This window comes from Candidatus Phyllobacterium onerii (assembly GCF_028331445.1).
GTDB lineage: Bacteria > Pseudomonadota > Alphaproteobacteria > Rhizobiales > Rhizobiaceae > Phyllobacterium > Phyllobacterium onerii.
Map to the genome: position 1 here is coordinate 57,672 of NZ_JAQMHX010000002.1, position 57,671 is coordinate 115,342.

Genomic DNA, 57,671 nt, shown 5'->3' on the forward strand with positions numbered 1-57,671 from the left:
TGGGAAGCGATGGGAGCAGATGGCCAAAAACGGCTTCTCGACAATATCGCCCTGAAGCGCCTCGGCAGGCCGGATGACATCGCCAACATGGTTCTGTTTTTCGCATCGGACCAGGCGCAATGGATCAGCGGACAGGTCATCAGTGTGGACGGTGGCAAATGAATTCCGTCGAGAAATACCTTGCTGACAATTACGAAAATGCTCTTGAGGATTTGAAAGCGTTCTGCCGCATCGCCAGCGTCAGCACCGATCCCGCTTTTGGTGACGGCATCCGGGAGGCTGCCGAATTCGTGGCGAACCGTCTCAAGAAGGCAGGCTTCGCTTCGGTCGAAGTATGGGACACCGGCGGACACCCTGCCGTTTTTGGCGAAGTCATCATTGATCCCAGGCTCCCAACCATCCTCGTTTACGGCCATTACGATGTGCAACCGCCCGATCCGCTCGACAAGTGGATGACGCCGCCCTTTGAGCCGACAATACGCGACGACCGCCTCTATGCGCGCGGCGTTTCCGATGACAAGGGCCCGCTGCTGATCCCGATCCTTGTCGTCGAAGCCTACCTGAAGAACGAAGGCCGATTGCCGGTCAATCTCAAGATGCTGATTGAAGGCGAGGAGGAATCCGGCAGCGAGCATTTCGAACCCACGCTCGAGCGTAATCGTGGTCGCCTCGCCTGCGATCTGGTCGTCTCGGCTGATGGTGCCATGTGGCGGCCGGACCGCCCGTCGATGACGGTTGCGAGCCGTGGAATGGTCGCACTCGATGTGACAATCACCGGCGCCTCAAAGGATTTGCATTCCGGTCGCCACGGCGGCAGCGCACCCAATCCGATCCGGGCGCTTTCCAAGCTGCTCGCCTTGCTGCACGACGCAGAAGGCCGGGTCACAGTTCCCGGTTTCATGGAGGGCGCGAAACCCTTGGACCCGACGATCCTCACAGCAATCGATGCGGCGCATTTCGACGCTGATGCCTACTACCGTGATATTGGCTCGCCCAAACCCGATCCTATCGAGAATGGCGGCCAGCTGCTGGTGCGGCAATGGCTGGAACCGACGCTCGAATTCAATGGCATTTTCGGCGGCTATCAGGGACCGGGAACGAAGACGGTGATCCCCTCCGTGGCGAGCGTCAAAATTACCTGCCGCCTCGTTGCCGGCCAGAAACCTGCCAAAGTGATCGAGGCTATCACCCGCCATCTTGAGACCAGCCTGCCCGTTGGCTATGGCTTGCAAGTAGAGCCGCATGGCCTTGGCAGCGAGGCCTTTTCCGTTGACCCTAACCTGCCCGGCCTCATTGCCGCTGAGTCGGTGCTTGCTGAACTGCTTGGCAGTAACCCCTTGCGCGTTGCCATGGGCGCAACCATTCCGATCGGTACGGCATTCCGCAAATATCTCGGTGCCGAGGCCATCTTTTTTTCGTTCTCGACATCGGACGAAGACTATCACGCGCCGAATGAATTCTTCCGGTTGTCGAATTTCCGCACGGGTCTTGTCGCGTGGGCAAGATTACTGGGCCGGCTTGCCGATCACCCGAAGCTTGAGCCGACCATGAGGATCTGAAAATCTGTGCCTTTTGTTGTCGACAGCCATTCAATTGTTTCTGCTCAGCTCCGAAGGAGACTTCGGCTATATCGACGGTGCAACTATGATTATGGCTGGCCGCAATAGTGCGCTGTTGCTGTTCCTATGGTCTGGAACTTGCCCTTGCTCGTTAGCGTTGTTGCGCAGATTGTCGTTTTGGGATTCCACCAGTATGCGGTCGAACCTTGCTGCTGGATAAACGCGTAACCTCGCGCCTGCATCTGGCTTTGAGCACGAGTGGCAGGCGCATTTACCAGATCGGCAATGTCAACCGGCGCGCCCCCTGCAGTGGTAGCGGTCGCATCCATGGCGGGCGGCACCGCTGAAGCTGGCACGCCGTCAGTGTCTTCGCCGGTCGACTGACAGCCTGCAAGTGTTGTCGCCAGTATCGATATTGAAATTGCAGCGCGCATTCGAACAAACATTCTCTCCCCCGGCTTTTTGATTGCTAGTCCCATCAAGGTGCTGGATTTAAAGTGACAGTCGTAACTCCTCCGGCGAAGTTGATGCCCTCCTGTCCCTCCACCGAAATGGGCTGCAAGGAAAATGCTTTGCCCGTGCCGCCGACAAGAATGTTGGCCCCGGCGCCGGGGCCAACTGAAGCGTTTGCTCCGACTCCGGCATAGGTACCGGCGAGCGCCCCCGCCTGAAGACCGCTGGTTGCAGCAACGACGCCCCAGATCAGGTGCCCCGATGCAACTTCGCCGAGCGCGATCCCAAATTCGTCGATTGATCCGGTGTAGTTGTCGGTATTGCCGCCGTTGTCGGGCTTGAATGTGCAGGAGAGTTTTTGCTTCTCCACGACGAACATACCTATTCCTTTGGACACGTCGCAGGCGAGCATTCCAATCTGGGCAGATTCCGCGCTTGCATCGAAAGGAATGAGCGCGGCGGCACACCCGAGAAACTTATGGAAAAAAGTCATTCGTAACTCCTATTCTTCGACGGTTGGGAACAATGTAGAGACGGGCTCCTGGAATACACCGAAACCATATAGGTCGTTCCAAACCGAAGAAGTGAAGTACGTAACGGTTACAGGGAGATTGTCGGAAGAACATTCGACACCAGAAATTCGTACGTGACCGTTAACTTGGGACTGATTGGGCCGGACATGCAAGTCATCTAGTGAGGACAAGCCAACTGCAAGTCTTCTTGAACCATGGGGATAAAAAGATGGACGAACTTTCAACCACAAAGCCTGTTCTCGAAATTGCGGTTGGCACGCTGATCTTAATCATTGTTATTTTCGTCCATGGCGCCGGCATCAGAGTCATAAATCGGCATTTCAGCAGATCCTGGATTCATATGACAAGAAGCACGCCACATTGGCGGCTAAACCTGCTGCTGGCGGCAACCATCGCGTCCCTGGCAACGTTGCATTTTGCCGAAACCCTCATATGGGCCATTCCGATTTCTGTGCGAGGTTTAATTCCCTCGATGCGAGACAGCTATTATTTCGTATTGGAAAACTACACCACACTCGGCGAAGGCACCATAAGACTGCCCGACCAGTGGCGGTTGCTCGGACCGGTCATAGCGATATCCGGTTTATTCACCTTCGGGTGGACAGGCAGCGTGCTCGTCAGCATCATGACAGAGTTTGGCAGACTCGACAGGGAGCGGGCCAAGGGATCGGACGATGCCGCGTCGTCAGAAGATCCCGACGCGGGGCGATGAATAGCTCTCGGCGACCGCCCGCATATAGTTGAACAATTAAACTTTGGGTGTCTGCCGACAACTTCCGTGCTTGTAACTGTTACGTACTTCCCCGGCAGCTGATCCAACAATAATTTGCAACAACAGGCATACTTTCGACGAAAATACTTAGTCGGCGTTCAAACGGACGGTACCTCGCTGCTGTGGCGCAGTCCCGTCTTCTCGTCAAAATATAAACATGAATGTCAAACGGAGAAGCTAAAAATGACCGGGAGAACCCTGAAGTTCAGTCTTGGCTCTTTGGTAGCCGGGATGGTGTTATGCGGTGTGCTCGCACCCGCCGAGGCGCAGGACGTGCAAAAAAAGCCCAACATCCTGTTCATCGTCTCTGACGATACCGGCTATGGCGATCTCGGACCCTATGGCGGGGGCGAAGGACGAGGCATGCCGACGCCGAGCATCGACAAGCTGGCGAGCGAAGGCATGACCTTCTTTTCGTTCTACGCGCAGCCGAGTTGCACGCCCGGCCGCGCCGCCATGCAGACCGGGCGCATTCCGAACCGCAGCGGCATGACCACTGTGGCTTTCCAGGGCCAGGGCGGCGGTCTGCCAGCAGCGGAATGGACGCTTGCCTCCGTGCTTAAGCGCGGCGGCTACCACACTTATTTCACCGGCAAATGGCATCTCGGTGAAGCCGACTATGCCCTGCCGAATGCCCAGGGCTATGACGAGATGAAATATGCAGGTCTCTATCATCTCAACGCCTATACCTATGCCGATCCGACCTGGTTCCCCGATATGGATCCTTCGCTCCGTGCAATGTTCCAGAAAGTGACGAAAGGCGCGCTGTCCGGTAAGGCGGGCGGGCCGGTGACAGAGGAATTCAAGATCAACGGTCAGTATGTCGATACCCCGACGATCGATGGCAAGGAAGGCGTCGTCGGCATCCCGTTCTTCGACGGTTACGTCGAGAAGGCAGCACTCGGATTTCTTGACGAGGCAGCTAAAAAGCCGGACGAGCCCTTCTTTATCAACGTCAACTTCATGAAGGTGCATCAGCCGAACATGCCAGCGCCGGAGTTCCAGCTTAAATCACTGTCGAAGAGCAAATATGCGGATTCGATCGTGGAACTCGACACCCGTATCGGCCGCATCATGGACAAGCTGCGTGAGACGGGCATGGATCGGAACACACTCGTGTTCTACACAACCGACAACGGCGCGTGGCAGGACGTCTATCCGGATGCCGGCTACACGCCGTTCCGCGGCACCAAGGGCACAGTGCGCGAGGGCGGCAACCGTGTCCCGGCCATTGCAGTGTGGCCAGGCAAGATCAAACCCGACACCAAGAACCACGAAATCCTCGGCGGCCTTGATCTCATGGCGACATTTGCCGCGGCTGGCGGCGTGCCATTGCCCACCAATGATCGCGAAGACAAGCCTATCTATTTCGACAGCTATGACATGACGCCCGTCTTGACAGGGTCGGGTCCTTCGCCGCGCAAGGAGTGGTTCTATTTCACTGAAAATGAACTTTCACCTGGCGCGGCCCGTGTCGGCAATTACAAGGCCGTCTTCAACCTGCGCGGCGACAACGGTCAGGAAACAGGGGGGCTTGCTGTCGACTCGAACCTTGGTTGGAAGGGCGCGGAGAAGTATGTCGCGACAGTACCGCAGGTGTTTGACCTATGGCAGGATCCGCAGGAGCGCTACGACATCTTCATGAACAACTATACCGAACGTACCTGGACCATGGTGACGATTTCGGATGCGATCAACAAGCTCATGAAGACTTATGTCGAGTACCCGCCGCGGAAACTCCAGAGCGAGTCCTACAGTGGTCCTCTTACTTTGACGAGCTATCAGCGGTTCGAGTGGGCACGTCAGCAGTTGGGAAAAGAAGGCATCACGCTTCCGCTACCAACAGGCAATTGACACTCAAAATGAACCCCCGGTTTGAACCGGGGGTCCCTCGCTCACTCTGCTTGCGCGTATGGACACGCGTAGATGGCATTGGAGGATTTCATCATGTTCAAAGCTCATCTTGCCAAAATTGGCTGCGCTGCAGCGCTGGGCATCGCGGCCATCCTTCTTGTCGCTGTCCCGGCCTGGGCGCAAAACGATCCGCTTCCGTCATGGAACGACACCGCACCAAAGGCGGCCATCGTCGCCTTTGTCGAGAAGGTGACCAAGGAAGGCTCAACCGACTTCGTCGCCGAGCCGGAGCGTATCGCCGTGTTCGACAATGACGGCACATTGTGGACCGAGCATCCGATGTACGTTCAGCTCGCCTTCGTCATCGACCGCGTAAAGGCCGAAGCCGCATCCCACCCCGAATGGAAGGACACACAACCATTCAAGGCGGTGCTCGAGAGTGATATGAAGACGCTGGCTGCCCTCGGAGAAAAGGGCCTGGTGGAACTTCTCATGACCACTCACGCCGGAATGACGGCCGAAGAGTTTCAAACGATCGTGACCGACTGGATGGCAACCGCGCGCGACCCGCGGTTCAAGAAACCTTACACCGAGCTTGTTTACCAGCCGATGCTCGAACTGCTCGCTTATCTGCGCGCCAATGGCTTTAAGACCTTCATCGTATCCGGCGGCGGCATCGAGTTCATGCGGCCATGGACAGAGAAAGTCTATGGTGTTCCCCCCGAACAGGTCGTCGGTTCATCGATCAAGACGCAGTTCGAGATGAAGGACGGCTCACCGACCCTGATGCGGCTGCCGCAAGTCAACTTCATCGATGACAAAGCCGGCAAACCGGTCGGAATCAATCAGCACATCGGTCGCCGTCCCATCGCGGCGTTCGGAAATTCCGATGGCGACCTCGAGATGCTGCAGTGGACGACTTTAGGCGAAAAACCGGGATTCGGGTTGATCGTCCACCACACGGATGCCGAACGCGAATATGCCTACGACCGGAATACGGAGTTCGGGCGCCTCGATACGGCGCTCGATGCGGCCGCCGTCAACCAGTGGACCGTTGTCGACATGAAGGCCGACTGGAAGCAGATCTTTCCTGCAAAATAGGACGGACAGCCGGGTGACGATGGGATGCAGGTGCGGGTAAAGTTGTGCTGACTGTAATGCGAAACATCCGGCTGCGTGCTCGTTCGCCTATCGCGCTTTGGACGGTCCCTTCGCTTTGCTTTCTGCTCGCATTCGCCGGGCAGGCCGTTGCCGCCGAGAATATTCCGGCTTCCGGTACTGATCCCCTGATCTCAGTACATGAGGGATTCGTAGACGAGAACACATGCACATCCTGCCACGTCAACGAGGCCGCAGCATTCGCCAAATCGAACCACGCCAAGGCGATGGCCGTCGCCAGTGACAAGTCGGTGCGGGCAAATTTCAACAATATCAGCTTCGAACACAATGGCCTTGTTTCAACGTTCTTTCGGCAAGACAAACGCTTCTTCGTTCGCACCGAGGGACCGGACGGCAAGCAGGCAGAATTTGAAGTAAAATACACTTTTGCCTATGAACCGCTTCAGCAATATCTTGCCGACATCGGCGGTGGCAGGCTGCAGGCTCTCGACCTTGCATGGGATACCGAAAAACAGCAATGGTTCTGGCTCGGCGAAGCCAAGCCGGCAAAACCGGGATCCACATTTCATTGGACGGGGCCGTTCTACCGCTGGAACCGCACCTGCATCGACTGCCACTCAACCGATCCCCGGGCCAATTTCCAGCCGGAGACAAACGCATATAAATCGTCCTATGTCGCCACGAGCATCGGCTGTCAGTCTTGTCACGGCGCCGGCGCAAAACACGTCGCCTGGGCCGAGGAAAAATCCCGAGATGGCAAGATGTCCACTCCCTCAAATCTTGGACTATCCAAGGTCGATGCGAGTGCCTGCTTTGCCTGCCACGCAAGGCGGACCAAGCTTCTTGACGGCTATCAGCCCGGAAAGCCCTTCCTCGACTATTTCTCCCCCGCGCTGCTGCGTCCGGACCTTTATTTTCCTGACGGGCAAATTCTCGATGAGGTATTCGAATACGGCTCCTTCCAGCAGAGCAAGATGGCAAGAGCAGGCGTCACCTGTCTCGACTGCCACACCCAGCATGAAGCTGTCCTTAAAGCACAGGGCAATGCCCTGTGTACGCAATGCCATACGAAAGTGGCACCGGAGCGCTTTGCAAAATTCAATCCGGGCGGCGACTTCGACACTCCTGCCCATACGCACCATCCCGTGGCGACCACGGGAGCGCAGTGTTCGAATTGCCATATGCCCGAGCGTACCTATATGAAGGTCGACCCACGGCGCGACCACTCCTTCGTCATTCCGCGTCCTGACCTGTCGGCAGCCTATGGTACGCCGAATGCCTGCACGACATGCCATGAGGGCAAAACCAACGCCTGGGCAGGCGACACCATGGACAAATGGTATGGCAAGGCCTGGCGTGAGCGTCCGACGCCGGCGCATGCATTTGCCGGCGCGGCACAGAACGATCCCGCGTCAATCGATGTGTTGCGAAAGATCGTTGCAAACCGTGAACAGGCGGGCATTGTCCGGGGCAGCGCGGTTGCCGCCATGAGCCGCGTCGACGGGATAGACATCGCAGCTGATGTAAAGGCGGCAGCGGAGGACCCGGATCCACTCGTCCGGCTCGGGGCCGCAGAGGGCGGCGCCAATCTGCCACCCGAACACCGGCTGGATGCGATTGGGCGCCTCCTTGCCGACGACACACGCGCCGTGCGCGTGGCGGCTGTTACCGCTCTCGGCAGCACTCCCTCGCTCGGTCTGCTGGGTGACGCGAGAAAGAACTTCGACGCCGCGGTCCAAGACCTGCGTGCCTATGTTGAGGCCAATGCAGACGTCGCCGAGACCCAGAACAATTTTGGGACCTTTCTGTTCGGTCAGCAACGCGCTGGCGAGGCCGAAAAAGCATTCCGCCAGGCGATCGCTCTCGATCCGGGTCTCTCCGGTGCTCGCGTCAACCTTGCCGAACTTTACCGGGCGACAGGACAGAACGAAAAGTCGGAACAGGCCTACGCAAAAGCGATCGCAGTATCACCCGATCAGGCCGATCTTCGCTATGGACACGCTCTGTCACTCGTTCGCCAAAAAGCGCTGCCAGAAGCAATCCGGGAGCTGGACGAGGCTGTCCGGCTTGATCCCGGCAACAGCCGGTACAAGACAACGCTTGCCATTGCGCTCGATTCCGCCGGGCGCACCGAGGATGCTCTCACGGTGCTCGATGTTGCGGTTGCAGGAGGTGAAACCGACGCCAGTCTTCTCGGCGCGGCCATCCAGTATGGACTGAAGCTTCGCCGCTACCCGGAAACGTTGAAATATGCCGAAGCGCTGGCACGACAGCGGCTGGATGATCCACAACTGGCCGAACTCATTCGGCAGTTGCGCGCGGCAACAGGCGGCAAGTAAGCGTCATTTCGGAAAGAGAAACGTGATCGCCAGTCGCGCGCCGAATCCATCCGGTCCATTGTCCGGGCTATCGGCCCAATAGCGGACACCAGCCGAAAGTTGAATCGGCTGCTTGTTGACCTTCACGAGCTTGGACACCACGAAGTTAATCGGGACGGACCAATCTTCGGTCTGCCAATTGTAGGTGCTTTCGGTGTTGAGAGCAAAAGTCCAGGCCTTTGGTGTGGTGTAGGAAATGAACGGCTGCACGAAGGTGGCGTTTATGTCCTCACGATCATCATCACCCGCGAATGACCAGATGTGGTTTGTCAGCGCACCAATGGTCCATGGGCCATCCTGTTTGAGGACAACGGCGGTAGGCCCAGCGCCCCACTTTTCACCGCCAAGCAAATCGTCGGTAGCAGTCGGCAAAAGAAAGACTGGACCAACGCCCCAGATGATGCCGGAAGCGGTTGGCTTCTTCGGCGAGAAGAACAGGCTTTGGGTGATATCCCCCAAACCGAACTGATCGCCAGATGGTCCGGCGATATCATCCTGCCAGGCGATCGGCAAAATGGTTCGCGAGATGACGTTCCAGTTCTCGTTCAATGTGAACGGTATGACGGGCTGAACGTTGACATAATACTTCTCGCCATCATTCGGACCGTACCCATTGTCGTAATTGAACTGAAACGGCACACTGATCAGCGAGGCAATGGGATTTGACAATTTCTTGGCGAGGTCTTCGCTTGAGTCCTGTGCCCAAGCGCCACAATTCATCCCTAGCAGCGTGACTGCAGCGACCGGGATGGAAAGCCAGTTCCTGAAGATGTCCATGTAAATTCCCCCTGCGATATCATAACATTATTCGACCGTGCGCGCCAACAACACTCAATGATGATGGTCAAGTTCGCTCAGGGCAATCCTTACGTCCTGCAGGAATCGGAACAGAGCAACCACCAGAAAGCACAAGGACCCGATAAACAGGATAGCTGCTCCGGGTTCATGGCGATAACCCAAAAAGGCAACCACAAAACCAACCAACAGCAGCACTGTGATCCCGATTCCGCCGATCACCGCCATCTGCAGGGATTGATTCAACAGGATTTCGCGGCGTTTCAGACGGGCGACGTCGTCCTTAAGCCACACCCGCGCAGCGTCGTCATCGGCGATCTGATTGAGGTTCCGGATCCGGTCGGTTATCCCCGTCATCCGATTGATCAGGATGGACACGAAAGCTGCAATTGAGGCCAGCAGAAATGCCGGAGCCACAGCATGAGAAATCATTGTCGAAAGTTGTTCGACGTTGGCGGAAATCTCGAACGGCATTTTCGCGCTTGTCTACTATGTTGCGGAGCGGAACTGATCAACGCCGAGCATGCCACCAATAGATGATTTCAGCAAACGCACTTGCCGCTAAGGGCCTTGTGACGGCGACCCCACAGGACTAGGCTGGGATGTGATCCTGTGGAACGAAGTAGGTTCTCGTTGGATCTCCGGGTGGGGAAACAAGAATGACACTCGATCTTCTCGCTGGTGAGCGCCCGCGAGCATTCGGTTGTAAGCCCGAATGCGATGCGCGATTGAATCAAAGTGCCATCACGGACGTTCGATCATGAACGACCCGGGCCAAACCATCCGCGACGAGCCCCGCTGGGCTCCTGCGCTCGCGATACTGGTCGTGCTCGGTCTTTTTGCGGTGCTGCCCCAACATGTGCGGGCGATGCCGGTGTGGGTTTCCTACGGCGTTGCGCTTGTGGTGATCGTGCCCATGATTGTGGTCACACTCACTGCAAACACGTCGTGGACGCGCATTGAGCGGACCGCGATCATGCTTCTTGGCGCGGCCTACGTCGCCAACACGGCAGCGGAGTTGGCGGACATGATCGGCATCATCACGCTTCATCCACCGGAAACCCGCGCCGTCTCACTGCTCTCCTCATCGCTTGCAATCTGGATCGCCAATGTTTTGACCTTCTCATTGCTTTATTGGCAAATCGATCGCGGCGGGCCATCCTCGCGAGCGAGCGGCACAACAACAAAGCCGGATTGGCTCTTTCCGCAGGCGACAGCACCCGAAGTTGCCTTACCCGACTGGCAACCATTGTTCCTCGACTACCTTTTTCTCGGATACAATACGGCGACGGCATTCAGTCCAACCGATGTACTTCCGCTTACGAGACGTGCAAAGATGCTGATGATGTTGGAGAGCACGATCTCGCTGTTGACGCTTGTCATCGTCGCCGCTCGCGCGGTCAACGCCATCCCGTAGAACGGCCAAACACAGAAAACAAGAACCGCCCCATGGAGAGCGCGAGGTGCAAGCGCTCGAGCAGCATCTTTTCAACCTGACGCAAGCTAAGCGGAAAAATCAACAGCAGAGGCGCCAACAGTTCTGCAGAAAGTTTAACAGATAATCGAATTCAGGCCAGTCGAGTTTTCTCCGGGTACGACGCCACCTGCTACCAGGTTAGATGGGCTTTCAGCAACGCCTTGCGTCCTTCACCATAGGAACAAACGTAAACACCCTGGCAGCCCGATACATAGTCCTTGTCGAACAGGTTGGTGACGTTCAGATCAACACCCCAATTGTTCTTCTTGTAGCCGAGTTTCAGATCCACCAATGCCACATCGGGAACCTTCAACGTATTCAACTGGTCGGCATAGCTAGACCCGACATAACGTACACCGCCACCAAGTGCGAGGCCTTCAAGCGCGCCATCGAGAACAGTGTACTGGGCAAAGAGCGAGGCCTGTACTTCGGGGATCAAATAGGGCTGCTTGCCGATCAGTGCCTCGTCGGCGTCTTCCTTCACTTTCAAGTCGAGAGCAGTAAAGGCGGCCGTCAGCCTCCAGGCTTCAGTGATGTTCGCTTGTGCCTCGATTTCGAAGCCACGGGAGTTGACCTCGCCGACCTGGAATTGCGCGTTAAACGGGCCAGTGAGCACGTTCTGCTTCGTCAAATCGAACAGCGAAGCCGTGATGAGACCGTCAAAGCTTGTCGGCTGGTATTTTACGCCGACTTCGTATTGCTGGCCGGTTTCAGGCTTTAAAAACGCAAGATTGCTGTCGACCCCGATCTCCGGACTGAAGAATGTCGCGACGCTCGCATAGGGCGTGATCCCATTGTCGAATTCATAGGCGATACCTGCCCTGCCGCTGGCCTGGCCATCATGCCCGTCATATTCTGGCGTGCCTTGTGCGTCCGTCGTCACATAATCGTAGCGGCCGTTCAACGTGACGAGCCAGCCATCGCCAAAGCGCAGCTGGTCTTGCGCGTAAACCCCGATCTGATGGCGCTTGACGACCTGGTCGATGTAAGGCGCGAACATGGGACCTTGAGGCACGCCATAAACGGGGTCGACTGCGCTGATGGGCGTTGATGCGCCGGTTGCCTGGATCTGATCGATGTCGAAGAACTTGTATTCCGCACCAAACAGGAGCGTGTGCTCGATGGCACCGGTCGTGACCTGGCCCACAAGCTGATTGTCGACCACGAACGAATTGACCGTCGTATCGTGCATGAAATTGATGCGCGAGAGATCGTAATTGCCGTCGATCGGCTGCGCGGAGAAGGCATCGTATCCAAATGGATATAGATTGTGTTCGCGCACGCCGCTGTAGCCATAGCGAAGGTTCTGCCGCACAGTCCAGTCATTGTCGAAAGTGTGTTCCAGTTCATAGCCGATGGAGGCTTGCTCGCGGTTATAGTCGTCGATCGACGGCTCCGTGAAATTTGCCTTGCGATCGATCTTGCCGAAGGGCGCGTCGACTACAGTTCCATAATAGGGCAGGAAGCTGCCACCGTCATGGGTAAGGTCGAGATGCGTGTAGTTGGCAAGAATGGTGAACTTCGTCACATCATCCGGCTTCCAGGTGATACTGGGCGAAATGACCCCAAGGAAATCCTTTGAAAAATCGGTATAGTTGTCACCGCCGGATATTTTGCCGTTGATGCGATAATCGACCACGTCGGATGCCTTGTCACCGATGTCGAAACCAAGGTAGCCGTTGCCATAGCTGTTGATCCCGGTTTCGACATAACGCAGACGTTCGCCGGTCGGACGCTTGCTGATGTAGTTGACGATGCCTCCGGGATTGCTGCCGCCATAAAGCACTGCAGCAGGTCCCTTCAGAACATCGATGCGCTCAATGCCGAATGTATCGATGAAGAAGCCGCCGAAGCCGAAGCTGAAATTCTGCAATCCATCGAGATATGTCCCCTTCTGCGTCGCATCGAATCCACGGATGTAGATCCAGTTCGTGTCATTATCGACGCCGAAGGGCTGGGCAAATACGCCAGAGGTATAGCGCAGGGCCTCGTCGATTTTCTGCGCACCCTGGTCATCCATCTGTTGTCTGCCGACAACCGATACAGCCTGCGGAATTTCCGCGATGGGGGTATTTGTCTTGGAGCCGGTTGCCGAGCGCTGGGCCACATAGCCATCGATCGGACCGGTTGCAGAGCCATCTGAATTGGCCCCTTCGATGACGATCGGGTCCAGCTGGATGGACGCATTGGCGTCCTGCGCACGCGTGTCGGTTGCCGTCAGCAATACAAACGCCGCCGTCCCGCCAAGCAGCGCACCAAATGCCGACCGATAGACACCACTCATGACAATCCCCTACTCATGTGTCCCAGAGCCAGAACGCAGCGCGTGCAATCGCTCTCCGAGAGCTCGAATATAAGTTGAGTACATATATCAAGTTTAAATTTCGGGATTGATTGTTTCTGTTGTCTTTTGAACTTTTTTGGGCCGTTTTCGTGGTTGTCGACGTGGTCCGGCGCTACAACTGCCGATCCCGCCGCCAGACGGCCGGCGTCACGCCCACCACCCGCTTGAATACGCGCGTGAAATGCGCCTGATCCGAAAAACCCGCAGCGGTAGCTACGCGCGTCAGCGACGATCCGGGCTTCTCCAGCAGCACCTGCACTTTCCTGATACGGGCCCCTATCTGCCATTGATGCGGGGCAATGCCTGTCGAGGCCTTGAAGGCGTGGCTGAAGTAGGACTGCGACAGGCCTGTCAATTCCGCCAGTTCATGGAGGCGGATGCTTCGCATGCAATTGTCTTCGATATAGCGTGTGACCGCCCGCAACTGTCGCGGCGAAAGCTGGCTGCGTTGCCGTTTCTTGCCTTGCTGGATGCGAAAGAGCGCGACGAAAAGCGCCGTGGTTAGTCCATCGCCATAGAGTTCGTGCAGCGGTTCATCGTTAAGACATTCATCGGCAATCAAGTTGGCGAGCTTTGCCACACGCTCGTCGAAAAACATCAGACGGGGTAGCTTCAATCTTTCACCGATATGATCATCGATGAAGCGGCGTTCGAAACTGGTGATGTCAAAGTGCATATCGAGATGACGCAGATACTGGATGTCATGAACCCGCCCCCATACAGGTAGGCCGGCAGGAATATAGCTCATTGGGTAAGGCACGCTGCTTCGGATAAAACCCTTTGCATGGGCGTTGAGCCCGACGCCGAAGCTGCCATCACCTGACTTGTCGAGCGTCACGAACAGGCGCGGATCCTCAGACACATATTCTCCAGCTGCATCCGGCGCGCAATTGACCGACCAGACATCGGCAACAACTCCCTGCCACGAGCGCCAGCGCAGATCGCCGATAACGGAGACCCCTTCAACCCGGCTCTTCATCCGTGGATGAAATGTCATCCCTTGCCTCTTGTGCTGCTATCCAGCCGTTTTCTCTTGCTGTTTTCGGGCATTATCGCCGTCAAACCCGCGGCGCCAATACGCCACCACCAGGTGTTTTTCCCTTTCAAGCTTCCGCTCATGCCGCAAATAGCTGCGAATAGCCTTGAACGCCGCGAATTCGCAGCCAGCCCAGGCAAACACACGTTTTCCGGCGGTCGGAAACGGCACCGCTTTGACGGCATCCTGCAACAGCGTCGTCGTTCCCGCTTTACGACCATTACGATGCAGCCAGACAAGATCAACATTGCCACCAGATGGCAGAAGCTGCTCTTCGAGCGGATTGTCCACTTCGATACGCACCACCGCCGTTGCAAGCGATGGAAGCCTTGCCAGGATGCGGCCGATTGCCGGAAGCGCAGTTTCATCTCCGGCCAGAAGATACCAGTCGGCCTCCGGCACGTCGCCGCCACCCGGCCCCGTCATGCCCACCAGATCACCTTGGCGGGCATTCAGGGCCCAGTCTGAACCCGGCGTTGCGTTCCCCTCATGAAGGACGATGTCGATATCCACCTTGCCTGCGTCCGCGTCGATGTTGCGGATCGTATAGATGCGGGAGACCAGCTTGTGCGCGCCTTCAGGCCAGACCGGGCGCCCGTCTTCCCCGGTCACCGGCCATTGTGGCCGATCTTCGCCTCTCGGCGGAAACAGCAAATGGACATGCAGTCCGCCGCGTGCAAAACGCGCCAGCCTCTCTCCCTGAAGTGTCACACGCCGCATTTGCGGCGATATATTCCTGGCGCTGACAAAGTGCATTTCCCGGAAAAATGGCGGCTGCCCGCCCGCTGCACAGTCGCCCGCCCAGACGATCCTGGGCTTTTCCCCATTCGCCAGTTCCAGCATCTGGTTGGCGATGGCGTACTTCATATAGGCAAGGCCGGTTTCATCCTCACCCTCGGTCCGCAGCGACAGGCTGTCATCATCCGCCTCGATGGTTGCTGTGCCGAACGGAAGAGCGATGCGCCCCTTGCGCGCGGCAAGCGACACATCGCCATGCTCGGAGAAGTAATCTGTCAGCCGCTTGAGAAAATGATCCGGTGTCGACACAATCACACGCGCGGTCGCACTCAAGCGGATTTCCGGCATCTCAAACCCCGTGTAGAAACTGCACCAAGGTGCGATATCGGGTGCTTAATCGTAATAATATGATAAATCAAGTCATGTTTATGACGGCGATGGTTTTACTCGCCTCTTCAAAGTGCCGGGCACAAACATATTCGCCTGGTGCCCGGCATTTTCATTCGATCAGAGTGGCGTGACGTCGAAGCCAAACCACTTCTGCGACAATGTTTTAATCGTGCCATCGGCCTTGGCTTCATCGATTGCCTTGTCGAACATCACTTTCAGTTCCGGCTCGTTCTTGCGCAGACCGACAGAGCTGCCTTTGCCCAGGAACCCGCCCTGAAAGCGCGGACCAGCGACAGTCATCCCCTCATTGCCCGGCTTGGCGGCTGATGTGGTGAGATAGGCCATGGAGGCCATGACGAGATCGACACGGCCTGCAGCGAGATCAAGGTCGTGCTGCTCGGTGGTCTTGTACTCACGAACCTCGACAACGTCCTTCAAGTATTTCTCGACGAAGGTCGCACCTGTCGAGGCGGTCTGGACGCCGATGGTCTTGCCTTGCAGGAGTGGCTTCAGCTTCTCCAACGCGCTGATGGCACCTGCCTCATTGGATGCCAACGAGAAGACTTCGCCCTTGAATTCCATGCCTGCCAAAGGGCTTGATTTCAACGTTGCGAAAGCTTGGCCGGTGGAACCGTAGGACTGGCTGAAGTCGATGATCTGCTCACGCTTGGCGGTCGCCGACATGCCCGACATGATGGCATCGAATTTACCGGCATTGAGCGCGGGGATCATCCCGTCGAAGTCCTGGACGACAATCCGGCACTCGACTTTCATGTGATCGCAAAGATATTTCGAAAGCTCGATCTCGTAACCGTCGAGTGTTCCGTCGGGCTTGGTGAAGTTGTAGGGCTTGAATGCCCCTTCCGTAGCGATGGTAATCTGTGTCCATTTCTTGGCTTCCGCGTGGGCGGCGGACGAAAAGACCAACGCCGACAGCAGCAGTGCTTTCAGGGTGAGCATTGCATATTTCATTTCCAGGTATTCCCCTTTTTGGATTGCGGCTGATCAATTCAGCCTTTGATAAACTGTTTGAACCGTTCGGATTTCGAGTTGACAAAAACATGTTCCGGCCGGCCGTCCTCCTCGACGAGGCCCTTGTGCAGGAAGACGACGCGGCTTGAGACATCGCGGGCAAAGCCCATTTCGTGGGTGACCACCAGCATGGTGCGGCCCTCTTCGGCCAGACCACGCATGACGCGCAGCACTTCGCCGACAAGCTCCGGATCGAGCGCCGAGGTGGGTTCGTCGAAGAGCATAACCTTCGGCCGCATGGCGAGGGCACGCGCTATTGCAGCGCGTTGCTGCTGGCCACCCGACAGATGCGAGGGATAGTGATCGCGCTTTTCAGCGATGCCGACCTTCGCAAGAAGGGCTTCAGCCTCTTCGACGCACTCTTTGCGCGGGCGCTTCTGCACGTGGATCGGCGCTTCGATGACATTTTCCAGGATTGTCTTGTGCGACCACAAGTTGAAGCTCTGGAACACCATGCCGAGCTGTGAGCGAATACGTTCGACCTGCGCCTGGTCCGCCGGCCGGCTTTTGCCATCGCGCGTGCGCTGCATGCGGATCGTCTCGTCGCCAACCGTTACGTCCCCGGAATCGGGCACTTCGAGAAGGTTGATGCAGCGGAGCAGGGTCGACTTGCCGGAACCTGAAGACCCGAGGATCGAGACGACTTCGCCTTCGCGTGCGCGTAAGGAAATCCCTTTCAGGACTTCGACATTGCCGAAACTCTTGTGCAGATCCTTGACGTCGAGCGCCATTGGTGTGGTCGCAGGCACTTGAGCGTTCATTTGCTCTCTCCTTGAACGGGGGTCCGCAGTCGCGGCGCGCGAAGATGCGGGCTCAACATGTATTCGACGACATGCACCAGCCGCGTGAGCAGGAAATTGATGGTCAGGTAAATCACCCCAGCGACGATGAAGACCTCGATGGCGCGGTAGGTCTCCGAGATGATTTTCGCGGCAACCCCGGTGACTTCCATCAGTGTAATGATCGAGGCAAGCGATGTCGCCTTGACCATGGAAATCATCTCGTTGCCATATCCCGGCAATGCCTGCCGGATAGCAAGCGGCAGGACAATCCGCCGGAAAACCATAAAGCGTGGCATGCCGCACGCACGCGCAGCTTCTATCTGGCCATGCGAAACCGACACGAGCCCGCCGCGGATGATCTCACTGGCATAGGCGGCGGTGTTCAGCGTCAATGCGATGACGGCGCACCAGTAGGGCTCGCGCAATATCGGCCACAACATGGTGTGTCGCACCGCCGGAAACTGGCTGAGCCCGTAATAGATGAGGAATATTTGCACCAATAGTGGCGTGCCGCGAAACACGAACACGTAGAACCGGGCAAACCAGTCGAGAACTCGGACCCCGGAAAGCCGAAGCAGTGCCAGACCTAAGGCGAGAAAAGCGCCGAGCAGGATTGACGTGGCAGCGAGTTGCAGCGTCAGTGGAATAGCCGCAACCAGGCTGATGAACGTTTCAAGCGTAAATGTCCAATCCATCAGTTCCTCCTGACGCCGCGTGAGAAGTAGCGCTCGGACCATTGCAGCAGCGCACCGGAGAAGGTCGAGATCGTCAGGTAAATCGCGCCGGCAACGACATAGAAGTTGAAAGGCATTCCAGTTGATCCGGCCCCCACCTGGGCCTGCCGCAGCAATTCAGCCACACCCGTAATCGAAACGAGAGCCGATTCCTTCAAAACGACCTGCCAGACATTTCCCATGCCGGGCAGCGCATGGCGTAGCGTCAATGGTGCGATAATTCGCCTGAACCGCAACGCGCGCGACATGCCGCAAGCGATAGCCGCTTCTATTTCACCTTTGTGCACGGCCTTGAATGCCCCGCGAAACACCTCCGTCTGCTGGGCGCCCGACGTGATGCCAACCGCCAAAGCACCGGCCAGAAAACCGGGAAAACCGATAAACCCCTCCGAGCCGAAAAAACGCCCGATCGCTGTTACCGCCGCACTCCCGCCGAAATAGAACAGGTAGATGACGAGAAGATCGGGAATGCCGCGCAGTACGGTGGTGTATCCGTCAGCGATCGCCCGTATTGTCCTGCCGCCGGATATCTTTGCCCAAGCGCCGAATGTGCCAATGATCGAACCGATCAGAAAACCGGATATAGCGATGAGAACCGTCATCCAGGCTCCGGCGAGAAGAGCTGCACCCCACCCTCCCGGTCCAAAGCTGATGACGTCAAGGAAATCCGGCTGGTTCATGGCCCACACGATCCGGCTTCACAAAGACGATTGAACGGCATATCTGTGCCCTACTCTTGAAACTGCGCGTTCAATTCCCGCTGAAAGTTGGCGTGAGATCGAGCTTGCTCCACTTTTCTGAAAGCGTCTTGATCACGCCTGCCTCAGCAGCAGATTTGATCGCAGCATCGAACTTTTCGCGAAGATCGGCCTCTCCCTTGCGCGTGCCAAGCGCCACTTCCGTTGCAAGCATGGCGCCTTTGATAAGAGGGCCAGACATCTGCAGATCCTCATTGCCTGGCTTGGCCAACATCGAGGTTGCGTATACGCCGCTGTCGAAACCCGCATCAATACGTCCTGCCTTCAGGTCGAGATCGCGTTCGGGTGAACTCTTATAGGTGCGGACCGTAACTGCATTGCCAAAATAGGATTGAATAAGCTGTTCCTGGCTCGTCGAGCCGACAACGCCAACAGACTTGCCCTTGAGCTCCTTGCCAATCTCGGCCATCACAGGATCGGCCTTGGGATGATCGTTAAGATTAAGGCGCGTGCCTATCATGGGGAGCGCGGCAACCGTTCCATCTTTAAGAGTGAGGAAACTGGCAACGCCGCTCGCATAGGGAACCGTGAAGTCGACGACCTGCTTGCGCTTTTCGTTGATGCCGAGCGTCATGACGAGATCGAACTTCCCGGCGTTCAGACTGGGGATAAGGCTTGTCCATTCGCCGGTGATGAGCTCACATTCGACCTTGGCCCGCGTGCACAGGTCCTGGATCAGGTCGACATCGAAGCCCGACAATTTACCCCCGGAGTCAATCATGTTCCAGGGCGGAAAGGCACCTTCGATCCCCACTTTGACATGGGTCCAGTCCTTGGCGTTTGCCGCCGTACCCGTGCATGACAAGGCGGCGGCTATGATGGCCAACAGCAATTTCTTCTTCATCTTTATTCCCCTTATTTTGGACGCCACAAGGCCTCGTTTTTTTCGCGCACTGTTGTCAGGCCGCGTTCAGATCAGCACCGCCTCCAGTTCCGCATTGGCTTCCCGCAAGGCATGGGAAATGCGATTGCGCGTTTGACGCGCGTGCACGACATAAAACGGCAGCTCGGCCGAACCTTGCGGATGCCGCGCAAGTTGCCTTATCCCCTCCAATGATGGCCAGGCCGGATGCGGCAACGCTGAATCGTGATGGAAGCGCTCGCCGGTCGTATAGTTGAGCGGGACAAGCCGCCGCGATGCGCGCATGAGCGCGGCATTGATCCGCAAGGCTTCCGCATCCGTAACGGTCTTCGATGTCGCAAGCAGGCTTGCCGCATTGTCCCGGAGAGCTGACACACCAGTTTGGAGCGCGCTGATATCCAACCTATCGCCGAGCTGTTGCGCGAGGTGCGCGATTTCGTCAGAGAAAGCACCGGCGTAAGCCGTATAATCATAAGGCAGGATACGAGACGTCAGCAGCTGTCGCAGAACCCGAAGAACGATACTCGTATCGCGAACAAGGTTCTTCGGATCGATATGCTCCATCGTGTCATGCGGCGTATGCCACCACCAGCCGAGCGCCGTCAGCATCTTCACAGGTCCCGGCGGCTGATGGCTGAGACTTCCCAACATCGAGGGAATGCCAATACCCCAGAAAGACTGGTCAGCAGCCCGGCCATGGCGACGCCCGACATGTTTCTGGCCGCTGATGGCTTCGACTGCATCGAAAACCACTGCCTTCAACTCATCGACCACACCTGAATTGGTGAGTACGCTTGCTCCGTCACCGCCCGTCGAGTCCACATTGACGTGGGCGATACAGCGCTGCTCCAGCTCGCTCCAGTACTCATCCGCATACCATGCCGAACCTGAATAGCGCCCATGCGAGTGGCCCGACCAGAAGCAGATGCGGAGCCCTCTGCGCCATTCGCCGCGATGAGCGGCCAGCAGGCGCGCAGCCTCCAGCATCGTCGCATTGGCGCCGCCATTATCCATGACGCCGTAGTGCCATGTGTCGTGATGGCCCGAGAAAAGCACAAACGGCTCATCTGCTTGGGCGGCCAAGGAACTCAATTCGGCGACCAGCAGAGGTGTTTTGCGCCAGCCGGTATCGACCTCGGTCTGCATGGAGACATTGACCGCCTCCCCCAGTTCGCAGCGCCTGCGCAGTTCCGCCCCTTCATCATTCGGTATGGAACAGATGACCGTTGACGGGAGATTTGGGCGTGTATGCTGTGAGGGGCTGCCCCACACAGGTGACACACACATTTCGTAGAGATGTTCGTTGGGACTAATATGAAGCTGGCCGATCGCCCCGGCGGCGCTGGCAAGCGCAGCAACCTCTTCAGTCGCTATGCCATCGACAAGGACGACTTTTCCGGAAACTTTCGCAGCGCTGAACTTTGCCGCTGTGCCTTCGCCCACGTAGACCAGTTCAGCCGAAACGCCAGGCGTGGAAACGGACATCGAATGGGTGATGCAGGGCAGCATCCTGCCACCCACAATGACACGTGCCCTGCCCGGCAAGCTGATAAAGGCATCGTGCTGGGCAAGCTGGGTGTTATAGCCATACCCCTCCATCTGCGCTTGCAGATAGCGGAAGCTTTCAAGTTCTTCAGCCGAACCGGACAGTTTTACTCTGCGCGAAAACTCGCGAATATGGTGCATCAGTTTGTCCGTGTCCGGTTCAACGCCTGTCTCAGACATCCGTATTCTCCGGCAATGGCGGCTCGACGTCATCCGGTATGGGATTGATGAACGGCGTCCCATCCAGACGCTGCCGATGGTCGGCCCTGGCGGCTTCGATGAAATTCGGGTTGGCAAGGAGCTCGATGGCTGTCGCGGCCATCACTTTCGCCGCATGTTCCATGCCCTTGTGCGCCGCAGGAAGCTTGCCTTGGGCCACCAGCTGCCATGAATGTCCCGGGGTGCCGATGGCATAGGTCGCCCCGCGCATCTGCACGGTAGGGACGACCCAGCTCACTGTTCCTACATCCGTCGAGCCGACGATTGATCCGTCGCCGCTTTCGGGAGGGAAAATGCTGTCACACAGCGCCTGGCCCTTCTTGGGCATGACGTTAAACCGCTTGTAGGAGGATACGATGTCCTCTTGCGAGAACGTTTCCTGAAATTTCCGCGCAGTCGCATGATCGGCTTCGTTGAAATCCGGCGGGCCGAGGCGCTCCAGCTGCGAATGCATCAAGGCTTCGAGCGGCGTGTTGCCGACAAGATTGGCATCGCCACTGATAATGCGGCTGCGTACGGTGGTTTCGGTCATGAGAGCCGCGCCATCCGCGACCTTCTTGACCCGCGCAACAAGGCTGTTGAGTTCGGGCAGGTCACGCGCCCGCACCAGATAACGTACCGTTGCCCGGGCCTGAACGACATTCGGTGCGGAGCCACCCGTGTCGGTAACGGCATAGTGGATACGTGCGCTCGATGGCATATGCTCACGCATGTAGTTCACACCGACATTCATCAATTCGACAGCATCCAAAGCGCTGCGACCCAGATGCGGCGTTGCCGAGGCGTGCGACGCACGGCCGCTGAAATGGAAATTGATTTCGTTGCAGGCAAGCGAGATTGGATTGTTCACACCGGCAAAGGCCGCTGGATGCCAGGAAATTGCAATGTCGACGTCGTCGAACACCCCGGCACGCACCATGAAGCCCTTGGACGAGCCGCCCTCTTCAGCGGGACAGCCGTAGTAACGTACGCGCCCCTTCAGTCGGTTTTTCGCCAGATAGGCCTTGACCGCAGCCGCCGCCAGCATCGATCCTGACCCAAGAAGGTTGTGGCCACAGCCATGGCCATTCCCGCCTTCGACCAATGGCCGCTCTTCGGCCAGTCCTGCAACCTGGCTGAGACCGGGGAGCGCGTCGAATTCACCGAGAATGGCGATGATTGGTCCGCCTTCTCCTGCTTCACCCATGACTGCCGTCGGCAGATTGGCGATACCGCGGGTGACGCGAAACCCTTCCTTTTCGAGCAGATGGGCGTGCTCTTCCGACGAGCGGTATTCTTCGTAGTTCGTCTCTGGCATCTCCCATATGCGATCGCTCAATTCAAAGAACGCATCGCGCTTGGCTTCGACGATTTCCCAGACTTCTCCCGAATTTCTCATGATGTCCCGATTGGCTGTTTTATGATAGTAACCAAAATTGGAACCAATTTAGACTCAAATATTTTTTACGCAACCTCTGGGTAAAATTATTTGTCTGGCGTACATCTCGTAAGGGACAACGGCCCTAAAGAGATATGCATTTCGATGGAATATGGGGAAAGACGCATGAGTGAAGCGAAAGCGAAAACAAGGTCACAGCTCAAAGTCGTCGATGTTACCGATTTGATCCTGCACGATATTCTTGCTGGCGTGCTCGCTCCGGGCGTGTGGCTGAAACAGATCGATCTCGAACAGCGCTACCAGAGCACCAGACCGGAAGTGCGGCGTGCACTCGACAGGCTGGTACAAAGACGTCTGGTCGAACATGTTCCCAATCGCGGTTACCACGTGTTCGAGCCCGATGGCCGCCAGGCAATGGAAGTGAGCGACATTCGTGTCATCCTTGAAACGGCGGTCGCGGACAAGATCATTGCCAATGCCTCCGAACTGACGACGAAAAAGCTCCGCGACCTTGCACACCGTTTTGACGATCTCATCATGAACGGAACGATGATCGAACTTTACGAAGCCAATCTCGCCTTCCACCGCGAATTGCTTGCGCTTTGCGGCAACAGCGAACTGGTGAACCTTGTTACCGAAATCCGCCAAAGGACGTCGTCGGCGCCGGTGTCACAGTGGAAAACACGCGCACGGATTGAACAATCGTCGCGGGAGCATCACCAGATGATCGATGCTCTGGCAGCGAAGGATATCGAAGAACTGAAACGTGTGACCGTAACGCACATCAGGCAGATGTAAACGGCTGCGCTCTGTCACATTTTGATATTGTCCCTGTTGCAAATCATATAAGTCTGTGCTTATGTATTTTGCATGAGTGAACCGGAATTTTTCAAGGCGCTGGCCGACCCGACAAGACGTGCCGTCTTCGAACGGCTGGCCGATGGCGAGATGAACGCCACGGACTTGCGGCAGGGATTTGACCTGTCGCAGCCGGCCATGTCGCAGCATCTGGCTGTCCTGCGCACGGCTGGACTGATCGCAGAACAGAAACATGGCAGGAATGTTCTCTATCGGATCAATCCCGATGGCGTAGCGCGCATCCATCAATGGCTTAGCCGCTACAATGCGTTCTGGCCAGGCCGTGTGGATGACCTGAAGCAGCTTCTCAAGGAGATGGATCAATGACACGCAAAACCGATGCGAGCATAAATCTCACTTATGAACTGGAGGCTGCTCCATCTAAAGTGTGGCGAGCTTTGACCGTACCGGAATATGTGTCGCAATGGCTGAAGCGACCCCCGGGCAAGGACGATGCTCCGGAGAAAACTACGCTGGAGCCACCCTTCGAACTCCATCTGATTTCCGCCGATCCTGATACGCGCGTGCGCTATAGAATCAGGGACAACGATGCCATTAGTGTCGTTACATTCCAAATCGGGGCGAATGGTACTGGCGGCACCACCTTCAGCATTGTGCATGAACTTGCGATGAGCGCCGCCAACGGCAATTGCCAGAAACCTCTGCGCGCAGCAGCCTAAAAAGTACAACCCGGAACACCACTGAAAGGAGTTCGCCTATGCGCGACATGATGCAACTCGTCCCTATGGTCGTGGAACAATCCAGCCGCGGCGAACGATCATTCGATATTTACTCACGCTTGCTACGTGAACGCATCGTGTTCCTGAATGGTGAGGTCGAGGATCAAATGGCAGCACTCATCTGCGCGCAATTGCTGTTTCTGGAATCGGAAAGCCACACGAAGCCGGTTTCAATGTACATAAACTCGCCCGGCGGGGTCATCACCAGTGGTCTGGCGATCTACGACACGATGCAGTTCATCACATGCCCCGTCGCAACCTTATGCATGGGAACTGCACGGTCCATGGGTTCCTTCCTCCTGATGGCGGGTGAACCCGGTCAGCGCACTGCATTGGCCAATTCAAGTCTTCATGTGCATCAGCCACTCGGCGGATTCCAGGGACAGGCCTCGGACATTTTCATCCATGCGGAAGAAATGCGCCAAACCAAGCACCGAATGATCAGCCTCTACGCGCAGCATTGCGGGCGCTCGTTCGAGGATGTGGAAAAGACATTGGATCGAGATCATTTCATGACGGCGCAGGAAGCCAGAAAATGGGGCCTTGTTGACACGGTTCTGTCAAAGCGGCCTGAGGTTGAGCTCTCCCCTACCGGCAGGCCCTTTGATTGATCCCCAATGCGGATATACAGCGCGGGTGTGAGAAGCGGCTTGGGGCTTGCAATCTTACCCGAGTACTGCATTGCCGCGAGAACTCTTCGGCGGCGATGTCACCAAGATGCTTCAGGACTACCGGGTGCCAAAACGCGAAATCACAGCGCTTATTCCTCACGGAGCCCGATTGCCCTACAATCAAGGTGATACTGGATTATTTGCATTCCCGGCTTCCCGATGGAGCGACCGGTTAATCATTCCTGGAAGACTGCTAGCAGCCGCCTCCCGCCTCGCCGCTATTACTGTCGGGCGACATTTTGGATTTTGCCTACGCCTTCGATTTCAACGAACAGCCGGTCGCCATCGCCCATCGTCAAGACCTCTTATCAGAAACGCCAGATCAGGGGCACGATGAAGACAGAAACCACAAAAAACCAGATCAGCAGTGGCAAGCCGAGCTTCCAGTAATCGCTGAAAGCGTAGCCGCCCGGCCCCATCACCATCAGGTTCGTCGGCGTGGCGATCGGTGTCAGGAACGCCGCTGCCGCCGCCACCGCCGTGCTCATGAGCACGGGACGGGGCGAAATGCCCATTGCCGCTGCAGCCGCCACACCGATCGGGATGACGATCAGAGCCGTTGCCGTGTTGCTGATGAGCTGGCCCATGATCGCGGTCAGGATGAACAAGCCAGCAAGCAGCGCTACCGGTCCGGCATCGCCGACGAGATTGACAAGATGTTCCGCCATCAGCTTTGCCGCCCCAGTTTCCACCATCGCGGTGGAAAGCGGCATCATCGCGCCCACGAGGATCACCGTCGTCCAGCCAATCGCACGATAGGCCTGCTCCACATTCATGATGCCTGACAACACGATCGCACCGGCAGCAAGCAGTCCGGATACCGCCGGCGGCACAATGCCGGTCGCAAGAAGCAAGACCATTGCAGTCAAGATGATGATGGCCTGGCGCGCGCCCGGGCCCATGGGAACGGCCTGACGACGTACCAGTTCGGGTGAATTGACGACCAGAACGTCTGGATCGTCGAGGTGAACGTCAAGAGCTTTCCAGGTTCCCTGCAGCAGCATGGTGTCACCCGCTTGCAGCTCGATACCACCTGCGCCCTTGGCTTTGATGGCGGCGGTTTCCAAACCTGGGCGCTGCACCGCCAGAACGATCAGATCTCCACTTTCGGTGACCATGCCGGGGAAAACTTTTTCCCCGATAAGACCCGAGCGTGGCGGGATGACGACTTCAGCAAGCCCGGAGCTGCGATTGAACAGCGTGTCCTCGCCTTGCCCGGCCGCCTTCTCATCCCGAAACGCAAGATGCATCTGGGCCGCGAATGCCGCGGCCGCGTCACCTTCACCGCGTATCAGAAGATGGTCTCCCTCAGCGACCAGGGGCCTGCGCAGCGGCCCGGCCGTTTCGCCCTCCTGTATGGCGACCAGCTGCAGCCCCGGATGCGCGGATAGAGCGACTTCAGATGATGGCACGCCGACAAAAGGTGAGCTTGCCCGGACCCGCAACTGGTAGATTCCGCTGGCGAGCCCATATTGCTCGACCAGGGTCTTGGCGTGGCGGCTAAAATCGGCTGGCATGGTGGCGCCGTTGCGCTCGGGAAGCAGCTGTTTTCCGAACAGCACGATGATGACCATGGTTCCTGCCAAAAGTGGCACGCCCACAAGCGCGAATTCGAAGAAGCCGAAGCCGCCGAACCCCGCGTCAAGCCCGGCTTCGGAAACCAGCACGTTTACCGGCGTTCCGGTCAGCGCAAGCATGGAGCCAGCATGCGCGGAGAAAACCAGCGGCATGAGCAATTGCGACGAATTACGCTTGAGGCGGACGGCAATAACAACCACTACGGGAAGCAGCGCTGCGACAGCGCCGTTGACGCTGATCAGGGCGGTCAGCAGCGAAACCAGCCCCATCTTCAGCAGCAAAAGCCGCGTCCGGCTTTCTTCGCCAGCACCACGGATGAGCAACTGCCCGGCCCAGGCGGTGACTCCGGTTACCTCCAGCCCGGAGCTGACGACAAAGAGTGACGCAATGAAGACCACCGCCGGATCACCGAAGCCACCAAGCGCCTGGTTAATCGTCAGCACGCCGGTCGCCCACAGGGCCAATGCGGTCAGCATGGCCACAACGACAACTGGCAATTTGTTCCAGACGAACAGGACGACGGCAACGGCTATAATGGCGGCGGTGTATGCTATCGGGCTCAATCGCTCAATTCCTCATTTGGCCCTGACCGGGCTTTTTAGTCGCCCAGCAGTTTGGCCGTCGATGCCTGCTGGCATCCGAGTTTTTCCTTCACGGATGGCTCCGGCCGTCAGACGGCCTCGCAGGACTATCAGTCATCAAGCGTCGCCATGAGCACGCCGATACGGCAGCCCTTTTCAAACTCCGGAAGGCTTACATACTCCTTGATGGTATGAATCTCGGCCTGGCCGGAACCGATGGTAATGGTGGGAACGCCATGCTTGTCGAGCCAGTTGGCGTCCAGGCCGCCATTGGAGAATACCAAGACTGGCTCGATGCCGAGCGTCTTGAGCGCCTTGGTCGCACGCTGTACGATCGGAGTGTCCTTGCCGAGTTCGAACGGTGGATAGGAAGTCACATGGCTGAATTTCAGCTCCGCAGTGTCGCCCGCGTCATCGGTGACCTCACTTTGCGCTTTGATGAACGCTTCTTCGTAACCTTTGGCGATCTTCGTCGCGAAGGTGGATTCGGGACTGCGGGCCTCGCCCTTGATGAAGGCATAGTCGGTCACGACGTTGGTCGCGTCGCCTGCGGGTTTGTTGTCCTTGCCGCCGAAGATACCGACATTGCTCGTGCCGCGACCGTCTGACTTGACAACCTTGCCGAACCAGCCGGCCCGGCGTGCTTCGGCAAGAGCCATCGCACCGACCATCGTTGCCGATATGCCCTTTTCCGGCGCAACGCCGGCATGCGAGGCACGCCCGGTGATTTCCGCTTCCCAATTCTCCTGGCCGACAGCGCCGATGATCAGATCGGATGCCATCTGGCCATCGACATTGATGCACATGACCGCGCCGCCGAGATCGGCCGGATTAAGTTCCCGCGCACCATGCAGCCCGCTTTCCTCGCGCACGGTGAACAGCAGCGTGATCGGCGGATGCGGCAGCTTGTTCTTGATAAGAGTTTCGGCGACGACGACGAGAACCGCGACGCCAGTCCGGGCATCGCCGCCAAGCGCGGTGGTGCCGTCCGAGACGATACGGTCCCCCTCGCGGCGCGGCTTTGCCCCTGCGCAGAGCGGCACGGTGTCGAGGTGCGTGGAAAAGAGAAGCCGCGGTCCTGGCCGAGTTCCGGGCAGATCAACGATCAGATTGCCCGTTTCGGTCGGGAGCGGAATACGTTTGTTGGCCTCGTCAAAACGAATGGCCGACTCCGGCACGCCGACCTTCTTCAGAGCGTCGCTGACCGCAGCGGCAATATTGGCTTCTTGTCCGGTGACGCCCTCGACCGAGAGGAAACGCATCAGGTGATCTTCCGCCGCCGCGACATCAAGGGGAATAGAGTTGCTCATGACATCCATCCGATCATTTTGTTGTAATCGCTAAGATAGCGTTCGTCACAGGCCCCACGGCAGCCCGAGGGCCTTCCAGACGGCAAACAGAGCCGTCCACAGCACGAATATCAAAACGACATAGGGGAGCATCAGCGAGACTATGGTGCCGACGCCTGCGGACTTGTCGTATTTCTGGGCGAAGCCGACGACGAGTGCAAAATAGGCGTTGAGCGGGGTGATCGCGTTCATTGGCGAGTCACCAACGCGATAGGCTGCAAGGACTGCCTCCGGCTCGACCCCGAGCTTCATCAGCAGCGGCACGAAGACGGGAGCGAAGATCGCCCACTTTGCAATTGCGCCGGTCAGCAACAGATCGATGATCGCGACAACGACGATAAAGCCAATCAGCAGTGGCAGGGCCCCGATATTTGCCGCCTGGAGCGCACCGGAAAGGCTGAGCGCCATGACCGTGCCTATGTTGGTGTAGGTAAAATAGGCGACGAACTGGCTGAGGACGAAGAACAGGAAGATTGTACCGCCCATATTCTTGATCGATTTCTCGATGGCAGCGATCACCTCCGACAGTGTCCGCAAGGTGCCGGCGCCGATGCCGTAGGTCCACCCTGTCACCAGAAAGAGGAGCATGATGAGCGCGATCAGGCCGTTCATGAATGGGGAACTGCCAATCAGCTCGCCGGTTTCAGGATTGCGCAACGGCGCGCCACTGGGAAGCGTCAACAGCAGGAACACCACCACCAGACCGATGAGCCCGTAGAGTGCAAACCGCAATCCGCGTGACTCCTGCTCGCTCAGCACGGCCCCCTGATCTGGAACAGCGCCGTCAGCTGCTGCCTCCGGCTTGTATTCCCCAAGCCGGGGCGAGATCATGCGGTCGGTGATGAATGCTATGAGGAAAGTGAGGAAGATCACGGACGCGATGGAGAACCAGACATTTGATGCCAGCCCGATCGATCGATTGGGATCGACCAGCCGTGCCGCATCGTTGGTGAATTCCACGAGGACTGCATCAAGTGGTTTAATCAGCATGTTGACGGTGAAAGCACCGGCAACTGCTGCAAAACCGAGCGCCAGACCAGCCAGCGGATGTCTTCCGACTGCCAGATAGGCGACGCCGGCGAGCGGTATAAGCACCAGATAACCGGCATCTGCTGCGATACTTGCAAGGATGCCCACGAAGGCCAGGATATAGGTCAGGGCCCAACGCGGTGAAACGATGACGAGCTTGCGTATCAGTGCCGTGACCAGACCGGACTCCTCTGCTACACCCGCGCCGATCATGGCGGCGATCATCAGCCCCACCGCCGTGAAACTCATGAAGTTGGGAATGAGCGAGGAGTAGAGGAAGCGAATGCCTTCCACGTTCAGAAGGCTGCGTATTTCCGTTGAAGCGGTTTCGATCTCGTGGGTGTCCGGATTGATGCGCTCAAAGCTGACCGCCGCCCCGAAGGCACCGAGAATGGCAGACAGGACGATAACAATGCCAATCAGGATGAGGAAGATGATGACGGGATGGGGAACCATGTTTCCCACTCTCTCGACACCATCCAGCAGCCTTTGCATCACGGTCTTTGGCGCGGTATTGGCAGTGGTCATTTCATGTCTCCCGTTAAGCCAACGGATTACGCCGAGTTGTTCGAATGACACCAAGGTGAGATGGCGCGGTTTCCTGGGCTTTGCTCAATCTGTGGTCGCCAAGACGACAAGCCATGGCCGACGGCGCCCTCCTGCTACATCCCGCCAAAGCATCGTAGAGATCGTTCGCGGGTGAACCGCCAATCATCGGATCAGGTACCCGATGCCGGCTCCCCTTTCAGGTATCGCGCTTGCAAGCGACAGGCGGAAAGATGAAACTGAAACACCTCCTCTATCCCTATGTGAGGTCACCAATTTCGCGGCGTGCGACAAGCGCCGCAAGCGCAATGATGCGAATATAGTGGTGCTCCAATTATCTGTGATAGGCATGGAATCCCAAAAACAAGCTCTCAGTTCAAATTTCCCGTATTTCCTGCCGTGACCGCACCGAGGGTATCCCGCCTGTGCCAGGATCGCCTATTGATTGGCCATCGCCTCAACAACGAATAATTGACGACTGGATAGTTAGTATCACCGTGACACCAGTTGGAAATTGACATCACTCTTCAACAAGACAGGGTGTCTATGCATTGCGTCACTGCGGTCGACTTCAAACTGCCATCTCTCTTCGATGGGGAATCCGATGAAAGCTTATATTTCAGTCTTGGCAAAGTCGTTCTCCGCCATTGGTCTGCTTGTCGGTATTCTCTTCTTTGCCGCATCCCTTACGCCTAGCCTCATGCCACGCTCTTTCCTGGTTCAGGGTGCGCTCTCCGGGTTTTGTGCAGCGCTCGGCTATGGCGTGGGTGTGGCAGCGGTGTGGCTCTGGCGCTATCTGGAAATTCCAGTTCCAAGCGCGCGGGGTCAGAAAGCGGCCAAATGGATTGCTGTCATCCTGTGTATCGGAACCGCCGGCGTTTTTCTGTGGAAGGCCGCCGAATGGCAAAACACCGTGCGGAGCGTCATGGGACTTGGGCCGGTCGAAAGCGTGGAACCAATTGAACTTGCAGCTATTGCGCTCGGTATTTTTCTGGTGGTCATTCTGCTCGCCCGCCTCTTCAAGCGGACATTCCGGCTTTTCTCGCACTGGCTGAACCGCCTCGTGCCGCGCCGTGTTTCCAAGGTCATCGGCGGTGTTCTGGCGGTAGTACTCTTCTGGTCGGTGGCGCAGGGCGTCTTGTTCAAGGTCGTCTTGCGTATGGTCGACACATCCTTTCGCGAACTCGATGCCAGGATCGATGACGGCTCGGTACGCCCCTCGGATCCCACAAAACCTGGCGGTCCAGGCTCGGTCCTCGACTGGCAGGACCTCGGGCGGCAAGGGCGCGCGTTTATCGCATCTGGACCTACCGGTGCGCAGATCGGCAGTTTCTTCAACGCAAAAGCGCTGGATCCCGTTCGTGTCTATGTCGGGTTGAATTCCGCGGAAACGGTCGATGAACGAGCGCGCCTCGCGCTTGAAGAATTGAAGCGTGATGGCGGGTTCGAACGAGCGGCGTTGATTGTCATCGTTCCCACGGGAACAGGATGGGTCGATCCGGAGGGTATCGACACGGTCGAGTACCTACATCATGGCGATATCGCCAGCGTCGCCGTGCAATATTCCTATCTCAGCAGTTGGCTATCCTTGCTCGTGGAACCGGGCTACGGCGCCGAAGCAGGCCAGGCGCTGTTTCGCGAAGTATACCGCCACTGGACTACGCTCCCGCGTGACAGCCGACCCAAACTGTACTTGTATGGCCTGAGCCTCGGCGCGATGAACTCCGAACTTTCAGCCCATCTCTACGATATTATCGGCGATCCTTTCCAAGGCGCCCTGTGGAGCGGTCCCCCTTTCCAGAGCCGCATTTGGAACTCCGTGACGGCAAGCCGAAATCCTGGTTCGCCGGCATGGCTGCCGCGCTTCCGCGACGGTTCGATCATACGGTTCACCAACCAGAACAACGCGCTCGATATTCCCGGCGCCGTCTGGGGACCGCTTCGCATCGTCTATCTCCAATATGCCAGCGATCCTGTGACGTTCTTCGATTTTCACGCGCTCTATCGAGAGCCGGATTGGATGAAGAGCCCGCGTGGTCCCGATGTCTCGCCAAGCCTCCGCTGGATTCCAGGGGTCACAATGCTGCAGCTCCTGTTCGACATGGCCATCGCCACGACCTCGCCGATGGGATACGGTCATGTCTACGCTCCGGAGCATTACATCGACGGCTGGGTTGCCGTTACCGCCCCGCAGAATATTGGGCCGGAAGATGTTTCTCGCCTGAAGGCATTTTTCTTCGAACGGTCGCGGAGCGCCGACAATCCGCCACCAAGCGATTGACCGCTTGTTCAATGTCCAGTCGACCTTCGCAGGAAAAAGAAACACAATGCATAGCTGTGGGATTCATGGCTAATCTCTTCGACGTGTCGGGCACGATATAGTTTTTTGCAGCGCGTCCCAGCGTTAGTCACCCTAGAGAACCGGAGGCAACATGTCTGATCTTATCGTGATCGTCTATCCCACCGAACCCAAAGCCGAAGAGGTGCGCAATCGTCTCCTCGAACTCCAGAAAGAATATCTGATCACGCTTGGCGACGCTGTCATCGCCACAAAGACAGATGCGGGCAAAATCAAGCTCAACCAGTTGGTGAGCACGACAGCCGCCGGCGCGGTATCCGGCAGTTTCTGGGGTCTGCTGATTGGCGTCCTCTTTCTCAATCCGCTGATCGGCGCCGCAGTCGGGGCGGCATCTGGTGCCCTCGGCGGGGCATTGACGGATGTTGGCATAAACGACAACTTCATGAAGGATCTCGCAGCCAATATTCAGCCTGGAAATGCCGCCCTGTTCGTGCTCGTGCAGTCGATGACGGCTGACAAGGTCCTGAAGGACATTTCGCATTACGGCGGTGTTGTTCTCAAAACTTCGTTGGATGAAACCAAGGAGCAGGTTTTGCGCGACGCCTTGCAAAAGGCCACATCTTGACCTTAGACAGTAGGGCACAGTCCATGTGCTCACCCGCAGGACCCATCTTCCGGATCGTTATCGAGATGGTTTGCGGAGCCGACGGGCGAATGGCCGTGGTCCATTGGCCAGGGTCTTTGCCTTGCGCTTCCGGGTAGGCCGGGATCATTGGGTTTGGGGCGGGTAGGCAAGGCATGGCAGTTCAATATGCAAAACCGATGATCGGCTACCTCGCGACCGGCATCCTGGTTCTCGCGCTGCTTCGTTTCGGCCAGGCAATCTTCATACCGTTCGCCTTCTCCCTTTTCGTCATCGCCCTCGTTGCGCCACTCCAGATCAGGTTGCAGCGCTGGGTGCCCAAACTGCTTGCCCTGTTTGTGACGCTCTCTTCAACAATCTTCATCATCGTCGCCGTCGGATCCTCGGTGACGTGGGGTCTCAGCAGGCTTGGCCAATGGCTTTTCCTCAATGCCCGCAGGTTCCAGGATGTCTATGTCCACTGGACCGACTGGCTGGAGGAACACGGCATTGCCATCGCAGGTCCACTCGCCGACCGTTTCGACGTGACATGGCTGGTGAGCTTTACCCAGGGGTTGGCCGGGCGCCTCAATAGTTTCGCGGGATTTGCCTTGCTGGTCTTTGTTTTCGTCATGCTCGGTCTCCTGGAAATAGAGGATTTCGCCAAGCGTCTTCGCTCTCCCGCGCTACAACCGCAGGGCATGAACATGCTCCATGCCAATCGCGAAATTTCAATGAAATTGCGCCGGTTCATGCTCGTGCGCACGTTTGCCAGCATCTTGACCGGGTTGATCGTCTGGGCATTCGCCTATTTCGCAGGCCTCGAACTGGCGGCTGCCTGGGGCGCAATTGCCTTCACCCTCAACTACATACCGTTCCTTGGACCGTTCGTAGCGACTGTCCTGCCGACGCTTTTTGCCATAGGCCAATTTGATTCCTGGCAGATGGCTCTGGCTGTCTTTGTCGGACTGAACCTGATCCAGTTTCTGATCGGTAGCTATCTTGAACCCCGTTTAACCGGCGCATCCTTGGCAATTTCGCCTTTCGCCGTCATTTTTTCGGTATTCTTCTGGAGCTTCATGTGGGGGGTGCCAGGCGCATTCATTGGCGTCCCCATTCTAATCGCGTTCCTTATCTACTGCGAGAAATCGTCCGTGGCGAAATGGATTGCCGTGTTGCTGTCGGCAAAGGCTTTTGACAATTCCGACAGAACTTCGATGTAATTTCGAACACCTTCAGGTAGAGAGACCACCGTTTGTGCAACTCGTTTCGTAACAGTTACGTACTGAACAGACCGCAATGGTTGTGCCACACTTGTGAAGTCGAGCATTTGTAACTGCGCGATACCTTATTCTTGTGGTTTTTTGGAGCAGCCGTGCCTGTACTTCCCCCAACAAAATGGATCGAAGTACTACTATGCTCGTCTCTAACAATGAGACAGCGCCACCTATTTTGCACGTTGTTCCGGGTACGACAAATGGTGAAATCATGAACGCGCATGATCATATCGCACCATCGGATATATCGCTCGATCGAAACTTTGCACACGCGGCAGCGGCATCTGCCATCAACGGCCCTCCTCCCCAACCGAAGCGGTCGTCTTCCGGCGCATTCTCCATTCCCGCGTTCAAGTTCGATACCAGCGGCGTGCCGATTGACCATCAGTATGAATCCTGGCGCAAAAGCTTCTCATCGATGCTCGAGCTTGGCGAATGCAGGGACAGGTCCCGCGGTTTTGAAGGAAAGCAGACGGTCTGGGATCTCGGCAGCCTGGCATTCTCGCGGATCAGAACCGGCGCACTCGAGTTTGCAAGTGTTCCAGGTCATGCGCGCAGGGAAGCGCTCGATCACTGGACATTGACCCTTCCACTCGACGGTTCGATCAGCACCGAGGGCCCGGCAGGAAGCTTTCAAGGCGGCGCCGGTATCGTCCAGGTTCATTCGCTGGGACGCTGGTTTGAGGGGAGTGTAACAGATAGCGACATGCTGGTGCTGTTTGTTCCCCGAGATTCCGATCCAGAAGTGGCACATGCCCTCAGCGCTTCCGAGTTCTCCACAGTCGACACCGCGATGGGCCGGCTATTGTCCGACTATTTCATCGGACTGGCCAAGCGGCTGCCAGCGGTCGAGGCGGACAATCTCCCTGAACTCGTTGGCGCGACGCAGGCGATGATCCGGGCCTGCCTGCTGCCATCTCCAGGCAACATCGAGGAGGCTCAGGCACCTATCGCCCGCGTGTTGCTCGAAAAGGCACGCCGCGTAGTGCAATCCAGATTGTTCGATCCATTGTTCAATGCCAAGGTCTTGCGGCGTGAACTCGCGATTTCACGCACCGGGCTTTATCGAATGTTCGAGCCATTCGGTGGCGTGATGCATTACCTGCAGCACCAGCGGCTCCTCGATGCACACGCAGCATTGGCCGACCCGAACGACAAACGTCGTATCATCGAGATCGCTGAGCAACGATGTTTCAGTGATGGCGCAGAGTTCAGCCGGGCATTCAAGAGGGAGTTCGGCTATACGCCAAGCGAAGTGAGAGCGGGCCGCAAGAGCAGTTGGCCGAGCAGGCCAGCCGGCGAAATCTCCACCGCAGCTCCTGAAGAACGCCTCGGATTGCTGCTACGCAAGCTTCATGGTTGATCTGCACCAACGATGAGGTTTTCGATGCGTCATGATGATCTGGACGAGCGGCTGAGACAACTGGGCGTGAACGTCGGGCCCTTCACATTCACCGTACTGTTCCTGATCGGTGTTGCAGCTGCGATCGCAATTGGTTGGTTCCTGTATTAGCGGTCGCGCTGCCGGTGGTTGAAATTGTGCATTTTGACCGCCCTGTCCGCAATGCCGAAGGGGATGATTCCAATGTTTGAAAATGACGACTGGAAGCTCGCTATCGAAGATACGCGATTTCGGCAGAATGCGATCGTTGCTCTCATATCTTCGAGCAATAACCAGGCGCTGGGACTTCTCCGGCTATTTTCCGTCATCGCCCTTGCCACGGCGACCGGCGCTGTTACGTCCCTTGCTGCAGGCGAGTTTTCTCCAACGGTTGGCTGGGAACTGGCGTCCTTGACGCTGGTTTTGGTGTGGTCGTCCTGGCAGTGCTTTCAGGCCCTCGAAGTCGGGGACATCGATCTACCTGGTCGCAATGCCGAATTCTGGCTGCTCGCCGCCGACAACGAAAACGACCGGCCCACATTTTCCCGCCAATACCTCGAAATCTTCAAAGAACGGTACCAGACGAACCGCCGGGTAAGCGAACGGCAAGCCCGCGCGCTCCGAAAAGCAAAGCTGGGGGGAATAATAGCACCGCTGATTGGCATAGCCGTGGGCGCGGTCCTGGCTTTCTTCCAGGCATATTCTCTTTGAACCTGGAGAAGGCCGGCGAGCAGTTGGCTTCTTTGACAGCGCTTTGTCCCGGCGGCTGTGAGGAATTGAGCGGCCTTCAAAACTACATCGCAAACAGGGGCATTGACTATGGATGCGCAGGCGGTGAAGCCGCCTGCTTCTCTCCCAATGTATATGCTAATGCTGGGTCGTGATGTCGGCAACCTGGATCATTGCCGCTAACACGGCGCGTTCTTTCGTGCATCCCTACGCTCCGGGCAGCCGCAACTACCGGTTTGCTTCTTATTTGGGCGCCGCGAACAGCCATTACCTCGCAGCGACTGCAGGTCTGATGGGCTATTCGTTGATCTCCGGCTCGACGAGCCTTGCCAAGTTTTTCAGCGACTCCTGCCATCCGAGATAACAAGCCTCCGGTGGAATGACGTCCGGCACGCCCGCCTGTGTTATATGGAGCTCGGTCCCGACCGACACTTTGGCCAGCGTCACAGTTACTTCCATTTCGCCAGGCAGGTTCGGGTCGTCGAATTTGTCCGTGTACCGCAACCGTTCACCAGGAACCAGCTCGAGATATTCGCCACCAAACGCGTGGCTATTGCCAGTCGTAAAGTTCCGGAAGGACATTTTGAACGTGCCGCCGACCTTCGGCTCTGAGTGATGCACAGTACAAGCAAAACCGTTGGGGGGAAGCCACTTGGCGAGCGCGTCTGCCTCGATGAAGGCCCGATAAACCTTGTCCGGACTTGTTGCCAGAACGCGGTGCAAACGTATGGTATTCGGCATGGTTGTGATCCTCCATAATTTGCCGGAACAGGCCCCTAGGACGAGCGAGACTTTGCCAATCCGACACCGTTGTTGAAAAAAGTTTGCGCGACCGCAGACGAGCTGCCGGCGCTCTAGCGAGTTCGCACGCCCCGAACCGATCAGAAGTGCTGCTGTAACCCGCACCTTCTTATTTTTTTGACCACAATTCACGCTGGTTTCACGCTGCAATAACAGTGGAATTGTATTCCCCGTAAGTCAGCCAGCTTAGCCGACGTCAAGCAAATGATGGGAGCGGAATAGTGTACAACATTTCGGGAATAAGCGTTCCTGTTTACCCGCTGGGGCTCCCAATACACGCAAACGTATTGCCAAAGTTGTGTTTTGTGCCAAAGTTAGAGCGAGAGCCCAAGCACAAGCAAGATAAAGCAATCCAAGAGGCTACTCGGGGACCCACGCTGATGGACCGCAGTCAGCACAGCGAAGCGGCTTATCGCATGTACCTTATTGGACCCTTCGCGATCACTGATCCGGAGGGCAAGGTTCTGACGCCCAAATCCCAAAAGTCCCAAGCGATCCTTGCCATGCTGGCGGTCTCCCTAAGGGGATCACGTTCGAGAGTTTGGCTTCGTGACAAGCTTTGGAGCGACAGGCCTGAAGACCAGGCCTCTGCCAGTCTTCGCCAGGCACTGCTCGATATCCGGAAATGCCTGGGTGATGCACGCGATATCCTGGTGGCTGACAAGAACACCGTCTCGCTTCGCATGGACCGCATACGGCTGGATATCGACGAAATCCTGACCGAGGGCCATCCAGCAGGAAATGACGAACTGGCTGCTGAACATTTTCTCGAAGGGGTCGACGTCAGAGACGCTGAATTCGAGGAGTGGCTTACACTGGAGCGACAGGTCTGGCAGCGTCGCTACGATGAAGGACAATTCCAGCAAAAATTTGAACCTAAGCTTGAGCTGGCGCGTCAGAACCAGGAACCGACGCCACTCGTTCCTTTAACGGCAATCAATCCGGGCAAGAATAGTGGTGGGACTGGGAATGGAGCGGCGAACGATAAAGCCAGTGACTCGAGTTCCAGCGTCAGTTCGCGGCAATGGGTTGTCGCGATCTTGCCCTCGCGCATCGCCGGACAAAGTGAAAATGGACAGATTCTTGCGGCGGGAGTGACTAATCTCATCGCAAAATCGCTTGTTGAGGGAACTGATATCCGTGTCACTGATTTTTCCTTCGGCGCAGGGCCTGGGGCGAACTCGTCGAATGATGTTGGACCGGGCAACGAGATCTCGCTGGCAACAGCCCTCGGCATACAGCTGGAACTGACGCTCGCCAGTCAAACCGCCCTTATCGTGGTGAGCATTGTGCGTTTGGCCGATCATAGCCTGATCTGGAAAGACAGTTGCATCGCTGATCGCCCGCCCCTGGAAAGAGGCGAAACCAGTCAGTTGCATGGGCTGATCAATCACTTAATCGATGAAGTCAACGGGAGCTTTCTTTTCCGCGGCGAAGGCGGAAAGCTCGAGCGCGAAACCACTATGATCGAGGCGGTCAACTCGGTCTTTCGATTGTCTCGGGGGGATCTCGATAGAGCCGAACGCATCCTCCACAACATTGCTGCTGAGCGGCCCTCCTCCTCAGTCTATGCCTGGCTCGCCTTTATCAGGACTTTCCGCGTTGGACAGCGTTTCAATGCCTACGATTCCACCATAGTCGAAGAAGCCCAATTCTACGCCCGTAAGGCATTGGAGTTGGATGCTAACAATTCCATCGCACTTGCTCTCGTTGGACACGTCCATTCATTCTTGTTTTGCGAATACGACTATGCCGCCGGACTATTCGAGCGCGCAATCAAGCTCAACCCGGCACAACCGCTCGGTTGGGATCTTTATTCCATGTTGCATTGTTATGCCGGGCAGCCTGAAAAGGCGTTGGCCATGGCTAACTGGGTCCAGAACCTTGGATTTTACAGCGTGCACAAATATTACTTCGACACGACCAAGTGCATCAGTGCAGCTCTGGCCGGCGATCACGCAGCCGCCATTTCTGCGGGTGAAGACGCGCTGAAGATGCGTCCTGATTTCAATTCTCTCTTGCGCTACATGGCAGCAAGTCATGCACATCGGGACGAGATGGAGTTGGCGGGAAAGTATGTAGAGCGGCTCGAGGCTGTCGAACCGAATTTCTCGATCGAGTCGCTCAAGGACAATCGCTACCCGCTGTTAAAAACTGGGGGAGGCAAGATGCTGATCGCCGGGCTTACCAAGGCCGGTGTCAAGCTTCGGTAATTCTTCCTCAATCAAAATTCGGCTCGAATGGATGAAGGATACGCGAAAATGGTCAACGTTGCTGCGCAATCGCCGCTGATACAGTTCCTGAACAATTTTCGATTTGAGGTCGATGCCGATCATGTATCGCCCTGCCCACCTTTGCCGTTCGCTGAGGTTGACGCAGCGGTGGATGGGGCCGGTATCAACATCCCGGGGGCACCTCTAGCCGGAGCCGCCACGGCGAGCGGCGGTGTTGCCAACAAATCGGTGCTGAACAAATCCTCGCTGAACAAGAACAAGAACAAGAACAAAACCTCATTCGGCGGAATCAGCACCGGCAATGCACAGTTGATACCTGCATTCCAGTTGCGCAGGCTCCACCAACAGCCTTCCCGGAACGCTTTTACCACCGCCGCTCGGTTTACGTGGGAGATGCTCGACATTACTCCACCTCCAGGCCCGGATTTCAGTCGCCTTGAAACCAAAGTGATGCTGTCGATGCAGAAGCGCGACCGCGAAAGGGCCAGACGACTCCCGGATATTCAACAGGAAGCTTCGCTATCGGTCGGCGAGTTTACACGACCTCTCTATATCGAGAACATAGCCGGGTTCGAACAGACCGAGGGGCTTTTTCAGAGCATCCTGACCGCTTGCGAATATGTTGGGCTCATTTACAAGAATAAATTCAATCGGTTGCGACCCAGTCAGTTTGAACCGCGACTGCGACCGCTTCTGGCAGTTCCAGCGCACGAATCCTTCCAAAGCAATCATGCATTCCAATGCTTTTCCATTGTGTTTGCATTCAACACGATCCTTCCTGAGCATCCAGCGACCGAAGAGTTGGCGCGAATTGCTCAGAATGTTGCAGAGAATCGAGAATGGGCCGGCCTGCATTATCCGAGCGATACGAAAGCAGGACGTGATCTGGCCCGCCGGTTTGCTCCTTATCTGAGAGATGCGTTCGCCGCCACGTACAACGCGGTACACAAGGAATGGGTGTGAAGAAAGTGCATTCATCTTCAGTGGTTCCTCTAGGGTAAATGAGGTTACAGATGGCCCTCCAATCAGACAACACGAAGGCTGCGCCTGCCGGCTACTATTATCTCTGGCATTTGGCTGCTCTGGGAGTGATTACGGCGGACTTCGGATCTTCGAGTGGTTCGATTCCCCCCAACAATGAAAGTGCGCTGCGCATCACGCCTTCTCCTGTTATTTCCGGTTCTGTCTGGGACACCCTTGCAGAGGTGGCTGCGATCTCGCCTGCGAGGGTGGCGCTCATTGACGTCGGCATATCTCCAGATCACCCGAACCTGGCAACCCGGATCGATCAGAATGCCTCTATTGACCTGGCAACGCACAGATACGGTGCGCGTGCGTTGGCCATCCTCGACGATACAAATAGTTCCTACAAGGAAGAGAAACAGGCGTTCTTTGCCGAACTCGACATATCCGGACTCGGCAACCTCGGACTATCGGTTGATGACAAGGAATACCTGGATGATATTGTGGCGGAGTATGCTGGTTCCTATGGCGTATTGCGCCGGATTCTCGATTCGAACACCATGTTCGCCGCTCACGGCACTGCCTGTGCCGGTTTAATCGTGGCCGAGCCCGCCGCATTGGCCACGGAAGACAGCGAAATCCTGTCTCCACCAGAAGACATCTTTACGAATCCCGATTCAACCGAGACCCATCCCAACAAAAATCCCAACCTGTTACCGTATTTTGGCGCTGATCCTTTTTCGCGCCTCGTCAACATTACGACTTCGTTCGAAGACAATCCTGTGCAGTTCATCGCCGCACTCCTTTATGCGTATTTGCAGAACGTTGACGTCATCGTCATGCCCCGCGGCATACCCGATCCGAAGCGAAGCGCCATTGAGCCCAAGAACGAATTGAAGGCCGACTTGGAGCGCTGGGCCAATCGTGATGCTGCGGATCTATTTGCACGCATCGCCCTGGCAGAACAGGGACCGGCGGAACTCGAGCCCAAGGCAACGCAGCTGGGTTCCAATCCGGACCGCATATGGACGATCCTGGAACATTTGATCATTGCTGTGAGCCGAAAGATTCCGGTGATCTGCGCTGCCGGCAACAGTGGCGAAAGCCAGCTGATCTATCCGGCGAGCCTCGCAGCTCCCGACAACGGGATCATCGCGGTCGGCGCCGTCACGGTTGAAGGTTTCCGGTCCGGCTATAGCAATTATGGCGAAGGTCTAACGCTCGTTGCGCCCTCTGATGATGGGGAGGTCTTCAATCGCCATCAATTGCGGATCAATCGGCTGTCACCCTTGATCGCCAAGCATCAATATAACGCGGATCCCGGCAAGGAATATTGCTATTCGCAGTTCAGCCTTCTCAGCACAGACCTTCCGGGGGTCTTTGGTTATGATGAAGGAAAAGCTCCCTGGTCCTCACTGCTTCCCTCTGCCAATAATCCCGGCATTGGTGGCGGTTACTATACCAGCTTTGGCGGCACGTCCGGGGCCGCAGCCTTGGTCGGCGGCGTCGCGGCTCTCGTACAACGGGCCCATCGTGCCGTTCACGGTGGGTCAGGCAGGCTAGACGGTATAGCCGTCAAGTCTATCCTCGAGGAAGCGTCCAGCCGAAGCAGCAATGTTGGACCGGGTTTTCGTCCCCTCACCCCCGACTGCATGAATGCGGACAATGAAGATGTCATCGATTCCAGGTATTTCTTTGGAGCGGGACTTCTTAACGCCGCCGCCGCTGTCGATGTCGTGTTGAACAGTTGACGCAGAGGCCAACAAAACATCCAAAAAGGACCCGCCCGCGGGTCCTTTTTATGTTTTGTCCTGCATTTTTGACGGTGCATTGACGGTCAGACAGCGCTCGAGAGACGCCTCCTCCGGTAATATTAGATCAATACTTCGGTAAATCCGGAGATCAAGTCGATCAAATAGACTGCAGGAGGGAAAACCGATGTCAACAGTTCTTACCAGAAAATACCGGTGGTCATCATTTGCCAGATTGATCAAGCGGCCGAAATTGCCAACGGGTTTGTGCCTCACTTACAAAAGCGTCAAAGCATCCATGGAGCGGGAGATCCGACTTATTCATATCTCGATCCTAACTCCAGTGCACAGACCCGTTTTTCGACCGTGTCCAATTGTCAACAACGTGACTGGGCAGCACCGGCAACGGACATGCCGCGGCAGTTCTCGCTATTTTCGATAAGCCCGTCTGAAGCGGGTATTTGCCTGGCAATTCATAATCGGAGCTCGACGAACATGGTTTTAAAGCGTGAAATATCGATAGACGACTGGGAAGCATTGAACCGCCTGTCACAGGGCGAAACGATCCGGCGAATAGATGGTCGCGCGGTTCAACGCCTAACTGAGATCGGCGCACTGCGTAGCAGAGGAGGAGAAATCAAACTCTCCTACGCCGCAATGCAGCTTTTGATCGAACGCTCGGCACGTATTTGCCGCGCTCGAAACGGCAACAGCAAAACGTGGTGCAATTGAATTTCAATGTTGCAAGCACGTGTCAATGAGTAGTTTTTGGGGACAAGAAAATGTCAGGAATTATGTATGAACGAATACCGGATGCTGATCACGCCGTTTACAATCGGCATGCGGCGGCCCGCCGTGCAGCGTTCCACATCGCATCGACAGAACCCCGTCCACAACGGACCCTTGCCATTATTGACGGACGTGCCATTGCTCGAGAGCATCTTTCGAGGGGGCTTATATCGAATGGACTTGGACTGCGCTTGGCCACATATGGCTCTGTGAACGATATAGAGGCATATGAAGCAGCGGCATTGTCAGTCATCCTTGTATGCGTCGACGACTCCAGATTCATGGATAATTCCATTGTGCTAGAAATCGGGGCGCTTGTACGAAGATTTCCGAAAGTCCCAGTCATTGTTCAGGCGGGCCTGTGCGGATTTCAGCAAATCCTGAGCGTTCTCCAGCAAGGTGCCCATGGTTACCTTCCAGGCAATGCCGGAATATCTGTTTGCATCGAAGCAATATCGATGGCGTTGGCAGGTGGTGTTTTCGTCGCGGCCAAGAACCGGCATGATATGCAAAGCATCCTCGGAACCAACCCTCATCCGTCCAAGCGTTTGGAAATGTTCACACGACGGGAACGTGAGGTCATCGAAGTCCTGCGGCAGGGAAAGGCAAACAAAACGATTGCCTATGCCCTCAGGCTTGCTCCAAACACTGTGAAAGTTCACGTTCGAAATATCCTCAAGAAGGTTCGGGCGACGAACCGGGCGGAAGCAATTTACAAAATCAACGCCATGTTTGATGAGATCGCATAGAGCGTCGCAGAAAAAAGAACGCCGTTGGGGGCGACGGGGGCCGCTCCCGCATCTGACCCTCCCTCTTGTGGGAGGGTCTTTTTTGCACGCGCCTGTATCTAAGATGCGATTCGAGACGAGACATTATGCGATTTCCGAGCTTCGCTACTATGCTGTCGGCGCCCGGATCTCGCATAGCCGGATTTCGTCGGCCTACGGGCTACTGCCCCGCCACCGTCGGAATCCGAGGCTCATCCTTGCTGCTCTGGCGGCTTGCCAACGCAACGGCCAAAGCCTGTGCAAGACACATCGGGGCCGCGCGAGAGCGTGAAAACGTATATTCATGTTCGGGGACAGGGAAAAGAACATGCGCAGACAAATCATGGTGTATGGCTGGTGCGGATTCAAAGTGTGACGTTGAACCCACTGGTCACTGTCAATCAGTCCGACATGCAGAAAGTTGACCAGAATACCATGCGTCTTGACCATGACCGGTATGACGCCAGAAAGACGAGCGATACGAACCGCAGCATCTATCGCCAACCTCTTGAAATATTTGCTTTGAACGTCATTGAGCGGACTTGGATGCCGTCGTTGATCAAGGCACCGGGGGAGGAAGAGATGCGAAGGATCGATGTGGGGTTGGAGGAGGACTACAAGCGAACGATGTACTAGAAAGCATCTGACCACGGATCCGATCATGCCACAGAAATGGCAGGGAGGCACGGTGGCGGCGCCACAGGTCGAAATAGGTCGGTAGCTGCCGGACGGCAAAGCGCCCGCATTTTCGCCGTTTCAGAGAGCGCCTGACTTTGCCAAAAGCGGTCACTTATTCGAATGGTCGATCAAGCGCGGCCTCCACAGCGTCGCCGAGTTTGGGTATCATCAGCACTGTCAATGAAGGTATGAAGCTAAAGGCACGCGAGTAACAGAGTTGGGGCTCACTGGTTGGCCAAGAAACAGCCACCTTCTGGGAGTTGCAGCCTTAGTGGGCCGCTGTCACCGCTCTCGCATGAAGACCGATAGGTACTTGTCGCGCCGGTTCGCGGGGCAGATGGTCAGAAGGGTTCCCCGTGCTCGTTGTGGCCGATGTGCGATCGTTTGATTATTGACTTCCGAGGGGTCTATCCCTCAGATAAATAGAGACCCCACGGAGGCAGGATGCTCCACGACCGCACAGACGTGACACGCGAAGACAACAACATGGCGGAGCTCATTCGCGACTACGACTGGGCGACCACAAGCCTCGGTCCAATATCCTCGTGGCCGATCCCGCTGAAGTGCGCAGTTGATCTTGCGTTGCCGTCCCAGGCGCAGATTGTCATATTTTGCGGCCCGGATTTCGTTGCGATCTACAACGATGCCTATTCCCCCAGCATTGGCACCAAACACCCAGCCGCCCTCGGAAGACCCGCGAAAGAAAACTGGGCCGAGCTTTGGGAAGACCTCGAGCCGATGCTTCGCCGCGTACTCGAGAACGGCGAAACTGTTACGGCAAAGGACAGGCCATTCTACATCGAGCGTCCGGTGCCGGAAACGGTGTATTTCGACATTTCCTATTCGCCCATCTTTGACGCCGATGGAAAAGTGCTCGCGGTTTTCTGCATCGTCAACGAGACGACCGATCGGGTGGGTTACGAGGTCGCGCTCCGTAGAAGCGAGGAGCGCCTACGCTCAATGATCGAGCACACGATGGTTGGTGTCATCCAAACTGATCTGCAAGGACACCTATCGTTCATAAATCCAGGATTTTGCCAAATTGTCGGCTATACGCGAGAGGAATTGCTGACGCTAACGCTGAAGGACATAACCCACCCTGAAGATCTGCCCGAGGACATGGCGCAAGTTCGGAACCTTGGTGTGGAGGGCAAGAGCTTCGTGATTGAAAAGCGCTATGTACGGAAAGACGGCACTCCGATCTGGGTTTCCAATCATGTCTCAGCCGTGAAGGATCCCGATGGCAGGGTCCGGGAAGCCGTCGCGGTGGTCGTCGATATCACCGCACGTCGTCGTGCATTAGAAGTCGAACGACGCTTGGCAGCGATAATCTCATCGTCGGAAGATGCCATCCTTGGAATTGACCTAAACATGATGATAACGGATTGGAACCGCGGAGCGGAGAAGGTCTACGGATACATGGCTGATGAAGTTCTGGGCAAGTCCGTTACCATCCTCATACCGAACGATCGGATCGATGAGGAAAGACGTATCATCGACCGCATCAAGGCTGGGGAGCGAGTTGATCCGCACGATACCGTCCGACGTCACAAGAGCGGCCGCGAGGTTCACGTTTCGTTATCCGTTTCGCCCATCTACGATGCTTATGGCCGCATCGTTGGGGCTTCGAAAAATGCCCGAGACATCAGCGTGCGCATTGAAGCCGAGCGAACGAAAAACGTTCTCATCGCCGAACTAAACCACCGCGTCAAAAATGTGTTGGCGACCGTCACTGCCATTGCGAGGCAGACCTTTGGTAAAGCGACCGACCTCGAACTTGCCAGCGCCACATTCGAGGCGCGTTTGCAATCGCTGGCTCGAGCGCACGATCTCCTCACCCATGGCGACTGGCAGAGTGCCAGTTTGGAACGCCTCGTCCGCGAAGCAGTCGCGCCTTACCCCTCCGATCGTTTTCAGATCGAAGGTCCCGAAATTTCCGCTCCGCCGAAACTGGTGGTCGCACTGTCACTCATCCTACATGAACTCTCCACCAACGCTGCAAAATATGGACCGTTGTCGACGGACACTGGACAGGTGAGCGTCGCTTGGTCGGTGGTGCGGACCGGGGAACGGAAGCTGCTGTTAGACTGGGTCGAAAGCGGAGGGCCTCCCGTCGCTTCGCCGACACGCAGAGGATTTGGCTCGCGATTGATCCAGGGGCTCTTGTCGGCAGAGCGCGGCGGCCAGGTTGAGATGATCTACGCTCCTTCCGGATTTCGATGTCATGTCCAGGCGTCGCTGAGCGCCGAGTGGGCGGCCGATAACAACTAACCGTCAATCGCATAGAAGGTCGGCCCTCCATTCGGTGGTGGCGGCCAGCCGCTCACAGCGGAAATCATTTCCGCTTAACGACCTCAAATCGTCATTTATGGGGGCTCCGTCCGTCCCTATAAGCGGACACCGCAGCTCATCGTGCGGCCACCTTCTGTTATAAGTTTTAATGCTCATCAACCTGCGTCGTGGTCATCGCGCGGCCTCGATTTGGAGGAAGCTCAGTTCGAATCTTCGCTATTTGGTACATTCCTTCTCGCCCAGACAATGCGTTCAGATGATCCGTTCGATGGTCAAGGGAAACGTCCCGCGCACAAGCAACGCCTCGAAATCGAAGCGTCCGAGCCGGATCAGCCCACCGGAATAGCTGTAGTCGGCGTAGAACATTGCGAGATTGCCCCACGGCGAGAAGCAGCAGAGGTCGCCTGGCGCCTCGTTGCCCAATGGACCACTCGCGTCCTCCGTCAGCTTACGGGGGAGATTTTCAACATAGCCACGATCGTTGCAGCGATACATCTCCGCCATGAATAAATTAGCCTGCCGGAGTGTGGTGCACGAGGATTCCATCTGTTCCTTAAACTGTATGGCCGCGTCTGCGATCTCGATAACAGTAAAACCTCGAGGTTCATCGCGAAGGAAAGTCGAGCAAGCATTACACAGTTCGTGTATCGTTAGGCCATCACCATGCGAGGGGAATGGAGATGACCGAAGCTGCAAAGCGATATCCCAGGTATATCCGCGTTTTGTGCCTGCAACTTCTCTTTGGGGTAGTGTTGGTGGGCATTGCGCCAATTGCCAGCCAGGGCCAGTCCTTCGAGCACGCCACAAAAGACAAGATCTTGGCAGCTTTGCCAAAGTTGGAAGAGGCGGCGCAACACGTCATCGCCAATGGCGGGGTTCCGGGTATTTCTATTGCCGTCGTCTATCAGGATGAGGTGGTCTACTTGAAGGGCTTCGGCGTCAGGGAAGAAGGCAAGAGTGATCTGGTTGACGCCGATACGGTGTTTCAACTTGCCTCGTTCTCCAAGCCGATGGCCTCGACCGTCGTAGCGGCGATTGTGAGCGAAGGGGTGGCAAGCTGGGATTCACCGATTGTCGACATCGATCCGTCCTTCCAGCTTTACGACGCCTATCCGACGGCACAAGTGACCGTGCGCGATCTCTTCTCTCACCGCAGCGGCCTCCCCGGAGGGGCCGGAAACGAACTCGAAGAGATCGGCTATGACCGCGACGCCATTCTTCAACGGCTCCGCCAGGTCAAGCCGGAGAGCAGCTTTCGATCCGGCTACTCCTACAGCAATTTCGGCCTTACAGCGGGCGCGGTCGCTGTGGCCAAGGCGGCAGGCATGAGCTGGGAGGATGCGGCAGAGGCGAAGCTCTATAAACCGCTTGGAATGTCATCAACCAGCTCGCGCTACGCCGATTTCCTGACGCGATTAAACCGCGCCACCCTCCACGTTCCGCTCGACGGCAAATGGCGCGCGCTGGCCAAACGCGATCCCGACGCGCAGTCACCCGCAGGCGGCGTCAGCTCCAATGCGAGTGATCTCGCTCAATGGATCCGGCTTGAGCTCGCCAATGGCAATTATGATGGCAAGCCCCTGATAGACGCAGAAGCGATCAGCCAGACCCATATGCCGCTGGTGGCGCGCGGCAAGAACCCGGTGACCGGCGGATGGTCGTTCTACGGACTTGGCTGGAATGTGGAGTATGGCCGTTACGGCGAAGTTTGGGGCCATGCCGGCGCCTTCAGCACCGGCGCTCGAACGGTGGTCAGTTTGCTTCCGACAGAGGAACTCGGCATCGTTGTCCTTACCAACGCCTTCCCAACCGGCGTGCCCGAGGGTCTTGCCGACACGTTCTTCGAGCTCGTGATGATCGGAAAGACGACAAAGGATTGGGTTATCGAGTGGAACAACATCTACGGGCAGCTCTTTGGACCGGCGATCGAGGCCGCGATCAAGCATTACGGGACACCGCCCGCCTCCCCGCTGCCAGCGCTGCCGCTGTCTGCCTATGCCGGTACCTACTTCAATCCTTATATTGGCAGAGCAGTCGTTGCCGAAAAAGACGGCACGCTCGAAATTCGCCTTGGGCCCGAAGGCAAGTCGGTTTTCCCGCTCAGCCATTTTGACAGAGACCTTTACACCTACCGGCCATCCGCGGAGATGCCGACCATGCCCGTTGCGGTCACGTTCGAAATTGGGTCAGATCAAAAGGCGGCCCAGGTCACGATCGACGACCTGAACGAGCTTGGACTTGGCGTGCTGACTCGCATCGAGACCGATCGCCCCGCATCGCCTTAGCTTCGCTCCCGCAGCCAAGAGCCATCTTGGAAGCGCCTGGAACGTAGCTTGAATGGAGGTTATACCTCGGCCACATTCACGCGCTCGGCAAGCCCGCCGAAACCAGAGACGTGGCGGCGGTATCCCCACGAACATTGTCCCCAGTGAAAATTACCCCATCTTTCACGAGACCATGGCTGAACTTCAATTGAGCATGCCGGACGCAATCATTGAGACAGATTTCTCCGTCATCGAGTCCATCAATTGCGATCCTGTTCGTATAGGACAGCTGGTTTCCAATCCTTGGAAATGCTTTTAGCCATGGCGATCTGAGCCAACCCGCGAGGCTCAACGCGTGGACCGATAATGATGGTTTGGGACTCTGTTTCAAATGCCGGGGCGGCGATCCCGGCTGAAGTACTGGACCGACTCTTTCAACCTTTTCCAGGGGCGAAGTTCGGGACAAAAGGCAAGGTCTGGGCCTTCCACATCGCTTCGGAGATAGGCAAGGCCCATGGCGGAACCCTGACTGTTCAATCAACAGATGCGGAAACCCGGTTTACGTTTCTCATGCCGACCTCGCCGATGTCAAATGATGGGTGAGTGATAGAACTCGCCCGAAGCTGCCAGCCGCGCAACATGTGGCGGAGGTGACTATCGTGTCCCTCGCGGGAACATCGAATTGCCCCTTGCGTTGACTTGCCAGGACGCGGAACCTATCTACGATTCATGCCCAAGGAAGAGAAGAATGACATCGAGCTCATCAGAACCTGGACATTGCCATCGGCGGCGACGCTCGGATCATCCGTGCGTGCGAAAGGCATCCTTTTGGAGATCCGGGCACGGCTCCCGACGCCATCGAAGAAATCACTCATCCTCGACGCCGGGACACTCGTACTAGCGATGTCAGCCAATGCAAAGCCGGAATTTCAGGCCGCTGTGGGCATGGTCTCTTCTGGAATGAAGGATATTGAGAACTTTCCGGTGATCCCTCGAGAAATTCAGGACATCCTGACCATCAAGCCGAGCGAGAGGCATCGGTGGCTCGCCGATGGCCGACTTCCCAGCGCAGGGACTCGGACAGTACGGCTAGCGGGCCGGGCCAGGAAGATCACCTTTCACGTTTTCGACCCTAGGGTTGTCGAAGACCTCCTCGACAGAGGCGTGGTCGATCAATGGCGTGAAGAGGACGCGATGGCGGCGTCCGAGAACCGACGTCGGGCTGCCTACAAAGCGAAGCTGACGCGGTTGTTGAAGAAGCGTTCGGATTCTGCGTCGTCACCACAAGCCGGCTTGGAGGGAGCAACGGCAAATCTGGCCGACTGGGAGGAGTTCAGTCGCGACGGCCTTTTGCGGTAATCCCCTATATTGTGAAGCGTCATAATCGATATGCCGAGCCTCGGCGGTAGCGCCATTCAATTGCAACTCGGCATCAGCAGGGCGAAAGCCGCTCACGCCGGAGATTCGGACGCGGCACTGTGGCCTCCAAAGACATTCGGGAGTCTGATGCGGGCGTACCGGCTGTCAGAAAGATGAATGGGAGCCCGGTTCGTGGCGGGGGTGGTATGGGGCCGAGCGTATCAGCCATGATGTGCGGGAAGGATCAAGGGCAGCTCCGAATGAGTTCGAAACCCAAACAACCGTGAAGCGGCCGCGGGGTTCGACGCGCATCATGGTTATTCAGCAATAACCTTAAGTTGAAATGGCTGTTGATCAGTAACGACTCGATTTTTAATGGTCCTTTGACGTTTGTCGCAAGCGAACGTCCCGACCCAGCGCCGCGGAGTCCACAAGCCATGCGGGCTGGGTCTTTTCATTTTCCCTTCGAAAGGGGACTATTCTGACTTTGCTTTAGGGAAACCCCTGATTGTCGCGTCTTCTGTTCAAGCGTAAATTATCCCGGCAGGCAAAGGCCCACCCCGTCCCGCGCCTCCCGCCGCCGCGGCTAAAGCCCGGCGGCGTCTTTTTACTTAGCAATATTTAATTGGCGCATGGTTCACTCGGCGGGATGGTAACGTTAACTCGTAAATCGGCAGCAGCCAGCATTGATAAAGACCTTGGCGCAAAGCTGAGGGTCGTTCGCTTGGCCGCTGGCCTTTCTCAATCAGAGCTTGGCGAACTTATGGGCTTTTCGCACTCGCAAGTGCAAAAGTACGAGATGGGGAAGAACCGCATGGCCGTCTCTACTCTGGTGCAGTTTTGCAAGGTGCTTAAGCAGGACCCTATGGCGTTCCTTGGTGATCACTTCCACCGGCGGTGGCGCTGATGCCAATATCGAAAAGCTACTCGGCAATTGCCGAAAGGGTCACCGATCATCCTTCTTTTCAGTGATCGCCGAGGCAAGGTCGGCTTTGGGTCAGACTCAGACATCACGGCAGCCGACTTAAACGACTGCTTTCGCAGGATTGTTCTTGAAAGCTGCCTGACCGGAAATCGGCCCTATCTCGGTCATTTGATGGCGTCGATTCAGTGGCCGCTATAGCCTTGATGCAGAGTAGAATGGGCACATCCGCTATCTAGCCACCTAACAATCCAAGATAATAGTTTACCGGACGGTCGCTTATTGGGGATCTGACGTCAAATGCTCACCTTGAGCGAAATCTAACCGCAGACCCGGTTTTCTAAAGTGCAGATACCAGACGAGCCATTGTGTGCCTCATCATCAACGCCTTCAGGTACACCATCAAGCTGAAATCTCGATATCGATAAAGCCCCGATCGCGCAACATATCTTCCAAATCCGTTCGCAGAGGCTGAGGGGAGGCAAACCAGGTTTGCTCGAACTCGTCGAACTTGTTAATCAGCGACGTATTGATATGGGCGCTTTTGAACGCCCTGGCATAGTCCCGCTTGGTCGCAACCCTGCTGCCGAGCTCCACGAGCAAATCCGCCTTCGGTATGGTTTTGTATTGACCCCGCCGGGTAGAAACGCCGGCGGACGCGATTGGGTTACCATTCTTCGGCAGGATGGCGTTCAAAATGTCGAGCGGCTCATTTGGCTTGGCGGGGTCGCGCAGCAGATTGTCATTCCATGGTGTGGCGTTTTCGCTGCCATGATGGCCGATTTTCAGAAAGTCCAGCGGTTTGGCCAACACGGGATGTCGCTTGTTCCACATGACATTCCACGAACCGTTGGCCTCGCCTTCATCATAACGCGCGTCCCATTCAGCATCGCCGACAAATAGCAGCCGCTTACCCTTCCATTCTATGAGCAGAACGACGCTGGTATTGTTCGTTACCTTGCCATCGAGATCGGCGAAGGCGAGTGCTGTCGACAGCATTCGAGACTGCAACCGCCGGAAATCGGCCGTGGCGATATTGGTCGGGAGAGACGTTGATTTTGCAGGCGCCGTGTTCGGCGGCGTGGATCTTGCAACGACGTCCATGAGGGACATAAAACCGTGCATTGACGGGTTTTCGGATTTGCCCAGATAATAAAGGTCAATGTCTTTTTCCGGTCCAAGGATCCGCAATACTGCATTTTTCATGGGCAGCTTGAGCTTGTCATCGGTGTCCATGCCAGCATGAACATAGACCGGCTTGATGTTGTTTTTGACGGGAATGATGTTTTGCAATGTCTCCATCGCCACATCGTTCGTTGCTGCATAGGCCGCGAAGAGACCTTCCAGTTCCGGACTGAAGTTGAGGCGCTGCGCCTGCTTGATCATGCCGCCAGCGAAGGCATGGAGCTGTTGGGCGTTCTTGGCCTCCGGGTGATCGGGATCCATCGCGGCGCTCATCCACAATGAACCGACCGAAAAGTCAGCCCAGAGATCCGGCGTGAAACCCAGGATATGGTCCTTGTGCTGATGCGTGACAATGAGCAGATCAAGCCACTTCTTGGCTCCATCGTCAGGCAGCATGATCTTCAGCTTTTCGAGCGCGGCTGCGAGGTAGTCCATGCCGCTTAGCGATCCGCAATCGATGAGAATGTGAAAATCGCGACCATCCTCATGCCCTTCCGGAATCCGGCAATAGATGCAGTCGCCAAGACCGACGTCAAACATGCGTATCAGGAGCTTACCTGCCATTGCCGGCCTCCAATGTCGTCGTCCTCGATATCGTCGTGAATGGCAAAATGCGGCGAAAGCTGAAAACGCACTTCGCCGTCGACGCGGTAGAACCCGAATGGCGGGATGGCTCGGGCCAGGAGACCAAGCTCGCCGCCGACGGTCTCGCCGATCATGCCTGATTTGATCCGTGCTGCCAGAGCATCGAGAAATGCCTCGCGACGCTTGCGCCCGGCGTTGCGCTCGGCGCGTTGCCCGGGGCTGTTACCAAGCTCCTCGCTGCCGGGTTTGCGTGCCCAATGGATCTGGTTGCCATTCTGGTCCAGGACGAGCGTTGCGCCACACAGCATACTCGTTCGCTCATCGGCAAAGCGACCGAAGCGCTCGCCCTCGAGTGCGACATCTTCCCGCCATATGTATTGCACGACGATCTGGTCGGGGAGTTGCCGCGATTCCGTCGTCAGCTTTTTGGCGCGAACGATCTCGGTGATGATGAGGTCGGCGTTGAGGGGAATGAACAGATCGGCACGATTGTCATCGAGAAAACGATAGGCACCGCCGCGCGATGCACCGATCGAGTCGATGTCATGGTAAATGGTCAGTTCAGGACGATTGAAGACAGCGTCCGGTTCCAGGAGGAACGCGCGATCCGCTTCATCGAGAATACCGCGCTCGACAAATACACTGAACATCATCTCGCGATAGCCATCGGGATCAGTTGGATTTGACACCTCTTCGGCGCGCAACAGCGCCAAAGCATAGTCACGGAACTCAACTTCGCATGGCGGCAGAAAATCCAGCGGCTGTATCGCCATCATCTGCATGCGCTGGATCGTGTACCAGAAGGCATTCGGCAGTGATGGCTTGCTCTTCGGATTATCCTTATTGCGTTGGTCCATGCGATCCTTGTACTTGCCGAAAAGCCTGACCATGATGTCGAAACAGGCTCCCGTCAGCACCTGCGAAATGCGGTGAGGCTGGAGATCGTTCCTTATGTCACTCATTGTCAATTGGTTAGCGGCGGTGCGCAGATATGGCTGACCGATGACCGCATTGCCGAACTCCTGTGCCAAGGATGACAACAGCGTTCCACCAGCAAGGTCAGCGCTCTCCTTGATCATCGCTTTACGGAAATCATTGTTGCGGAAGGCCATGAGGATAGCGGTCAAATCGCCAACGAACTCGTGGAAGCCTGCCGTTTGCGGCAAAACGGATTCATAGTAACAGGGTCTCAACCCGTCCAAAACCGCGTGACCGAATTCGTGATTGACGATGTCGCTGGACTGGCAGGTGAAGATGCGCCCATCCTGCCCGTCGAACCAGTAAAATTGCAGCGATTTACTCTGACGATCATAATAGGCGTTTTCGCCGTAGCCGGCATGCGGCACCACAATCAGCCGGTTGCCTTCGAAAGCCCAGGTAATCCGGCGGCCAAGAGCAAAGCCGCTCTCGAAAAAGTCGAGCGTATGCTGGACGGTTGCCCACACGCTGAGTTGGCGAAACTGCGGTAGCTTTCTGGTGTTCTCGTCGAGGAGACGCCCGTTCGGTGCGACGAAGGCATTGGCCTTGCTGTCCCAGACAGCCGGCGGCATCAGGGTGTTGGAGGTGGCATCGTAATCGACCACCGCAAAACGTGCACTGGTCGGTCCGTCCCGCAACCCCGGCTCCCAGGGCACAAAGAAGTTCTGATCAATGGCCGCAGCAGGATTGTTCTTCGCCACAAGCGGATCTTTGAAATAGACAGCGATTTGCAGGCGAAGGTCAGTGTCCTTCTGCACCTCCAGCGGCAAGAAACGCCGTGCACCATAGAGCCTCCGGCGCGTTTCCGGCGAAAGCCGGTGCCTGTTTTCCGGGGCTTTTCTCGCCATCAGATCTCCTATGCCTGCTCCGCCGAACAATCACCCTTAGCAAAGGCGTCGTTCAAGGTTTTGGCAAGGCGCAAACCCGCCCGACTAAGTAGTGTGTCAAGAACTGGAAGATTTTCACGTCGATAGTCGTCGTCGAGCAAACCATTGGCTGGGACCAAGCGCCCTTCTTCGCCGATGGCGTGCAGAGGTTGGTGCAGGTCACCCACGAAATGCACGAGAAATTCAAGCGCGCGCTGGCGTGGTTCGAGTGGAAGAGAGGGACAGGCAACAATACTGAGCTGTCTGTTTATAGCGGCGATGATGCAATCACTATCCGACGCATCAAGAACGCAGTCGCGCGCGGGATCATAACCGGGAGCTATTCGAGGGATATCGACCAAGTGCCATCTGGTGGTGGTCTTGTCGCGAGCCCGTTCGTCGTCGGCCCAACTGGCAATTGGGGCCAACGACGAGCCGCTGCCAGGCAAGTCTGCGACACGCTGCAATGTCAGAGGGGTTAGCCGACTTTGGGCGATTTCGGCGATGATGGAATGACCCCAGGCGAAGGCCACATTCGTGGCGGCGAACAGAAGCGCGACAGTCAATGCAATGCGGCGCATTCCCGAAGCCCTCCTCTCTTAAATCATGCTCTGGAATACTCCATCAAATGGTTGTCATGATCAAGCAGCTTGCAACTGCGGGTAGTTATGATTGTCGTCCGGGAGAGGAAGAACGCAGTCGGCATTACCCACGAACGATGCCGTGTACCCACGCGACAGGGAAGCCCAAGCCATACGACTGGAAGGTCAACCTTCTAGCTGGCCATGGAGCGGTACAGCCAGTCACCGTAGCGCATCGAACCAATATGCGTGTCGTTGAGTGGAAGCAGTGTGTCGTCATTTAATTCAACGCCGTAGTAGCGCGCGCTGTTGTCGGTAATGACCTGGCGTGTATCTTCGTTTGCTGCGAGGTGGATACGAGCAATTTCATCGAGCCCAAACTGCTCGGGCCCGCTGATCTCCACGGTACCATTCCTTGCCGCCCCCCTCGCCAATTCTGTCAGCATTTCGGCGACGTTGTGGGCAGCTATTGGCCTTACCGATGCCGACGGGAGCCGAAAGGCATCTTCCTCTGCCCCCATGTCGACCACGCCGCTGATAAACTCGAAGAATTGCGTGGAATGGAGGATGGTGAAGGGTCTCCGCGCTGCCCGGATAAGATTTTCCTGCACCATCTTCGCACGGAAATAATCGCTCTCGACAAGGCGAGGTGTCCCCACCACGGAAAGCGCGACGTAGTGCCTGACCCCGGTCTCTGCTGAGGCGGCCAACAAGTTCCGGGTAGACGTCTTGAAGAAATCCAGGGCCGAGTCATCACCGAACGACTCGGCGTTGGTGACGTCGATGACAACATCAGCTCCCGTCATAGCTTCCCTGAGACCTTTCCCCGTCACGCTGTTGATTCCGAGGGAAGTGGATGCCGCTGCCACTTCGGCGCCTACCTGTTCAAGTTTTTCCACGAGGTGCGTCCCGACGCGTCCTGTCGCTCCCATAACCGTAACTCTCATCAACTTGATCCTCTCGCAGCTGTTGCTTGGCGCGCCCGATACGAAGCGACGACCGGCAGACCATTGGATCCGCCATCGTAGCGAATGTCACTTCACCGGCATGACAACCGGAGCGTCCTTGGTCTTGAGCAAAACGACGATGAATTTCGCGGGTTCAGTCGTGCTCGCGTTGCGGCTGACCAGGTGAATGTCGGAAGGGCTTTCGTAGAAGGTGTCTCCCGGTGACAAGGTGACCTCCTTTTCTCCCTTGACCTGCATCACGATCGAGCCCTCGAGGACATAGACGAATGCATTTGCGTCGTGCTTGTGAATGGGTGAAGAGCCTCCGCCCTCATACACCACCGATATCATCAGGCCCTCCTTTCCGGGATAATTCGGCAGGTCCTTTTGCATGAGGGGCGTGACTTTTGCACCATCTTCAGCAGCAACGGCCGGCAAGGTGCCGAGCAGGCAAGCTGAAGCCGACACAAACAGCGTTAACAAAGCTGACTTCATTGTCGTAATCCCTTTGGTTGTTGATTCATGTGCCTTCGACCTGGGCCAAAGACAGATTGTTCGATGGTTGGCTCAATTCGGCTGTTGAGAGTGACGGAGCCAATCCTCGAAGCCCACTTTGCCGAGGCGCGCACCGTTGCCGGGCACGATCGACTGATCGTTGAGTTCGGACCCGAAATAACGCGCATGGACATCTGCCTCGACCGTCCGCGGATCGTTGGCCGCTTTCAGATACCGGGCAATGATTTCATTCATGGGAGCGCGCTCGGGACCCGCAATCTCGATCGTCCCGTTGAGCGGCTTGCCGACGGCTACGTCTGCCATCGCGTCGGCAACGTCGTCCGATGCGATGGGCTGGAAGGCCGCAGGAGACAGGCGAGCAACGGTGCCGACGGTTGCTTCATCGGCGATGCCCTTCAGAAATTCCATAAACTGGGTGGAATGAACGATTGTGTATGGAATGGGCGATTCCTTGATGAGCCTCTCCTGGGCAAGTTTAGCCCTGAAGTAGCCATTTTCCGGCAGCCGCTCCGTTCCCACGATAGAAAGGGCAATGTGGTGCTTTACACCAGCCTTGGCTTCTGCGGCGAGCAAATTGCGGCCCGATGTTTCGAAAAATTCGAGCACAGCCTTGTCTTCCCACGAAGGCGCATTTGCAAGGTCAACAACCACCTCGGCGCCGACCAGCGCATCCGCCAGGCCTTCGCCGGTGATGGTGTTGACGCCGGTGTTCGGCGATACGGCGAGAACCTCGTGGCCTTTATTGCGCAGACGTACGGCGGTCTTGGATCCGATG

52 protein-coding genes and 1 pseudogene (2 of these 53 cut by a window edge) are annotated in these 57,671 nt (G+C 56.6%); 28 read left to right on the forward strand and 25 right to left on the reverse strand.

The genetic code is table 11. The features are described from left to right. Together PHA01_RS05875 and PHA01_RS05880 are read left to right on the forward strand one after the other, a co-directional pair. On the forward strand, positions 1-162 hold the 3' portion of the coding sequence (locus tag PHA01_RS05875; protein ID WP_271893999.1) for an SDR family NAD(P)-dependent oxidoreductase. It extends 600 nt beyond the left edge of the window; the window shows 162 of its 762 coding nt (coding positions 601-762); the start codon falls outside the window, past its left edge; its stop codon occupies positions 160-162. Next, the gene (locus tag PHA01_RS05880) at positions 159-1,559 is read left to right on the forward strand and encodes a dipeptidase (RefSeq protein ID WP_271894000.1); all 1,401 of its coding nucleotides are present in this window, start codon (positions 159-161) and stop codon (positions 1,557-1,559) included. Before PHA01_RS05875 ends, PHA01_RS05880 begins: the two co-directional genes overlap by 4 nt. Positions 1,560-1,648: 89 nt before the next feature. Here the strand turns inward: PHA01_RS05880 and PHA01_RS05885 are convergent, their stop codons facing one another. Then, positions 1,649-2,005, reverse strand: coding sequence for a hypothetical protein (locus PHA01_RS05885; RefSeq protein ID WP_271894001.1), 357 nt, complete (start codon positions 2,003-2,005; stop codon positions 1,649-1,651). Positions 2,006-2,037: 32 nt separating this feature from the next. Then, positions 2,038-2,505: a DUF992 domain-containing protein gene (locus PHA01_RS05890; RefSeq protein ID WP_224510042.1), complete on the reverse strand. Its 468-nt coding sequence runs from the start codon at positions 2,503-2,505 to the stop codon at positions 2,038-2,040. 248 nt (positions 2,506-2,753) lie between these two features. Here PHA01_RS05890 and PHA01_RS05895 point away from each other — a divergent pair, with 248 nt between their 5' ends. The 4 genes from PHA01_RS05895 (at position 2,754) to PHA01_RS05910 (ending at position 8,629) form a co-directional block, all read left to right on the forward strand. After that, positions 2,754-3,257, forward strand: coding sequence for a two pore domain potassium channel family protein (locus PHA01_RS05895; RefSeq protein ID WP_271894002.1), 504 nt, complete (start codon positions 2,754-2,756; stop codon positions 3,255-3,257). A gap of 243 nt (positions 3,258-3,500) precedes the next feature. After that, positions 3,501-5,171 carry an arylsulfatase gene (locus PHA01_RS05900; RefSeq protein WP_417020918.1) on the forward strand — a complete coding sequence of 557 codons (1,671 nt, stop codon included), beginning with the start codon at positions 3,501-3,503 and terminating at the stop codon, positions 5,169-5,171. Between the two features lie 93 nt (positions 5,172-5,264). Further along, positions 5,265-6,272 (forward strand): HAD family hydrolase, encoded by a 1,008-nt coding sequence (locus PHA01_RS05905; protein WP_271894421.1) that lies wholly within the window; start codon positions 5,265-5,267, stop codon positions 6,270-6,272. Positions 6,273-6,328: 56 nt separating this feature from the next. After that, positions 6,329-8,629 carry a tetratricopeptide repeat protein gene (locus tag PHA01_RS05910; protein ID WP_271894003.1) on the forward strand — a complete coding sequence of 767 codons (2,301 nt, stop codon included), beginning with the start codon at positions 6,329-6,331 and terminating at the stop codon, positions 8,627-8,629. Between the two features lie 3 nt (positions 8,630-8,632). On the opposite strand, the gene PHA01_RS05915 is transcribed toward PHA01_RS05910, so the two are convergent. Continuing rightward, entirely contained in the window at positions 8,633-9,388 is a 756-nt protein-coding gene (locus tag PHA01_RS05915) for a transporter (protein ID WP_271894423.1), read from the reverse strand. A gap of 111 nt (positions 9,389-9,499) precedes the next feature. Next, entirely contained in the window at positions 9,500-9,937 is a 438-nt protein-coding gene (locus PHA01_RS05920; RefSeq protein ID WP_271894004.1) for a DUF2721 domain-containing protein, read from the reverse strand. Between the two features lie 286 nt (positions 9,938-10,223). Between PHA01_RS05920 and PHA01_RS05925 the strand changes: the two genes are divergently transcribed. Beyond that, the gene (locus tag PHA01_RS05925; RefSeq protein WP_224510070.1) at positions 10,224-10,880 is read left to right on the forward strand and encodes a hypothetical protein; all 657 of its coding nucleotides are present in this window, start codon (positions 10,224-10,226) and stop codon (positions 10,878-10,880) included. A 190-nt stretch (positions 10,881-11,070) separates the two neighbouring features. Here PHA01_RS05925 and PHA01_RS05930 read toward each other — a convergent pair whose 3' ends face one another. The 10 genes from PHA01_RS05930 to PHA01_RS05975 form a co-directional block, all read right to left on the reverse strand. Further along, the gene (locus PHA01_RS05930; RefSeq protein ID WP_271894005.1) at positions 11,071-13,224 is read right to left on the reverse strand and encodes a TonB-dependent siderophore receptor; all 2,154 of its coding nucleotides are present in this window, start codon (positions 13,222-13,224) and stop codon (positions 11,071-11,073) included. A 172-nt stretch (positions 13,225-13,396) separates the two neighbouring features. Then, positions 13,397-14,281 carry a helix-turn-helix domain-containing protein gene (locus PHA01_RS05935; RefSeq protein ID WP_271894006.1) on the reverse strand — a complete coding sequence of 295 codons (885 nt, stop codon included), beginning with the start codon at positions 14,279-14,281 and terminating at the stop codon, positions 13,397-13,399. Positions 14,282-14,299: 18 nt separating this feature from the next. Beyond that, complete coding sequence (locus PHA01_RS05940) at positions 14,300-15,406, reverse strand: siderophore-interacting protein (RefSeq protein WP_271894007.1); 1,107 nt, start codon at positions 15,404-15,406, stop codon at positions 14,300-14,302. A gap of 159 nt (positions 15,407-15,565) precedes the next feature. After that, positions 15,566-16,420 carry a transporter substrate-binding domain-containing protein gene (locus tag PHA01_RS05945; RefSeq protein WP_271894008.1) on the reverse strand — a complete coding sequence of 285 codons (855 nt, stop codon included), beginning with the start codon at positions 16,418-16,420 and terminating at the stop codon, positions 15,566-15,568. A 38-nt stretch (positions 16,421-16,458) separates the two neighbouring features. After that, a complete protein-coding gene (locus tag PHA01_RS05950; RefSeq protein WP_271894009.1) occupies positions 16,459-17,241 on the reverse strand; it encodes an ABC transporter ATP-binding protein in 783 nt (260 codons plus the stop codon). Continuing rightward, a complete protein-coding gene (locus PHA01_RS05955) occupies positions 17,238-17,957 on the reverse strand; it encodes an ABC transporter permease (RefSeq protein WP_271894010.1) in 720 nt (239 codons plus the stop codon). Before PHA01_RS05955 ends, PHA01_RS05950 begins: the two co-directional genes overlap by 4 nt. After that, the gene (locus PHA01_RS05960) at positions 17,957-18,676 is read right to left on the reverse strand and encodes an ABC transporter permease (RefSeq protein ID WP_271894011.1); all 720 of its coding nucleotides are present in this window, start codon (positions 18,674-18,676) and stop codon (positions 17,957-17,959) included. The genes PHA01_RS05955 and PHA01_RS05960 overlap by 1 nt, the downstream gene beginning before the upstream one ends. 70 nt (positions 18,677-18,746) lie before the next feature. Then, on the reverse strand, positions 18,747-19,598 hold the full coding sequence (locus tag PHA01_RS05965; protein ID WP_271894013.1) for a transporter substrate-binding domain-containing protein: 852 nt from the start codon (positions 19,596-19,598) through the stop codon (positions 18,747-18,749). A gap of 66 nt (positions 19,599-19,664) precedes the next feature. Beyond that, positions 19,665-21,341, reverse strand: a complete 1,677-nt coding sequence (locus PHA01_RS05970; RefSeq protein WP_271894014.1) for a M28 family peptidase — start codon at positions 21,339-21,341, stop codon at positions 19,665-19,667. After that, complete coding sequence (locus tag PHA01_RS05975) at positions 21,334-22,758, reverse strand: M20 family metallopeptidase (RefSeq protein WP_271894016.1); 1,425 nt, start codon at positions 22,756-22,758, stop codon at positions 21,334-21,336. The genes PHA01_RS05970 and PHA01_RS05975 overlap by 8 nt, the downstream gene beginning before the upstream one ends. Positions 22,759-22,923: 165 nt before the next feature. On the opposite strand from PHA01_RS05975, the gene PHA01_RS05980 reads away from it, so the two are divergent. From PHA01_RS05980 to PHA01_RS05995, 4 genes are all read left to right on the forward strand, one after another. Continuing rightward, a complete protein-coding gene (locus tag PHA01_RS05980; protein ID WP_271894017.1) occupies positions 22,924-23,556 on the forward strand; it encodes a GntR family transcriptional regulator in 633 nt (210 codons plus the stop codon). Between the two features lie 72 nt (positions 23,557-23,628). Continuing rightward, on the forward strand, positions 23,629-23,943 hold the full coding sequence (locus PHA01_RS05985; protein WP_271894018.1) for an ArsR/SmtB family transcription factor: 315 nt from the start codon (positions 23,629-23,631) through the stop codon (positions 23,941-23,943). Then, on the forward strand, positions 23,940-24,296 hold the full coding sequence (locus PHA01_RS05990) for an SRPBCC family protein (protein ID WP_271894019.1): 357 nt from the start codon (positions 23,940-23,942) through the stop codon (positions 24,294-24,296). The genes PHA01_RS05985 and PHA01_RS05990 overlap by 4 nt, the downstream gene beginning before the upstream one ends. A 38-nt stretch (positions 24,297-24,334) precedes the next feature. Beyond that, positions 24,335-24,967, forward strand: coding sequence for an ATP-dependent Clp protease proteolytic subunit (locus PHA01_RS05995; protein ID WP_271894020.1), 633 nt, complete (start codon positions 24,335-24,337; stop codon positions 24,965-24,967). 368 nt (positions 24,968-25,335) lie between these two features. Here the strand turns inward: PHA01_RS05995 and PHA01_RS06000 are convergent, their stop codons facing one another. From PHA01_RS06000 to PHA01_RS06010, 3 genes are all read right to left on the reverse strand, one after another. After that, complete coding sequence (locus PHA01_RS06000) at positions 25,336-27,168, reverse strand: SLC13 family permease (RefSeq protein WP_271894021.1); 1,833 nt, start codon at positions 27,166-27,168, stop codon at positions 25,336-25,338. A gap of 128 nt (positions 27,169-27,296) precedes the next feature. Next, complete coding sequence (locus tag PHA01_RS06005; protein WP_271894022.1) at positions 27,297-28,505, reverse strand: M20/M25/M40 family metallo-hydrolase; 1,209 nt, start codon at positions 28,503-28,505, stop codon at positions 27,297-27,299. Positions 28,506-28,541: 36 nt separating this feature from the next. Continuing rightward, a complete protein-coding gene (locus tag PHA01_RS06010; RefSeq protein ID WP_224510116.1) occupies positions 28,542-30,092 on the reverse strand; it encodes an AbgT family transporter in 1,551 nt (516 codons plus the stop codon). Between the two features lie 622 nt (positions 30,093-30,714). On the opposite strand from PHA01_RS06010, the gene PHA01_RS06015 reads away from it, so the two are divergent. From PHA01_RS06015 to PHA01_RS06040, 6 genes are all read left to right on the forward strand, one after another. Beyond that, positions 30,715-32,391 (forward strand): alpha/beta hydrolase, encoded by a 1,677-nt coding sequence (locus PHA01_RS06015; RefSeq protein WP_271894024.1) that lies wholly within the window; start codon positions 30,715-30,717, stop codon positions 32,389-32,391. A 151-nt stretch (positions 32,392-32,542) separates the two neighbouring features. Beyond that, positions 32,543-33,034, forward strand: coding sequence for a DUF1269 domain-containing protein (locus PHA01_RS06020; RefSeq protein ID WP_183662177.1), 492 nt, complete (start codon positions 32,543-32,545; stop codon positions 33,032-33,034). 173 nt (positions 33,035-33,207) lie between these two features. Next, positions 33,208-34,254 (forward strand): AI-2E family transporter, encoded by a 1,047-nt coding sequence (locus PHA01_RS06025; RefSeq protein WP_271894026.1) that lies wholly within the window; start codon positions 33,208-33,210, stop codon positions 34,252-34,254. A gap of 265 nt (positions 34,255-34,519) precedes the next feature. After that, on the forward strand, positions 34,520-35,671 hold the full coding sequence (locus PHA01_RS06030) for a helix-turn-helix domain-containing protein (RefSeq protein ID WP_271894027.1): 1,152 nt from the start codon (positions 34,520-34,522) through the stop codon (positions 35,669-35,671). A 24-nt stretch (positions 35,672-35,695) separates the two neighbouring features. Further along, a complete protein-coding gene (locus tag PHA01_RS06035) occupies positions 35,696-35,821 on the forward strand; it encodes a hypothetical protein (protein WP_271894028.1) in 126 nt (41 codons plus the stop codon). Between the two features lie 72 nt (positions 35,822-35,893). Beyond that, positions 35,894-36,400 (forward strand): hypothetical protein, encoded by a 507-nt coding sequence (locus PHA01_RS06040; RefSeq protein WP_271894029.1) that lies wholly within the window; start codon positions 35,894-35,896, stop codon positions 36,398-36,400. Between the two features lie 315 nt (positions 36,401-36,715). On the opposite strand, the gene PHA01_RS06045 is transcribed toward PHA01_RS06040, so the two are convergent. Further along, a complete protein-coding gene (locus tag PHA01_RS06045; RefSeq protein ID WP_224510131.1) occupies positions 36,716-37,159 on the reverse strand; it encodes an SRPBCC family protein in 444 nt (147 codons plus the stop codon). 440 nt (positions 37,160-37,599) lie between these two features. On the opposite strand from PHA01_RS06045, the gene PHA01_RS06050 reads away from it, so the two are divergent. From PHA01_RS06050 to PHA01_RS06080, 7 genes are all read left to right on the forward strand, one after another. After that, positions 37,600-39,432, forward strand: a complete 1,833-nt coding sequence (locus PHA01_RS06050; RefSeq protein WP_271894031.1) for an SARP family transcriptional regulator — start codon at positions 37,600-37,602, stop codon at positions 39,430-39,432. A gap of 48 nt (positions 39,433-39,480) precedes the next feature. Next, positions 39,481-40,416, forward strand: a complete 936-nt coding sequence (locus tag PHA01_RS06055) for a phosphatase PAP2 family protein (protein ID WP_271894032.1) — start codon at positions 39,481-39,483, stop codon at positions 40,414-40,416. Positions 40,417-40,466: 50 nt separating this feature from the next. Next, positions 40,467-42,167: a S8/S53 family peptidase gene (locus PHA01_RS06060; protein ID WP_271894033.1), complete on the forward strand. Its 1,701-nt coding sequence runs from the start codon at positions 40,467-40,469 to the stop codon at positions 42,165-42,167. 216 nt (positions 42,168-42,383) lie between these two features. Beyond that, a complete protein-coding gene (locus PHA01_RS06065) occupies positions 42,384-42,899 on the forward strand; it encodes a hypothetical protein (RefSeq protein WP_271894034.1) in 516 nt (171 codons plus the stop codon). Positions 42,900-42,949: 50 nt separating this feature from the next. Continuing rightward, positions 42,950-43,705 (forward strand): LuxR C-terminal-related transcriptional regulator, encoded by a 756-nt coding sequence (locus PHA01_RS06070; protein WP_271894035.1) that lies wholly within the window; start codon positions 42,950-42,952, stop codon positions 43,703-43,705. 390 nt (positions 43,706-44,095) lie between these two features. Further along, on the forward strand, positions 44,096-44,359 hold the full coding sequence (locus PHA01_RS06075; protein WP_271894036.1) for a hypothetical protein: 264 nt from the start codon (positions 44,096-44,098) through the stop codon (positions 44,357-44,359). Positions 44,360-44,845: 486 nt separating this feature from the next. Beyond that, complete coding sequence (locus PHA01_RS06080) at positions 44,846-46,672, forward strand: PAS domain S-box protein (protein ID WP_271894037.1); 1,827 nt, start codon at positions 44,846-44,848, stop codon at positions 46,670-46,672. A gap of 273 nt (positions 46,673-46,945) precedes the next feature. Here the strand turns inward: PHA01_RS06080 and PHA01_RS06085 are convergent. Further along, positions 46,946-47,191 (reverse strand): annotated as a pseudogene (locus PHA01_RS06085) (cyclophilin-like fold protein); the annotation flags it as partial. Between the two features lie 182 nt (positions 47,192-47,373). On the opposite strand from PHA01_RS06085, the gene PHA01_RS06090 reads away from it, so the two are divergent. From PHA01_RS06090 to PHA01_RS29340, 4 genes are all read left to right on the forward strand, one after another. After that, the gene (locus PHA01_RS06090; protein ID WP_271894038.1) at positions 47,374-48,978 is read left to right on the forward strand and encodes a serine hydrolase; all 1,605 of its coding nucleotides are present in this window, start codon (positions 47,374-47,376) and stop codon (positions 48,976-48,978) included. 345 nt (positions 48,979-49,323) lie between these two features. Next, on the forward strand, positions 49,324-49,560 hold the full coding sequence (locus tag PHA01_RS06095; RefSeq protein WP_271894039.1) for an ATP-binding protein: 237 nt from the start codon (positions 49,324-49,326) through the stop codon (positions 49,558-49,560). A gap of 126 nt (positions 49,561-49,686) precedes the next feature. Then, positions 49,687-50,316, forward strand: coding sequence for a hypothetical protein (locus PHA01_RS06100; RefSeq protein ID WP_271894040.1), 630 nt, complete (start codon positions 49,687-49,689; stop codon positions 50,314-50,316). Positions 50,317-50,965: 649 nt separating this feature from the next. After that, a complete protein-coding gene (locus tag PHA01_RS29340) occupies positions 50,966-51,223 on the forward strand; it encodes a helix-turn-helix domain-containing protein (RefSeq protein ID WP_417020927.1) in 258 nt (85 codons plus the stop codon). Between the two features lie 417 nt (positions 51,224-51,640). Here PHA01_RS29340 and PHA01_RS06105 read toward each other — a convergent pair whose 3' ends face one another. The 6 genes from PHA01_RS06105 to PHA01_RS06130 all read right to left on the reverse strand — a co-directional run. Then, positions 51,641-52,987: a ComEC/Rec2 family competence protein gene (locus PHA01_RS06105; RefSeq protein WP_271894042.1), complete on the reverse strand. Its 1,347-nt coding sequence runs from the start codon at positions 52,985-52,987 to the stop codon at positions 51,641-51,643. Beyond that, on the reverse strand, positions 52,969-54,834 hold the full coding sequence (locus PHA01_RS06110) for a gluzincin family metallopeptidase (protein WP_271894043.1): 1,866 nt from the start codon (positions 54,832-54,834) through the stop codon (positions 52,969-52,971). Before PHA01_RS06110 ends, PHA01_RS06105 begins: the two co-directional genes overlap by 19 nt. An 8-nt stretch (positions 54,835-54,842) precedes the next feature. Beyond that, positions 54,843-55,433: a S1/P1 nuclease gene (locus PHA01_RS06115; protein WP_271894044.1), complete on the reverse strand. Its 591-nt coding sequence runs from the start codon at positions 55,431-55,433 to the stop codon at positions 54,843-54,845. 194 nt (positions 55,434-55,627) lie between these two features. Then, positions 55,628-56,380 (reverse strand): SDR family oxidoreductase, encoded by a 753-nt coding sequence (locus tag PHA01_RS06120; protein WP_271894045.1) that lies wholly within the window; start codon positions 56,378-56,380, stop codon positions 55,628-55,630. Between the two features lie 87 nt (positions 56,381-56,467). Continuing rightward, positions 56,468-56,875 carry a cupin domain-containing protein gene (locus PHA01_RS06125; protein WP_224510162.1) on the reverse strand — a complete coding sequence of 136 codons (408 nt, stop codon included), beginning with the start codon at positions 56,873-56,875 and terminating at the stop codon, positions 56,468-56,470. Between the two features lie 72 nt (positions 56,876-56,947). Then, positions 56,948-57,671, reverse strand: the 3' portion of a protein-coding gene (locus PHA01_RS06130) for an SDR family oxidoreductase (protein ID WP_224510165.1). It continues 32 nt past the right edge of the window; the window shows 724 of its 756 coding nt (coding positions 33-756); the start codon falls outside the window, past its right edge; its stop codon occupies positions 56,948-56,950.

What these genes read in the sequence shown, in the direction of transcription:
- PHA01_RS05880 (WP_271894000.1), top strand. Translation starts at nt 159, where the DNA reads ATGAATTCCGTCGAGAAATACCTTGCTGACAATTACGAAAATGCTCTT.
- PHA01_RS05885 (WP_271894001.1), bottom strand. Translation starts at nt 2,005, where the DNA reads ATGTTTGTTCGAATGCGCGCTGCAATTTCAATATCGATACTGGCGACA.
- PHA01_RS05890 (WP_224510042.1), bottom strand. Translation starts at nt 2,505, where the DNA reads ATGACTTTTTTCCATAAGTTTCTCGGGTGTGCCGCCGCGCTCATTCCT.
- PHA01_RS05895 (WP_271894002.1), top strand. Translation starts at nt 2,754, where the DNA reads ATGGACGAACTTTCAACCACAAAGCCTGTTCTCGAAATTGCGGTTGGC.
- PHA01_RS05900 (WP_417020918.1), top strand. Translation starts at nt 3,501, where the DNA reads ATGACCGGGAGAACCCTGAAGTTCAGTCTTGGCTCTTTGGTAGCCGGG.
- PHA01_RS05905 (WP_271894421.1), top strand. Translation starts at nt 5,265, where the DNA reads ATGTTCAAAGCTCATCTTGCCAAAATTGGCTGCGCTGCAGCGCTGGGC.
- PHA01_RS05910 (WP_271894003.1), top strand. Translation starts at nt 6,329, where the DNA reads ATGCGAAACATCCGGCTGCGTGCTCGTTCGCCTATCGCGCTTTGGACG.
- PHA01_RS05915 (WP_271894423.1), bottom strand. Translation starts at nt 9,388, where the DNA reads ATGAATTGTGGCGCTTGGGCACAGGACTCAAGCGAAGACCTCGCCAAG.
- PHA01_RS05920 (WP_271894004.1), bottom strand. Translation starts at nt 9,937, where the DNA reads ATGCCGTTCGAGATTTCCGCCAACGTCGAACAACTTTCGACAATGATT.
- PHA01_RS05925 (WP_224510070.1), top strand. Translation starts at nt 10,224, where the DNA reads ATGAACGACCCGGGCCAAACCATCCGCGACGAGCCCCGCTGGGCTCCT.
- PHA01_RS05930 (WP_271894005.1), bottom strand. Translation starts at nt 13,224, where the DNA reads ATGAGTGGTGTCTATCGGTCGGCATTTGGTGCGCTGCTTGGCGGGACG.
- PHA01_RS05935 (WP_271894006.1), bottom strand. Translation starts at nt 14,281, where the DNA reads ATGACATTTCATCCACGGATGAAGAGCCGGGTTGAAGGGGTCTCCGTT.
- PHA01_RS05940 (WP_271894007.1), bottom strand. Translation starts at nt 15,406, where the DNA reads ATGCCGGAAATCCGCTTGAGTGCGACCGCGCGTGTGATTGTGTCGACA.
- PHA01_RS05945 (WP_271894008.1), bottom strand. Translation starts at nt 16,420, where the DNA reads ATGAAATATGCAATGCTCACCCTGAAAGCACTGCTGCTGTCGGCGTTG.
- PHA01_RS05950 (WP_271894009.1), bottom strand. Translation starts at nt 17,241, where the DNA reads ATGAACGCTCAAGTGCCTGCGACCACACCAATGGCGCTCGACGTCAAG.
- PHA01_RS05955 (WP_271894010.1), bottom strand. Translation starts at nt 17,957, where the DNA reads ATGGATTGGACATTTACGCTTGAAACGTTCATCAGCCTGGTTGCGGCT.
- PHA01_RS05960 (WP_271894011.1), bottom strand. Translation starts at nt 18,676, where the DNA reads ATGAACCAGCCGGATTTCCTTGACGTCATCAGCTTTGGACCGGGAGGG.
- PHA01_RS05965 (WP_271894013.1), bottom strand. Translation starts at nt 19,598, where the DNA reads ATGAAGAAGAAATTGCTGTTGGCCATCATAGCCGCCGCCTTGTCATGC.
- PHA01_RS05970 (WP_271894014.1), bottom strand. Translation starts at nt 21,341, where the DNA reads ATGTCTGAGACAGGCGTTGAACCGGACACGGACAAACTGATGCACCAT.
- PHA01_RS05975 (WP_271894016.1), bottom strand. Translation starts at nt 22,758, where the DNA reads ATGAGAAATTCGGGAGAAGTCTGGGAAATCGTCGAAGCCAAGCGCGAT.
- PHA01_RS05980 (WP_271894017.1), top strand. Translation starts at nt 22,924, where the DNA reads ATGAGTGAAGCGAAAGCGAAAACAAGGTCACAGCTCAAAGTCGTCGAT.
- PHA01_RS05985 (WP_271894018.1), top strand. Translation starts at nt 23,629, where the DNA reads ATGAGTGAACCGGAATTTTTCAAGGCGCTGGCCGACCCGACAAGACGT.
- PHA01_RS05990 (WP_271894019.1), top strand. Translation starts at nt 23,940, where the DNA reads ATGACACGCAAAACCGATGCGAGCATAAATCTCACTTATGAACTGGAG.
- PHA01_RS05995 (WP_271894020.1), top strand. Translation starts at nt 24,335, where the DNA reads ATGCGCGACATGATGCAACTCGTCCCTATGGTCGTGGAACAATCCAGC.
- PHA01_RS06005 (WP_271894022.1), bottom strand. Translation starts at nt 28,505, where the DNA reads ATGGATGTCATGAGCAACTCTATTCCCCTTGATGTCGCGGCGGCGGAA.
- PHA01_RS06010 (WP_224510116.1), bottom strand. Translation starts at nt 30,092, where the DNA reads ATGACCACTGCCAATACCGCGCCAAAGACCGTGATGCAAAGGCTGCTG.
- PHA01_RS06015 (WP_271894024.1), top strand. Translation starts at nt 30,715, where the DNA reads ATGAAAGCTTATATTTCAGTCTTGGCAAAGTCGTTCTCCGCCATTGGT.
- PHA01_RS06020 (WP_183662177.1), top strand. Translation starts at nt 32,543, where the DNA reads ATGTCTGATCTTATCGTGATCGTCTATCCCACCGAACCCAAAGCCGAA.
- PHA01_RS06025 (WP_271894026.1), top strand. Translation starts at nt 33,208, where the DNA reads ATGGCAGTTCAATATGCAAAACCGATGATCGGCTACCTCGCGACCGGC.
- PHA01_RS06030 (WP_271894027.1), top strand. Translation starts at nt 34,520, where the DNA reads ATGAACGCGCATGATCATATCGCACCATCGGATATATCGCTCGATCGA.
- PHA01_RS06035 (WP_271894028.1), top strand. Translation starts at nt 35,696, where the DNA reads ATGCGTCATGATGATCTGGACGAGCGGCTGAGACAACTGGGCGTGAAC.
- PHA01_RS06040 (WP_271894029.1), top strand. Translation starts at nt 35,894, where the DNA reads ATGTTTGAAAATGACGACTGGAAGCTCGCTATCGAAGATACGCGATTT.
- PHA01_RS06045 (WP_224510131.1), bottom strand. Translation starts at nt 37,159, where the DNA reads ATGCCGAATACCATACGTTTGCACCGCGTTCTGGCAACAAGTCCGGAC.
- PHA01_RS06050 (WP_271894031.1), top strand. Translation starts at nt 37,600, where the DNA reads ATGGACCGCAGTCAGCACAGCGAAGCGGCTTATCGCATGTACCTTATT.
- PHA01_RS06055 (WP_271894032.1), top strand. Translation starts at nt 39,481, where the DNA reads ATGGTCAACGTTGCTGCGCAATCGCCGCTGATACAGTTCCTGAACAAT.
- PHA01_RS06060 (WP_271894033.1), top strand. Translation starts at nt 40,467, where the DNA reads ATGGCCCTCCAATCAGACAACACGAAGGCTGCGCCTGCCGGCTACTAT.
- PHA01_RS06070 (WP_271894035.1), top strand. Translation starts at nt 42,950, where the DNA reads ATGTCAGGAATTATGTATGAACGAATACCGGATGCTGATCACGCCGTT.
- PHA01_RS06080 (WP_271894037.1), top strand. Translation starts at nt 44,846, where the DNA reads ATGCTCCACGACCGCACAGACGTGACACGCGAAGACAACAACATGGCG.
- PHA01_RS06090 (WP_271894038.1), top strand. Translation starts at nt 47,374, where the DNA reads ATGACCGAAGCTGCAAAGCGATATCCCAGGTATATCCGCGTTTTGTGC.
- PHA01_RS06095 (WP_271894039.1), top strand. Translation starts at nt 49,324, where the DNA reads ATGATGGTTTGGGACTCTGTTTCAAATGCCGGGGCGGCGATCCCGGCT.
- PHA01_RS06100 (WP_271894040.1), top strand. Translation starts at nt 49,687, where the DNA reads ATGCCCAAGGAAGAGAAGAATGACATCGAGCTCATCAGAACCTGGACA.
- PHA01_RS29340 (WP_417020927.1), top strand. Translation starts at nt 50,966, where the DNA reads ATGGTAACGTTAACTCGTAAATCGGCAGCAGCCAGCATTGATAAAGAC.
- PHA01_RS06105 (WP_271894042.1), bottom strand. Translation starts at nt 52,987, where the DNA reads ATGGCAGGTAAGCTCCTGATACGCATGTTTGACGTCGGTCTTGGCGAC.
- PHA01_RS06110 (WP_271894043.1), bottom strand. Translation starts at nt 54,834, where the DNA reads ATGGCGAGAAAAGCCCCGGAAAACAGGCACCGGCTTTCGCCGGAAACG.
- PHA01_RS06115 (WP_271894044.1), bottom strand. Translation starts at nt 55,433, where the DNA reads ATGCGCCGCATTGCATTGACTGTCGCGCTTCTGTTCGCCGCCACGAAT.
- PHA01_RS06120 (WP_271894045.1), bottom strand. Translation starts at nt 56,380, where the DNA reads ATGAGAGTTACGGTTATGGGAGCGACAGGACGCGTCGGGACGCACCTC.
- PHA01_RS06125 (WP_224510162.1), bottom strand. Translation starts at nt 56,875, where the DNA reads ATGAAGTCAGCTTTGTTAACGCTGTTTGTGTCGGCTTCAGCTTGCCTG.